Source organism: Bacillus suaedaesalsae, assembly GCF_016890225.1.
In the GTDB taxonomy this organism is placed as follows: Bacteria; Bacillota; Bacilli; order Bacillales; family SA4; genus Bacillus_BS; species Bacillus_BS suaedaesalsae.
Map to the genome: position 1 here is coordinate 1 of NZ_JAFELM010000012.1, position 57238 is coordinate 57238.

Annotated in this window: 61 protein-coding genes, 1 pseudogene, 1 riboswitch and 1 other annotated feature (1 of these 64 cut by a window edge); of the genes and pseudogenes, 39 read left to right on the forward strand and 23 right to left on the reverse strand. The window is 36.5% G+C overall.

Annotated elements, in window-relative coordinates:
• Positions 1 to 123: 123 nt before the first annotated feature.
• Complete coding sequence (locus JR050_RS01395) at positions 124 to 1347, reverse strand: IS110 family RNA-guided transposase (protein WP_204201714.1); 1224 nt, start codon at positions 1345 to 1347, stop codon at positions 124 to 126.
• A 777-nt stretch (positions 1348 to 2124) separates the two neighbouring features.
• Here JR050_RS01395 and JR050_RS01400 point away from each other — a divergent pair.
• Positions 2125 to 2481, forward strand: a complete 357-nt coding sequence (locus JR050_RS01400; RefSeq protein WP_204201730.1) for a hypothetical protein — start codon at positions 2125 to 2127, stop codon at positions 2479 to 2481.
• 43 nt (positions 2482 to 2524) lie between these two features.
• On the opposite strand, the gene JR050_RS01405 is transcribed toward JR050_RS01400, so the two are convergent.
• Positions 2525 to 3055, reverse strand: a complete 531-nt coding sequence (locus tag JR050_RS01405; RefSeq protein WP_204201731.1) for a CBO0543 family protein — start codon at positions 3053 to 3055, stop codon at positions 2525 to 2527.
• 263 nt (positions 3056 to 3318) lie between these two features.
• Here JR050_RS01405 and JR050_RS01410 point away from each other — a divergent pair.
• The 4 genes and pseudogenes from JR050_RS01410 (at position 3319) to JR050_RS01425 (ending at position 8247) form a co-directional block, all read left to right on the forward strand.
• A pseudogene (locus JR050_RS01410) lies at positions 3319 to 4593 on the forward strand (IS110 family RNA-guided transposase).
• 1351 nt (positions 4594 to 5944) lie between these two features.
• Complete coding sequence (locus JR050_RS01415) at positions 5945 to 6496, forward strand: sigma-70 family RNA polymerase sigma factor (RefSeq protein ID WP_204201732.1); 552 nt, start codon at positions 5945 to 5947, stop codon at positions 6494 to 6496.
• 3 nt (positions 6497 to 6499) lie between these two features.
• Complete coding sequence (locus JR050_RS01420) at positions 6500 to 6928, forward strand: PadR family transcriptional regulator (protein ID WP_204201733.1); 429 nt, start codon at positions 6500 to 6502, stop codon at positions 6926 to 6928.
• A complete protein-coding gene (locus tag JR050_RS01425) occupies positions 6925 to 8247 on the forward strand; it encodes an FtsW/RodA/SpoVE family cell cycle protein (protein WP_204201734.1) in 1323 nt (440 codons plus the stop codon). The genes JR050_RS01420 and JR050_RS01425 overlap by 4 nt, the downstream gene beginning before the upstream one ends.
• Before the next feature lie 834 nt (positions 8248 to 9081).
• Here JR050_RS01425 and JR050_RS01430 read toward each other — a convergent pair.
• Both JR050_RS01430 and JR050_RS01435 read right to left on the reverse strand, forming a co-directional pair.
• Positions 9082 to 9234, reverse strand: coding sequence for a hypothetical protein (locus JR050_RS01430; protein ID WP_204201735.1), 153 nt, complete (start codon positions 9232 to 9234; stop codon positions 9082 to 9084).
• Between the two features lie 83 nt (positions 9235 to 9317).
• Complete coding sequence (locus JR050_RS01435) at positions 9318 to 9842, reverse strand: CBO0543 family protein (protein WP_204201736.1); 525 nt, start codon at positions 9840 to 9842, stop codon at positions 9318 to 9320.
• A 129-nt stretch (positions 9843 to 9971) separates the two neighbouring features.
• Between JR050_RS01435 and JR050_RS01440 the strand changes: the two genes are divergently transcribed.
• The gene (locus JR050_RS01440) at positions 9972 to 10130 is read left to right on the forward strand and encodes a DUF1540 domain-containing protein (RefSeq protein ID WP_204201737.1); all 159 of its coding nucleotides are present in this window, start codon (positions 9972 to 9974) and stop codon (positions 10128 to 10130) included.
• 442 nt (positions 10131 to 10572) lie between these two features.
• Here JR050_RS01440 and JR050_RS01445 read toward each other — a convergent pair whose 3' ends face one another.
• Positions 10573 to 10797 (reverse strand): metal ABC transporter solute-binding protein, Zn/Mn family, encoded by a 225-nt coding sequence (locus JR050_RS01445; RefSeq protein ID WP_239454017.1) that lies wholly within the window; start codon positions 10795 to 10797, stop codon positions 10573 to 10575.
• 260 nt (positions 10798 to 11057) lie between these two features.
• Between JR050_RS01445 and JR050_RS01450 the strand changes: the two genes are divergently transcribed.
• Positions 11058 to 11384 (forward strand): SCP2 sterol-binding domain-containing protein, encoded by a 327-nt coding sequence (locus JR050_RS01450; RefSeq protein ID WP_204201738.1) that lies wholly within the window; start codon positions 11058 to 11060, stop codon positions 11382 to 11384.
• A gap of 1 nt (position 11385) precedes the next feature.
• On the opposite strand, the gene yidD is transcribed toward JR050_RS01450, so the two are convergent.
• Positions 11386 to 11610: a membrane protein insertion efficiency factor YidD gene (gene yidD / locus JR050_RS01455; RefSeq protein ID WP_204201739.1), complete on the reverse strand. Its 225-nt coding sequence runs from the start codon at positions 11608 to 11610 to the stop codon at positions 11386 to 11388.
• Positions 11611 to 11725: 115 nt separating this feature from the next.
• Here yidD and JR050_RS01460 point away from each other — a divergent pair, with 115 nt between their 5' ends.
• From JR050_RS01460 to JR050_RS01470, 3 genes are all read left to right on the forward strand, one after another.
• Positions 11726 to 12199, forward strand: coding sequence for an S-ribosylhomocysteine lyase (locus JR050_RS01460; RefSeq protein WP_204201740.1), 474 nt, complete (start codon positions 11726 to 11728; stop codon positions 12197 to 12199).
• Between the two features lie 138 nt (positions 12200 to 12337).
• Positions 12338 to 13279, forward strand: coding sequence for a permease (locus tag JR050_RS01465; protein ID WP_204201741.1), 942 nt, complete (start codon positions 12338 to 12340; stop codon positions 13277 to 13279).
• Positions 13280 to 13301: 22 nt separating this feature from the next.
• Complete coding sequence (locus tag JR050_RS01470) at positions 13302 to 13700, forward strand: DUF1980 domain-containing protein (protein WP_204201742.1); 399 nt, start codon at positions 13302 to 13304, stop codon at positions 13698 to 13700.
• A 47-nt stretch (positions 13701 to 13747) separates the two neighbouring features.
• On the opposite strand, the gene JR050_RS01475 is transcribed toward JR050_RS01470, so the two are convergent.
• Both JR050_RS01475 and ytzI read right to left on the reverse strand, forming a co-directional pair.
• On the reverse strand, positions 13748 to 15217 hold the full coding sequence (locus JR050_RS01475) for an amidase family protein (protein ID WP_204201743.1): 1470 nt from the start codon (positions 15215 to 15217) through the stop codon (positions 13748 to 13750).
• Complete coding sequence (gene ytzI, locus JR050_RS01480; RefSeq protein ID WP_204201744.1) at positions 15218 to 15400, reverse strand: YtzI protein; 183 nt, start codon at positions 15398 to 15400, stop codon at positions 15218 to 15220.
• Positions 15401 to 15528: 128 nt separating this feature from the next.
• Here ytzI and JR050_RS01485 point away from each other — a divergent pair, with 128 nt between their 5' ends.
• Together JR050_RS01485 and JR050_RS01490 are read left to right on the forward strand one after the other, a co-directional pair.
• Entirely contained in the window at positions 15529 to 15969 is a 441-nt protein-coding gene (locus JR050_RS01485; RefSeq protein WP_204201745.1) for a Dps family protein, read from the forward strand.
• A 157-nt stretch (positions 15970 to 16126) separates the two neighbouring features.
• Positions 16127 to 16861: a YwaF family protein gene (locus tag JR050_RS01490; protein ID WP_204201746.1), complete on the forward strand. Its 735-nt coding sequence runs from the start codon at positions 16127 to 16129 to the stop codon at positions 16859 to 16861.
• Here JR050_RS01490 and JR050_RS01495 read toward each other — a convergent pair.
• Positions 16858 to 17733 (reverse strand): serine hydrolase domain-containing protein, encoded by an 876-nt coding sequence (locus tag JR050_RS01495; protein ID WP_204201747.1) that lies wholly within the window; start codon positions 17731 to 17733, stop codon positions 16858 to 16860. The two genes, JR050_RS01490 and JR050_RS01495, sit on opposite strands and share 4 nt — an antisense overlap.
• Positions 17734 to 17910: 177 nt before the next feature.
• Between JR050_RS01495 and ltaE the strand changes: the two genes are divergently transcribed.
• On the forward strand, positions 17911 to 18939 hold the full coding sequence (gene ltaE / locus JR050_RS01500; RefSeq protein ID WP_204201748.1) for a low-specificity L-threonine aldolase: 1029 nt from the start codon (positions 17911 to 17913) through the stop codon (positions 18937 to 18939).
• 174 nt (positions 18940 to 19113) lie between these two features.
• On the opposite strand, the gene JR050_RS01505 is transcribed toward ltaE, so the two are convergent.
• Positions 19114 to 19374, reverse strand: a complete 261-nt coding sequence (locus JR050_RS01505; protein WP_430392839.1) for a DUF6154 family protein — start codon at positions 19372 to 19374, stop codon at positions 19114 to 19116.
• A gap of 211 nt (positions 19375 to 19585) precedes the next feature.
• Here JR050_RS01505 and JR050_RS01510 point away from each other — a divergent pair, with 211 nt between their 5' ends.
• Positions 19586 to 19906, forward strand: a complete 321-nt coding sequence (locus JR050_RS01510; protein ID WP_204201749.1) for a hydrolase — start codon at positions 19586 to 19588, stop codon at positions 19904 to 19906.
• A 130-nt stretch (positions 19907 to 20036) separates the two neighbouring features.
• Positions 20037 to 20519 (forward strand): RNA deprotection pyrophosphohydrolase, encoded by a 483-nt coding sequence (ytkD, locus tag JR050_RS01515; protein WP_204201750.1) that lies wholly within the window; start codon positions 20037 to 20039, stop codon positions 20517 to 20519.
• Positions 20520 to 20625: 106 nt separating this feature from the next.
• Here the strand turns inward: ytkD and JR050_RS01520 are convergent, their stop codons facing one another.
• The 3 genes from JR050_RS01520 to JR050_RS01530 form a co-directional block, all read right to left on the reverse strand.
• Positions 20626 to 21432 carry an ABC transporter permease gene (locus JR050_RS01520; RefSeq protein WP_204201820.1) on the reverse strand — a complete coding sequence of 269 codons (807 nt, stop codon included), beginning with the start codon at positions 21430 to 21432 and terminating at the stop codon, positions 20626 to 20628.
• The gene (locus JR050_RS01525; protein WP_204201751.1) at positions 21422 to 22192 is read right to left on the reverse strand and encodes an ATP-binding cassette domain-containing protein; all 771 of its coding nucleotides are present in this window, start codon (positions 22190 to 22192) and stop codon (positions 21422 to 21424) included. The genes JR050_RS01520 and JR050_RS01525 overlap by 11 nt, the downstream gene beginning before the upstream one ends.
• 126 nt (positions 22193 to 22318) lie before the next feature.
• Entirely contained in the window at positions 22319 to 23314 is a 996-nt protein-coding gene (locus tag JR050_RS01530) for an ABC transporter substrate-binding protein (RefSeq protein WP_204201752.1), read from the reverse strand.
• Between the two features lie 125 nt (positions 23315 to 23439).
• Between JR050_RS01530 and JR050_RS01535 the strand changes: the two genes are divergently transcribed.
• A complete protein-coding gene (locus tag JR050_RS01535; protein WP_204201753.1) occupies positions 23440 to 24222 on the forward strand; it encodes an alpha/beta hydrolase family protein in 783 nt (260 codons plus the stop codon).
• A 28-nt stretch (positions 24223 to 24250) separates the two neighbouring features.
• The gene (locus tag JR050_RS01540; RefSeq protein WP_204201754.1) at positions 24251 to 24493 is read left to right on the forward strand and encodes a DUF2584 domain-containing protein; all 243 of its coding nucleotides are present in this window, start codon (positions 24251 to 24253) and stop codon (positions 24491 to 24493) included.
• A gap of 37 nt (positions 24494 to 24530) precedes the next feature.
• Here the strand turns inward: JR050_RS01540 and pckA are convergent, their stop codons facing one another.
• Positions 24531 to 26120 carry a phosphoenolpyruvate carboxykinase (ATP) gene (gene pckA / locus JR050_RS01545; protein WP_204201755.1) on the reverse strand — a complete coding sequence of 530 codons (1590 nt, stop codon included), beginning with the start codon at positions 26118 to 26120 and terminating at the stop codon, positions 24531 to 24533.
• Between the two features lie 343 nt (positions 26121 to 26463).
• Positions 26464 to 26574: riboswitch (SAM riboswitch) on the forward strand.
• A gap of 320 nt (positions 26575 to 26894) precedes the next feature.
• Between pckA and metK the strand changes: the two genes are divergently transcribed.
• Positions 26895 to 28094, forward strand: coding sequence for a methionine adenosyltransferase (gene metK, locus JR050_RS01550; RefSeq protein ID WP_204201756.1), 1200 nt, complete (start codon positions 26895 to 26897; stop codon positions 28092 to 28094).
• Positions 28095 to 28137: 43 nt separating this feature from the next.
• On the opposite strand, the gene JR050_RS01555 is transcribed toward metK, so the two are convergent.
• Both JR050_RS01555 and JR050_RS01560 read right to left on the reverse strand, forming a co-directional pair.
• Positions 28138 to 28380, reverse strand: coding sequence for a hypothetical protein (locus JR050_RS01555; protein ID WP_204201757.1), 243 nt, complete (start codon positions 28378 to 28380; stop codon positions 28138 to 28140).
• Positions 28381 to 28460: 80 nt separating this feature from the next.
• Complete coding sequence (locus JR050_RS01560; RefSeq protein ID WP_204201758.1) at positions 28461 to 28973, reverse strand: gamma carbonic anhydrase; 513 nt, start codon at positions 28971 to 28973, stop codon at positions 28461 to 28463.
• A gap of 79 nt (positions 28974 to 29052) precedes the next feature.
• On the opposite strand from JR050_RS01560, the gene JR050_RS01565 reads away from it, so the two are divergent.
• Both JR050_RS01565 and JR050_RS01570 read left to right on the forward strand, forming a co-directional pair.
• Entirely contained in the window at positions 29053 to 29853 is an 801-nt protein-coding gene (locus tag JR050_RS01565) for an alpha/beta hydrolase (protein WP_204201759.1), read from the forward strand.
• A gap of 30 nt (positions 29854 to 29883) precedes the next feature.
• Positions 29884 to 30972: a DUF2600 family protein gene (locus tag JR050_RS01570; RefSeq protein WP_204201821.1), complete on the forward strand. Its 1089-nt coding sequence runs from the start codon at positions 29884 to 29886 to the stop codon at positions 30970 to 30972.
• Positions 30973 to 31004: 32 nt separating this feature from the next.
• Here the strand turns inward: JR050_RS01570 and mnmM are convergent, their stop codons facing one another.
• Positions 31005 to 31571 carry a tRNA 5-(aminomethyl)-2-thiouridylate-methyltransferase MnmM gene (gene mnmM, locus JR050_RS01575; RefSeq protein WP_204201760.1) on the reverse strand — a complete coding sequence of 189 codons (567 nt, stop codon included), beginning with the start codon at positions 31569 to 31571 and terminating at the stop codon, positions 31005 to 31007.
• A gap of 7 nt (positions 31572 to 31578) precedes the next feature.
• The gene (gene mnmL, locus JR050_RS01580) at positions 31579 to 32532 is read right to left on the reverse strand and encodes a tRNA modification radical SAM protein MnmL/YtqA (protein ID WP_430392840.1); all 954 of its coding nucleotides are present in this window, start codon (positions 32530 to 32532) and stop codon (positions 31579 to 31581) included.
• Between the two features lie 251 nt (positions 32533 to 32783).
• Here mnmL and JR050_RS01585 point away from each other — a divergent pair, with 251 nt between their 5' ends.
• The 7 genes from JR050_RS01585 to JR050_RS01615 all read left to right on the forward strand — a co-directional run bounded on the left by JR050_RS01585 (position 32784) and on the right by JR050_RS01615 (position 40462).
• The gene (locus JR050_RS01585; protein WP_204201762.1) at positions 32784 to 33050 is read left to right on the forward strand and encodes a YtzC family protein; all 267 of its coding nucleotides are present in this window, start codon (positions 32784 to 32786) and stop codon (positions 33048 to 33050) included.
• A 354-nt stretch (positions 33051 to 33404) separates the two neighbouring features.
• The gene (locus JR050_RS01590) at positions 33405 to 34388 is read left to right on the forward strand and encodes a nuclease-related domain-containing protein (RefSeq protein WP_204201763.1); all 984 of its coding nucleotides are present in this window, start codon (positions 33405 to 33407) and stop codon (positions 34386 to 34388) included.
• Between the two features lie 163 nt (positions 34389 to 34551).
• Entirely contained in the window at positions 34552 to 35733 is a 1182-nt protein-coding gene (locus tag JR050_RS01595) for an MDR family MFS transporter (protein ID WP_204201764.1), read from the forward strand.
• Between the two features lie 81 nt (positions 35734 to 35814).
• Positions 35815 to 36040 (forward strand) — a binding site (T-box leader).
• Between the two features lie 87 nt (positions 36041 to 36127).
• Positions 36128 to 38542 carry a leucine--tRNA ligase gene (leuS, locus tag JR050_RS01600; RefSeq protein ID WP_204201765.1) on the forward strand — a complete coding sequence of 805 codons (2415 nt, stop codon included), beginning with the start codon at positions 36128 to 36130 and terminating at the stop codon, positions 38540 to 38542.
• A 56-nt stretch (positions 38543 to 38598) separates the two neighbouring features.
• Positions 38599 to 39138: a hypothetical protein gene (locus JR050_RS01605; RefSeq protein ID WP_204201766.1), complete on the forward strand. Its 540-nt coding sequence runs from the start codon at positions 38599 to 38601 to the stop codon at positions 39136 to 39138.
• Positions 39139 to 39150: 12 nt separating this feature from the next.
• Complete coding sequence (locus JR050_RS01610) at positions 39151 to 39468, forward strand: rhodanese-like domain-containing protein (protein WP_204201767.1); 318 nt, start codon at positions 39151 to 39153, stop codon at positions 39466 to 39468.
• A 103-nt stretch (positions 39469 to 39571) separates the two neighbouring features.
• Positions 39572 to 40462: a carbohydrate kinase family protein gene (locus JR050_RS01615; RefSeq protein WP_204201768.1), complete on the forward strand. Its 891-nt coding sequence runs from the start codon at positions 39572 to 39574 to the stop codon at positions 40460 to 40462.
• Positions 40463 to 40517: 55 nt separating this feature from the next.
• Here JR050_RS01615 and JR050_RS01620 read toward each other — a convergent pair whose 3' ends face one another.
• Positions 40518 to 41795 carry a BaiN/RdsA family NAD(P)/FAD-dependent oxidoreductase gene (locus JR050_RS01620; protein WP_204201769.1) on the reverse strand — a complete coding sequence of 426 codons (1278 nt, stop codon included), beginning with the start codon at positions 41793 to 41795 and terminating at the stop codon, positions 40518 to 40520.
• 328 nt (positions 41796 to 42123) lie between these two features.
• Between JR050_RS01620 and JR050_RS01625 the strand changes: the two genes are divergently transcribed.
• Positions 42124 to 43746, forward strand: a complete 1623-nt coding sequence (locus JR050_RS01625; RefSeq protein WP_204201770.1) for a putative polysaccharide biosynthesis protein — start codon at positions 42124 to 42126, stop codon at positions 43744 to 43746.
• Between the two features lie 25 nt (positions 43747 to 43771).
• Here JR050_RS01625 and JR050_RS01630 read toward each other — a convergent pair whose 3' ends face one another.
• The gene (locus JR050_RS01630) at positions 43772 to 43975 is read right to left on the reverse strand and encodes a hypothetical protein (protein ID WP_204201771.1); all 204 of its coding nucleotides are present in this window, start codon (positions 43973 to 43975) and stop codon (positions 43772 to 43774) included.
• Positions 43976 to 44103: 128 nt separating this feature from the next.
• On the opposite strand from JR050_RS01630, the gene JR050_RS01635 reads away from it, so the two are divergent.
• Positions 44104 to 44820, forward strand: coding sequence for a pseudouridine synthase (locus JR050_RS01635; protein WP_204201772.1), 717 nt, complete (start codon positions 44104 to 44106; stop codon positions 44818 to 44820).
• Positions 44821 to 44891: 71 nt separating this feature from the next.
• Here JR050_RS01635 and JR050_RS01640 read toward each other — a convergent pair whose 3' ends face one another.
• A complete protein-coding gene (locus tag JR050_RS01640) occupies positions 44892 to 45113 on the reverse strand; it encodes a DeoR family transcriptional regulator (protein WP_204201773.1) in 222 nt (73 codons plus the stop codon).
• A gap of 435 nt (positions 45114 to 45548) precedes the next feature.
• On the opposite strand from JR050_RS01640, the gene pepV reads away from it, so the two are divergent.
• Both pepV and JR050_RS01650 read left to right on the forward strand, forming a co-directional pair.
• Complete coding sequence (gene pepV, locus JR050_RS01645) at positions 45549 to 46952, forward strand: dipeptidase PepV (protein WP_204201774.1); 1404 nt, start codon at positions 45549 to 45551, stop codon at positions 46950 to 46952.
• A gap of 67 nt (positions 46953 to 47019) precedes the next feature.
• Positions 47020 to 48216, forward strand: coding sequence for an MFS transporter (locus JR050_RS01650; RefSeq protein WP_239454020.1), 1197 nt, complete (start codon positions 47020 to 47022; stop codon positions 48214 to 48216).
• A gap of 38 nt (positions 48217 to 48254) precedes the next feature.
• Here the strand turns inward: JR050_RS01650 and cysK are convergent, their stop codons facing one another.
• Positions 48255 to 49181 carry a cysteine synthase A gene (cysK, locus tag JR050_RS01655; RefSeq protein WP_204201775.1) on the reverse strand — a complete coding sequence of 309 codons (927 nt, stop codon included), beginning with the start codon at positions 49179 to 49181 and terminating at the stop codon, positions 48255 to 48257.
• Positions 49182 to 49312: 131 nt separating this feature from the next.
• Here cysK and thpR point away from each other — a divergent pair, with 131 nt between their 5' ends.
• The 6 genes from thpR to JR050_RS01685 all read left to right on the forward strand — a co-directional run bounded on the left by thpR (position 49313) and on the right by JR050_RS01685 (position 55426).
• A complete protein-coding gene (thpR, locus tag JR050_RS01660; protein ID WP_204201776.1) occupies positions 49313 to 49885 on the forward strand; it encodes an RNA 2',3'-cyclic phosphodiesterase in 573 nt (190 codons plus the stop codon).
• A complete protein-coding gene (locus tag JR050_RS01665) occupies positions 49882 to 50271 on the forward strand; it encodes a CidA/LrgA family protein (RefSeq protein ID WP_239454021.1) in 390 nt (129 codons plus the stop codon). Before thpR ends, JR050_RS01665 begins: the two co-directional genes overlap by 4 nt.
• Complete coding sequence (locus JR050_RS01670) at positions 50268 to 50957, forward strand: LrgB family protein (protein WP_204201777.1); 690 nt, start codon at positions 50268 to 50270, stop codon at positions 50955 to 50957. Before JR050_RS01665 ends, JR050_RS01670 begins: the two co-directional genes overlap by 4 nt.
• Positions 50958 to 51267: 310 nt before the next feature.
• Positions 51268 to 52233 carry an NERD domain-containing protein gene (locus tag JR050_RS01675; RefSeq protein ID WP_204201778.1) on the forward strand — a complete coding sequence of 322 codons (966 nt, stop codon included), beginning with the start codon at positions 51268 to 51270 and terminating at the stop codon, positions 52231 to 52233.
• Positions 52234 to 52265: 32 nt separating this feature from the next.
• A complete protein-coding gene (pulA, locus tag JR050_RS01680) occupies positions 52266 to 54395 on the forward strand; it encodes a type I pullulanase (RefSeq protein ID WP_204201779.1) in 2130 nt (709 codons plus the stop codon).
• A 233-nt stretch (positions 54396 to 54628) separates the two neighbouring features.
• The gene (locus JR050_RS01685) at positions 54629 to 55426 is read left to right on the forward strand and encodes a phosphotransferase (RefSeq protein WP_430392841.1); all 798 of its coding nucleotides are present in this window, start codon (positions 54629 to 54631) and stop codon (positions 55424 to 55426) included.
• Here the strand turns inward: JR050_RS01685 and JR050_RS01690 are convergent.
• A complete protein-coding gene (locus JR050_RS01690; RefSeq protein ID WP_204201781.1) occupies positions 55423 to 55701 on the reverse strand; it encodes a YtzH-like family protein in 279 nt (92 codons plus the stop codon). The two genes, JR050_RS01685 and JR050_RS01690, sit on opposite strands and share 4 nt — an antisense overlap.
• A gap of 102 nt (positions 55702 to 55803) precedes the next feature.
• Here JR050_RS01690 and trmB point away from each other — a divergent pair, with 102 nt between their 5' ends.
• Both trmB and JR050_RS01700 read left to right on the forward strand, forming a co-directional pair.
• Positions 55804 to 56457: a tRNA (guanosine(46)-N7)-methyltransferase TrmB gene (trmB, locus tag JR050_RS01695; RefSeq protein WP_204201782.1), complete on the forward strand. Its 654-nt coding sequence runs from the start codon at positions 55804 to 55806 to the stop codon at positions 56455 to 56457.
• Between the two features lie 160 nt (positions 56458 to 56617).
• On the forward strand, positions 56618 to 57238 hold the 5' portion of the coding sequence (locus tag JR050_RS01700; protein WP_204201783.1) for a YtnP family quorum-quenching lactonase. 222 nt of this gene lie beyond the right edge of the window; 621 of the gene's 843 nt are visible here — the first part of the coding sequence; it begins with the start codon at positions 56618 to 56620; the stop codon falls past the right edge of the window.

Genomic DNA, 57238 nt, shown 5'->3' on the forward strand with positions numbered 1-57238 from the left:
GCTACCATGAAAATTAATCGCTGTAATATCAAAAAAAGGCATTACTAAATTAGACGCAGCTCAGTCAATTTTTTTAAAACGAGAGCGCCGACATAGTGTTTTATCTGATGATAGTTGACTAGTTTAAGATACTTTAGGTTCTTGTATAGAGACGATGTATCCCAATCCTTCGAGTCTCCGAAGTGAATGATTTACAATTGATTGCTGTCTCTGTTTGTCAAAATAGTCTTCGCCTAGATCTACATACATTTCTTTACGAGTTAAAAGGTAATAGGCTATTCTCATCATGGCATGTGCAACTACAATACCAGCGCGTTTCCTGCCTTTTCTCGAGGCTGTTCGCCTATACAATGCTCCTAGATAGTTCTTCGAACCTTTTACTGAATGAGCTGCTTCTGTTAATGCTGATCTTAAATATTTGTTGCCCTTTTTTGTTTTTGCTGATTTTCTTTTCCCAGCACTCTCGTTATGACCTGGTACTAAACCAGCCCATGAACACATATGTGGTGCAGTTGGAAATTGATTTTTAACGTCAGTTCCTACTTCAGACATGATTTGCTCAGCCATTCTTCTTGCTATACCAGGAATAGAATCTAATCGTTCAATATCTTCTTGATAAGTGTTCATTCTTTCTGCAATCTCAGAATCAAGCATATCTATTTGATCTGTTAAAAAATCAATATGTTTTAAAATAGTTTTCAGCATTAGTCGCTGATGTGAGCTAACGTATCCTTTTAGCGCTAATTCTAACTCTTCCTTTTTCTTTTTCATTGATCGACGAGCGAAGTTTGCAAGTATTTCGGGATTATCTTCACCATCTGCGATTGCGTTAAGCATATCTCTAGCTGATACTCCCATAATATCTGACACAACTGATCCTAACTTAATATTCGCTCCTTCCAACACTTTTTGAATGCGATTGTGTTGCCTGGCACGTTCTTCAATAATGCTTCGACGATAACGAACGAGCTCACGTAATTCACGTTGATTTCGATCAGGAATATAACTAGCTTTAATCAGTCCGTGCCGCAGAAGCTTAGCTATCCATTCAGCATCCTTAACATCAGTTTTACGTCCTGGAACTGCCTTCATATGCTGTGCATTGACAACTAAAAACTCAATATCCTCAGCTTCTAGTAAATTCACAATAGGCTTCCAGTAAACACTTGTGCTTTCCATGGCAACATGTGTGCATTTGTACTGTTTAATCCAGTCAACTAGTTGGATCAAAAACACAGTCTTAGTTGAAAAAGTTTGAATCTCCTTCCCTTGTGGTGTGATAATACATGCAGTAATGTTGTCCTTATGGACATCCATACCACAGGCTCTTTCAATAATTACATCCATTGAAATTTTTCCTTTCTACGGCGATTGTTAGAATTAGAGGCTGGTGCATCAACCAGAATAGGATTAATCTACCATGTGTGCTTCCCGTAAGGGAGCGACAATCAGTGGTGCACCGTGGTCGGTGGAGTCAGACTAAAGGATGGGCTCTAACGCACCAAACACAAACGACCTTCCTCTCCCAGCCGTAGAATCAGTATTGACAGTAAAAAACCATTTTCATTCTCTGTGGTGAAGCGCTGGTTTTTGCGCTTCATGGATGGCTAAAGGGAAGTATAGTTGAATAAGATATTCATTTGGAGCATTGATCCAGGAAGATTAATTCCTTTTTAATGAATACTAATATATAGAAATTAGTAGCTTAGTTGTAGAAAAATCTAGAAGATGCATGTTTAAAGAGGGGAAATTATAACAAATGATTAAAGACAATATTAATGACTGGATTGAACTATTAATAAATCTTTCGCCATTGTTAGTTTTTATGCTCTTCTTTTTTAGTAGTCACTTTAAATTTAAATTCAAATATGGGTTAATAACAATTATACATTATCTAATTCTCTTTATTCGAATTGAACCTGAAATGTATACTAAGGCATTTGATATAAAAAATTTACTTTTATGTATATCTGCATTGAGTTTTTCTATTTACTTAATCAAAAAAAGGAAAATTATTTCAGCCGCATTTTTATTAATTTACTTTATTATATGGTCTGCAGCTAGTTGGGGAATGCATAACGGCCTTTAAAGATTTCGCATCTATTAATGATTGGAAGATACATAATGAAAAACAGCAAATGTGAGAGATGTAACTCAATAGGATTAGATTTTAAAAAAAGGAATTACCTTGAAGCCTTTCAATTAATGAGGGAACACGCGAAACAAGGTAACTTAACTTTTGTTGCTGGAAGTTGCCCATTAGATAATCTTGAAGAACATATTGAAACTGAAGATTTATATACCATTGATCATTATTTTAGTTGCTCCTGTGGTCAGGTTTTTTATACTGGTTTTTGCATTAGAGGTTTACCAACTTTGAGGTTATATGACTCACTTCCAAAGGGATTTGATAAAACTATTTCTGGTCGTTATGGAATATTCTTTGAGAAAGAAAAACCTAGAACCTGGTTCTTCAAGTAAAGGGGAAGTTTAGTTGAAGAAGGAAAAGAGTAATTAAACCAATTTATGATGTCCATTTCTGTACAATAAACCTAGCTACAAGCCCAGTAACTATATAAAAAACAAATGAATATATATAATTCCATTTTAGATATGTAACAGTTTCAAGCATAACTGAAATAGGCTCTCCAACAAATGCAAAAATTGTAGCTTGGCTAACAAGAGCAATAATAAATGTTTTCCAAGTATTAAAATATTGATATATCAACATACACGATACGGGAATTATCGAAAAGTCAAATGGTAATGCAAGTAGTCCAGCAGGAACAAATTTAATAGGATAGATCCATGCTCTCAATTCACTACCTAAATCGTCAGTAAAACTGGTGATAATGATGACAATTAGTCCAAAGCTCCAAATTTGAAGAGTACGATCTCTATCAAGGAGCTTATTGAATATCAACCAAGGTACTATCAAAAAGAATACAAGAAACCACCAACTCCAAGTAAATACAGAATCTGATAACCAATTTTCGATTGCTAATGTAGCGTATCTTTCTTGTAATTCAGCTAACTCCTTTACAGTCTCATCCATAGTCCATCTCCATTTTTTAAAACTAGTATTTCAATTTTGCTTGTTTATAATTCAACAAATGGATAATAAATTATATTACCCCATTTATGATTGTTAAATTATTGTTATAAAAATTCAGAACCCAATCGTAAATCAGTTTTACTATTGGGCAGGTTAGCATTCCTGTAGATCGTTAAATATCAGGTTTGAAATAAAAAGAGCGCCTCAGTAAGATATGAGTAAGAGACCAATCAAACTCAAATTCTTAAAAAAGGAGCTCTACTATGAATTTTAAAATGCAAGACAAACAAAATCAACTAATAGAAAGAATTTCCGATAAACATTTAATTGTTGGTGTGGATATTGCCCAACAGTTTCATGTTGCACGAGCTATAAATTACCGTGGAATTATTGTCGGAGATCCTCTTACATTTGAAAATAGTGAAGTTGGTTTCAAAAGATTATTAAATTGGATTCGTAGTCTACAAGAAATGAAAAATTTAAATGCAGCCATCGTTGGAATGGAACCAACAGGTCACTATTGGAAGAACATATCGAAATAGCTAGCTGAACAAGCCATTGAAGTAGTAACTGTAAATCCACACCTAGTTAAAAGGAATAAAGAGAATCGTGATAACACTCAATCAAAGAGTGATAAGAAAGACGCTCTCGTAATCGCTGATATGGCGAAGAACGGTTATTATTCGTTTATTTCAACTTCTTCTGAGTCCTTTGAAAAGCTTAGGGTTCTAATCTCCAATCGAGATGTGATTGTAAAACGAATAGTAAGCTCAACTAATCAGATACATAGATGTGTAGATATTGTCTTCCCTGAACTCAGACAAGTGTTTAAAGATATAACGTGTAAAGGGGCGATTGCAACACTTCGCTTGTTTCCAACTCCATCTGAAATAGCTTTACTGGAACCTCTAGATGTCATGAGGGGATGGAAGTCACTAATGAAGCGACAACCTGGTCCAAAAAAAGCTCAACTAATCATTCAATTGGCAAAATCATCAATAGGAACAGCTCAAGCATTAGATGCTTATAAGTTTCATTTAGAACAATTACTAGAAGAATACGACCTTACTATTAAACAACTCGATAGAGTTGAACAACAAATTAGAGAAGTCCTCTACAAAATACCTTTCGCAAAGAAACTACTTATGATTAAAGGAATTAGTGAGATTTCTTTGGCTGGAATTTTAGGAGAAGCTGGGGATCTAAGTGGTTTCTCACACGGGAACTCTCTTTTACGTCATGCAGGTCTACATTTAGCGGAAGCAAGCTCAGGAAAATGGAAAGGACAGATTGTGATCTCCAAACGAGGGAGATCTCGACTACGGCGTTTCCTCTTCCTAGCAACAGTTAGCCTTGTGAGTAACAATCCAGAGTTTAAAGCAATTCATGCACATAATGTGAAGGTTAAAAAGATGAAGAAAATGAAATCTATTATGAAGTTGATAGGTAAATTAGCAAGAATTTTTGTAGGTATAGCTAAGCGTAATGAAGCTTACTGCCCAAGTAAATTGCAAGAAACAATGCCTTTAGCAGCATAGAAATAAAAACAAACAGTCTTTATAAAAGTAGTAATTAATTTTGAATGTTGTCTTATTCGTAGGATTTCAAATATGTACGAGAGTACCAGGTTTTTTCAACAAAAGGGCACTGTGACCCATCAGGATAGCATAACTGGCCTCCACCCCTTGGATAGGCATGACGAAGGAATGAAAGGGCAATTGACCCGTTGAGACATGGGAGGGAAAGCCTCCAGGGGCGGCGTGGAGATGTACATTATATGGAAGAATTTGGAGTATTATACAACTCCTTTATTTAACTATGCCTTCACGAAGCCAAAAGGATCTTAAATCATTCCATACACTCGTTGATGTAATTTCAAAGGGGATGAAATCCTGCGAATAAGTGAGCATTTAAGAGATAATCGTATCAAACTGAGGGAGTTGAATAACAACTTTCTTACTGTGCATTGATACAGAAAAGGATTAATGCACTTTTTTGTTGAGTTTATTGAATAAGTAAAAGTAAGTTTATGAGAAGGAGAGAGTTTAATTTGTTTTATCAAGATTTTAGTTCAGCTATCTTAACATTAATATTTTGGTGGGTAATATTGCTTTTAGTACAGAGGCTGCTTAACCGTTTCCCTCAAAAAAACAGTTGGAAAAGAGATATTATTATATCTTTTATTCAAAGTATTATTATACTCATATTACTACCAGTCTTATCTTATCTTTTAAAGACTTTCGGTTGATATCATTTACCTTTTTCGATAAGGACAGTTTAGTAAATAATAGGATAGAGATTGGAGAGTAGAAATGAATTATATAATAATCATATTGTTTATTATACTTGGAGTAATTTTGGCAATAGGTTTAGTATCATACTTCGGCAATATTGATATTGTACAGATAATTATGAGTGAGGAATTTTCGGGTTACTATTTTATATCGCAATAAAGCAAGAGTAATAACAATCTAACGATTAATGATTATCTACTGATGACATAGTCCATGAAGGATTTTTTCACCACTTTATTGAAGTAACGGGGCAGTTTAGTGGGGAAATTGTCATTAGCTCTTATTAAACATTCGGGCCATATTGTTTAATAACTATTTTTATGTGCAAAGTAGATCTTGTGAAGGTTTACAACGGTAAGCAATTCTGAATTTAGGAGTTGTTGTAATTTCAGTTCCTTCTGAGAAATAAGGAAACAATAGTCGAATAAGTAGTTTTATAAGCCGTTTAACCTACCTTCAACATTCCGGAACAATCTGATAAGAGGTTGTTCCTTTTTATTTACACTCTAGATTACAGATGCTCATAAAAAATCTTTTATTTCTTCAAACCGGATGAAGGTTAGCTTCGTCTAAAATATGTGAGAGGGTGAAAACTATGAATGGACTAAAACAATTGGCGGTGACAGACGAAAGTATGCTAGACGAGAGAGAGCAGATAATTGATCAATTAATGCATGAATATAGCGATGATATCCTGCATCTCGTATATACATATGTTAAAAACCGAGCTACAGCAGAAGATTTAACGCAAGAGATATTTATAAAGTGCTATGAAAAGTTAAATCAGTTTAATCAGCAGGCAACAATAAAGACTTGGGTATATCGTATTGCTAGTAATCATTGTAAGGATTATTTAAGAAGCTGGCATTATCGAAAAATAACGCTTAGCGATAAAATTTTGGATTATATCCCTCCAAAATCAAAACAGGTTGAAGAGGAAATTATCAAAAATAGTGAAGAAGATATCTTAACTAATGCTGTCATGAATTTACCTCTAAAGTACAGAGAAGTCGTATTTCTGCATTATTATGAAGAACTGTCTTTAAGAGAAATAAGCAAGATTACTACAGTAAATATAAATACATTAAAAACGAGATTAAAGCGTGCGAAAGAATTATTAAAGGACAAGATGATAGAGGAGGTTTAGGAGATGAATGATCCATTTATGAATCTGAAGAGTTCGATGAAAAAATCAATTTTTGAGGATCTTTCTTTTTCAAATGAAAGAAAAAGTGCTGTGCGAGAAGCCATTCGTACGAATCAACAATCACAATTTGATAATTGGAACAGTGAAACCATTATAGCTATATTAGAATCTGTTCAGCATGTATCAAAGGATGGCTACCATATTTCCATTCAACTTTTTCAAAAAAACGAACGTACTTTCCAAAAAAATGAAGGGCAGCTTTATACACTTCTACATCTATTAGAAAATAAAGAAATTCTTACTTCTAATTGGATGAATAATAAGAAATGGTACACCTTAAATTCCAAAGGAAAAAAATACTTAGCTGCCTATAAACAAGATAACTCAAAACAAGTATCCCTTAAACATTTACTAGAGGAGGCGTCCTTATGAGTTCTCCAAAATTTGAAGAATTTTTAAGTAAAGTCACTTCCAAAGTAAAATCTAAGGAAGCACACAACATGATAAAAAAAGAGCTTACTCATCATCTGCAAGAGTTAAGTCAATCTTACAAAAAAAGAGGATTTTGTGAGGAAGATTCAGATGAAAAGGCCATTCAAGAAATGGGAAATCCTTTTACCATCGGAGAGAAATTAAATCCCCTTCATAAGCCAAAAATGGATTGGGTTCTTATTGTTTTATTTGTTATTTTTGCTAGTATTAGTTTTCTTCCGTTAGTTGGTGGAATTCCCGAAGTTTCCTTATCAAGCACCTATTTTATGGAGCGACAGGCTATCTGGTACTGCCTGGCTGTTCCTGTAATTATTGTGTTCCTTTTCTTTGATTACCAAAAATTAATGAATTGGTGGTTGTACTTTTATGCTATCGGCTTGTTGATCCATTTAGATCTCCATTTATTTGGATATATGGTCAACGGAGCAAAAAAGTGGGTTTCACTTTCAGGCCTAACGGTCGATGCCACTATAATGAGTTTATTTTTCTTTTTTCTTGCTTGGGCGGGAATTTTTAACAAAATTAATGAGTTTCGTAGTTGGAAAAAACAAGGTTTTCTTCTTGTTTTATTTTGGATTCCCATTTTGCTCTACATGATGGTTCCAAACTTTATGGTTGGTATCATTTACTTCTTCTGTTTACTAGGAATGTTTACCTTTGCCCGAGTCCATAAGAAATTAGCTATCAAACTTGTCGTAACAAATCTAATGGCTGGTGCCATCTTCGTAATTATGATCATCATGACCTCACGCCAAAGTTATTTGTTTACTAGATTATCTGATTTTATAAATTCAAATTCCGACCCAAATGGAGCAGGGTATATGTATATGGCGGTTAGGAGTGTCCTTGCAGAAGCGGGATGGTTCGGTAACGGACTTTATAATGATTTGAACTTTCAATTGTTACCAGAATCACATACAGATTTTGCTTTCCCATTCCTCGTCTATTCCCTTGGTTGGGCATTCGGAATCGTTCTTTGTTTTATCCTACTGATATTTATTTCAAGAATCTCCAAAAATGCGTTTAAAACAAGGGACCTTTATGGGAGGTTGATCGTAATTGGTGGTGCTGCAATATTTGCCGTTCCTACTACTTGGAACATCTTGATGGGCTTTGGAATCGTGCCAATCATGGAAGTTTCCCTGCCGTTTATTAGTTATGGAGGAAGCGCGATCCTCTTTTACGCCGCTGTTTTAGGACTCATTTTAAATGTTTATCGAAGAAAGGATATGGTAGAACCCACGATAGCAGGATTCTAAGTAATGCAACATTAGTAATAATTTATAAAGGAAACTAGTCATTTCAAATTCTTAAGCATTTAAAGTCAAAAATCTAAATGTCGATAAAAAGTGCGATAGCTAATTCAAAGCTGTCGCCTTTCACTTATTGAAGTACCGGTGCTCTGAAAAGAAGAAATAATTGGTTTTATTAATCCATAAAAGTGCGCTTTTCTTCAATTAGAGGGCGTCTATTTGTAATGCCCCAACACATTTAAGAGGTTAGATCTTGTTAGGGTAAAGAAAAGATTGTGAAGATTGCTACTTAAATGTAGTGTAGTGCTTTACTAAGAAAATCAATCAAATTGAAATTATTTTTATATATTATAAACCCCTATTGCTTTAAGTAAGTAAAGGCAAATTGTCACTTTACTTGGAGCCTCTGCGGACATGATCCTAAGCCATAGAAAGCCAGATTTATAAAAGTTCCTGGCTAAGCCCAAACAGGCTATCATGCCCGCCTCTCCAAATAAAGTGCACGTTTCTATCAGGAGACATTATTAATCTTATTGTTAAAAACTTATAAATGAAAAGCTTTATACTAGCAACTTTTCTTTGATAAGCACTACAGAAACTAACGGGGGCAATAGTTTAAGAAGCACTTTATATAAAGGTTGGCCATAATGGATGTAGAATCCGTTATGGCTTTTTTTATTTCTACAATGTTTTAGATGAAGGAATGTAATTCCAAAAATTCAATAATGTCGTTTTAGATAAATAAATAGCCTACGAATTAACTTGAAAATTCGTAGGCTATAATTCATATGTTTAAGTACGGATTAAATAATTGGTTTAGCACTCTCTTCTGTCATACATCTAAAAGCGGAATGTAATGGCTTCGTCAAATTCATCTAGGTTGTCTTGATCAAAATGATCGATAGAATCGTTATATGTATATATGTTATCTGGTGAAAGGTCGTGGTACCAAATGTTTGATAAAGAATCAGTGTAGATTGGAAAATCACTCATGTTTTCAACACCTCAAAGATAAAATTTTGATTCGTGACATAGTATGTTCAATTTTAAAAATTTTATCATTACAAATGAACTTATTATCGAAAAACAGAGGTTGGTACATCAAAGATATTCCATAAGAGAATAATGAAAACAATGGAAAACAACCATGTTAAAATTGGTCGATGAAAATGTAGTTTTAACAAGGAGAACATCACGATATTAAATAGAATGGACCAACTAAATCCCCATCCATTATGGTACGTAATTAAATGTAAACTCCGATCTCCTAATTCATTTACCAGATAAATTAACAGCCAAAGCAAAATCCAACCGAGCTGTTTTAAACGTTTGCTTGGGAATTTAGATAAATAAATCAGTATTGTAGCGGGATATTTAATAAGCATAATAGAAATAAATACATGAGTATGTGTAAGTCCAATATTTTCATCCACTCCTTGTGGATTATATTTCCACATAGGATATAAATCGGAAAGAAAGTATTGATAAAGTAAATCTCCTAAAAAGAAAAATAAAATTGTCGGATAATACTTTTCCCAGTTTTTCCAATCTCCCCATTTCCAAAGCGCCACAAACCACACTAATGCATAAATAGCATTCACTGCTTCACCTACTGTTTTTTACATTATATGGGTATTATTTACGATGAAAGGTAGAACTATCCGAGAAATGTTAAATTGTATAACTCTTATTATGCAGGTAAAACTACTTGAAGAAGGAGGTGTTGTATAATGGCACAAGATGTTTTATGTGAGGTAAGTAGTTGTGTCCACAACGTACGAGGTGAGAAGTGTGCGGCTACTCAAATTTACGTTGTGAACCATCGTGAAAAAGATGCTGCATCAAGTAGTGAAACAGATTGCAAAACATTTGAACCAAGTGATCTGTAGTTAACGTTGATTGTTCTTACTACTAGTATTGAAAATAATTATCATTATTATTCACGAAAAAGAGAAAAGCATAGAGAAGATTCTATGCTTTTTCCTAATTCAATGCGCATTTTTTAAACTTATTTGTTCAATACCATATCGTTTTTCTCAATAGCCATAAGCTGCATGGGACACTAAAATTTCTTTTTTTAGAGTTTTGAACGACATCAAAAAACTCTTTATCCAATATTTCTAATTCATTCTTTAATTTGGTCAAGTTTTATTCAAATGAATCTTCACCTTCTGGCTTTAACTCAGATAATTCATGATAAATGGTATCCGCCATCTCAAGAGCTAGCAAGGTCTAATCAGATATGCGGATCTTCATCACCATGGTTATGTTCCTCTTCTTCTTGATTATGCTCACTGTCCTCTAGTCCTTCAAGACGAATGACGTTGTAGATTAATGCAATAGCTTCTCGATGTCGACCATTATTTTAGCAGTTGGTTCATACTTGTGTGCATCTACACCGGGTGGGAAAATGCTTTTAACTTCTACAAAATCCCCATCAATTTTCTTCACAAAGTCTTCTAAAGGAAAAATCGTTGTGTATATTGTTAACGTGTCCTTTGTTGCTTTAGAAGTTCCTTCATCTGTACCACATCTAGCTAATAAGCTTGCTACCATATCATTATGATTATCATTTTATATAAAGCTTTCATACTTTTCCCTCACTTAATCCAAATCACTTCGCTTTACATGTCCTTTAGCATATATCGTAATAATTATGGATATTAAACTAAAAGTTTATTATTTTTTCTTTGAAAATCTTAGATAAACATGGTCACGAAGAACATGCAATAACTATTCGTTTCATAGGATAAAAGGAAAATGTATATGAGGTAGAGAATTATATAGTACAAAAATATTTTTAGGAGGGGCAGTACATGTCAGTGTTGAATGAATTACACGAGCTAGTGAAAAAGATGAACGATAATCCAGTACATATTGAAGGGGAAAAGGACCGTGTTTTCCAAGTAAATCTTGATAGCGGGGATGAATTGCAAATTGTGTTGCAAAACGGAATTGTTGAAGTGAAAGAAGGAGCACCGCATGAAGCTGAAGTCACATTAAAGCTTTCTGAGCAAAACTTTTCAAAGCTTTTAAAAGACGACCTAAACACAACATTGGCATTCATGACCGGTGGCCTAAAGGTAGAGGGAAAACTTGGCCTAGCTCTTAAATTACAAGAAATCGTAAAAAACTATCAATAATCTATTTCTTTTTCTTTTCTGGAACAGGATCAAATCCACCTGGATGAAATGGCTGACATTTAACAATACGTTTAATGGTCAGCCATGTTCCTTTTATTGGACCAAAACGTTCAATGGCTTCGACACCATAATGTGAGCATGTTGGATAAAATCGACATGACGGTGGTGTTAAGGGAGAAATAAATTTTTGATAAACACGTATAAATAATATAAACAGTTTCTTCATCTTTGGGAAATCCTCCATTGGGAAAATTTAATTCACAGTATTCCGATTTAAATTGTGGTAAAATGTTCGTTTTTCTATTATTATAAGTATAGAAGACTTATTAGGAGTGATAAACATGCCTTCAGTAGAAAGTTTTGAATTAGATCATGATGCAGTCGTTGCACCATATGTAAGACATTGCGGTGTTCATAAGGTAGGAAGCGACGGCGTTGTAAATAAATTTGATATTCGTTTCTGCCAACCAAATAAACAAGCGATGAAGCCAGATAGCATTCACACATTAGAACACTTACTAGCGTTCAATATTCGAAAGCATTCTGAGCAATATGATCACTTTGATATTATCGATATTTCCCCTATGGGCTGCCAAACTGGTTTCTATCTAGTGGTAAGTGGTTCACCAACTGTTACAGAAATTATTGATGTTCTTGAAGACACAATGAAAGACGCAGTTGAAATTACAGAAATTCCGGCTGCAAATGAAAAACAATGTGGCCAAGCGAAGTTACATGACCTTGATGGAGCAAAACGCTTAATGAACTTCTGGTTACAGCAATCAAAGGAAGACCTTCATAAAGTATTTGGATAAAATATTTAAGAACACCTTGCGAAAGCAGGGTGTTTTTTCTATGGTTTTGACATTATTAATTATTGCATAGAACGTGAAGACAAGCCATATAGTAGTAATAGTAGAAACGTTAGTAGATTAATAGATAGGGGAAGTAAAATGAATGAAAAACTAACATTTCATAAAGATTTCATTGGCTTTGGACTCATTGCTTTGTTTATCTTCTTGTTTTTCTTTAGTCATATCACAACGAGTTTCTTCCAAACATTATCGGAGTCAGTAACCATAATAACTATATTTTCCATATTTTTCAGCATAATCATTAAGGCGATTCCGTTTGTTTTGTTAGGTGCGGTAGTTTCAGCGATTCTTTCAATCTACGTTTCCGAAAAAAAGATTGAACGTGTAATAACTAGTCATCCAGTTTTGGGATGGTTGTTGATAATGTTGTGCTCTGGAGAAAGACTTCTACCGATAGCTAGTAGATACATGAATAAAGGGATGCCTACCTATATAGGAATTGTACTATTATTTGTGGCACCAGTACTAAATCCAGTTGTATTAGCATCCACATATGTTGCTTTTTCGAATACACCGGAAATAATGTACGTGAGAATTGGACTTTCGCTGGTATTGAGCTTGTTTTTAGGTGTGATGGTATATTTGATATTTCAAAATAAGAACCTTTTTACAATGGATGCAGAAGAAAATGACCACAAACCAAGAAAATGGTTACAAGCAGTTAGTGATAAGTTTTTTGAGGTCGGAAAATATGTCTTGATAGGTGCTGGTTTTGTCAGTGTTATGCAAACACTTATTGGAGAAAAGTTGGTGGAAATCGGTTCAAATGAATTACTTTCTTCTGTTCTTCTCATGACATTATCTTTTGTTTTATCAATTAGTCCAGTAGTGGATTCATTTATTGCTTCATCGTTCGAGGGGACTTTACCAACAAACTCAATCCTTGCCTTTTTATTGTTCGGAGCAATGTTTAATTTGAGGAACGTAGCTATATTAAGTAAGTTATTTCAAGTACGATTTATTGTAAATGTTGGTAGCATTCTTTTCATTGGTGTAATATGTTTTGTCTTATTAGTTTAAGAATAGGAAGGAAGAAAAAACTTTGCAAAAAGATATAGGCTTTCATTATTTTTTACGAGGAATTATCTTAATAGGCTTGGCGTTGTTTTTACTAAAAATAATCGTGACAGGTACGATAATTTCATACATATCAACTGGGATGCTGCCGCTCATATATGTGACAAGTGCATTACTACTATCATTAGGCATCATACACGTTTGGCAAAGTGGAGCTAAGGACCAAGAAAAACAAGTGGCAAGCGCGAAGTATCGATCCATTATTTTATATGGAGCTTTTGTGAGTACAATTGTTGTAGGTTTAGTGTTTTCCAATGTTACGCCTATACTTGGAGGGAGCAAAGAGGAATTCATCAAACAGCTAGATCAGATGTTTGGAATTGAAGAAGACCTGCCTAGTGATTTGCATCTGGAGGAAGAATAAATAAAGAGGGTGCCAATCTTTTGAGTAAAAGACAGGCACCATTATTATTACTTCATAATAGGAGGTTTTCTTACTTTTGTTGCTTGTTCATAAGCATAGGCAATCTCAATTAATACTGGTTCAGTGAAGGCTGTTCCAGTAAAGGTAATTCCGACTGGACCATTATCAGACGAATAGCCTGCAGGAACTGTAATGGACGGGTAGCCTGCTTTCGCTGGGATACCTGCGCCGTAATTGTTAGGGAAAACGATAGCATCAAGATTATGTTCATGTAATGTGTAGTCAATTCCTTGTTCAGTAGAAAGGTACTGATCTTGCTCAAGGCTGTTAATATATTCTGGCTCAGTTAATGTTCCGCTAGTAGCCTCAGACTCTAGTAATACCTTTTGTCCGTATTTTAACGTAGCATCCGCATTCTTATTATTAAATCGAATTACATCTGCTAGGGACTGAATTCCTATCCGAGGGTCTACATTTTGAAGATATGCATTTAAATCTGTCTTAAATTCGTATACGAGTACGTTGTAATCCCATTTCTCTTTTGTTGATGGAATTTCAACTGAATCGATGATTGTAGCACCTTTTTCTTTAAGAACAGCGATGGCCTCTTCCATACAAGATTTTTCTTCATCCGATAAATAATCGAAGTAACGATCACGTGCGATTCCGATTCGTTTCCCTTGTAATCCATCTTGAACAAGAAACTCTGTATAATCATAATCAATCATGTTCTTAAAGGTTGCTGGGTCTGTATCATCTTTTCCAGTGATTGCATTCAATAATATGGCTGCATCTTTCACAGTTCTCGTCATTGGCCCTGCTGTGTCTTGTGTATGTGCAATGGGAATAATTCCAGTTCTGCTTATAAGACCAACTGTTGGTTTTATTCCAACTAATGAGTTTCGACTGGCAGGACTCAGGATTGATCCGGATGTTTCTGTTCCAATTGCGACTGTCGCAAAATTTGCAGCAATTGCAGCTCCTGAACCAGAACTAGATCCACCAACTTCGAACTTACCAGGTCCATATGGATTGAGCACTTGTCCACCTCTTGAGCTATACCCAGTTGGCATATCTTCAGCCATGAAGTTGGCCCATTCCGTCATATTCGTCTTTCCTAGTATGATGGCTCCTGCTTCTCGTAACAACTCAGCAATTGATGAATCTTGGGAAGCGTAAGAATTTTTAAGAGCTAGTGAGCCTGCGCTTGTATGTAGTTTGTCACCTGTATCAATATTGTCTTTTAAAAGGACAGGAATACCGTGCATCGGACCTCTTGGACCTGATATTTTTCGCTCAGTATCTAGTGCTTCTGCAATTTGAAGTACATCAGGATTCACTTCAAGAACAGCATTGATGGATATCCCATTTTTATTAAAACTCGCAATTCGGTCAAGGTAAAGTAATACAAGTTCCTTAGCTGTAATTTCTTCCGCTTCCATCGCGGTTTGAATTTCATCGATTGAAACCTCTAGTATCCATTCTTCTTTTAGCTTAGCTAGTTTTGGATTTTTCATCTATTCTTCCTCCACTCGTTTCTTTTCTCCTGACTCTGTCAGTTCGGTTTGTTCCTTTAGATAGGGGTTATCATCTAGTTGGTCGATTGTTTGTTTATAGGCATAACCTTTATTAATGGTAATTACACTTAGAAGTAAAATAATAATGACGACAATAATAGAAATAATCAAAATAGTATACAAGGTTGCACCTCCCTACAATTATTTTACCATGCAAGACTACTGCTTGATAAGATGAGCAAAAAAATATGTTTATTGCCTAAATATATGGGGAATTTAAAAGAGTAAATAGAGAAGAGGGAGTGTTATTTATGTCAGAACGATTAGTCACGACCGTGAATAAGCAAGTTGCAAACTGGAGTGTTCTATATGTAAAATTACATAATTATCACTGGTATGTAAAAGGTTCACAGTTTTTTACCTTGCATGCGAAATTTGAAGAGTTTTATAATGAAGCAGCCTTACACATTGATGAGTTAGCAGAGCGTTTACTTGCTATTGGTGGACAACCTGTAGCAACAATGAGAGAAATACTTGAACAATCTTCCGTTCAAGAGGCAAACGGACAGGAAGAAGCAGAGGAAATGGTTCAAAGTATTATCCAAGACTTCCGAATTATTACCGGAGAGCTAAAAGAAGGAATGTCATTAGCTGAAGAAGTAGGAGATGAAACGACAGGAGATATGCTCCTTTCCATTCACCAAAGCTTAGAAAAGCATGTGTGGATGTTATCGTCTTTTTTAGGTAAGTAATCGGAAAATGGAGTCGGTGCTACAAGTGTGCACTGACTTTTTTTGTGCAAATATTCATACGTAAATAAACACCTCGTACTCACTCATAAAGTAGTACGGAACTGTATAGGTATTAGAAAAAAGCATTTCAATGTACAGTGAGAGGTGTGATGACATCATGTTTTCTGTTACAGGAATGCAAGGCTTTCAGATGTTTAATCTAGAACACAATGTTACATTAGCAGTCTTCTTTTTAACTTGTTTAGTTATGGTGCTTTTTAGAAGAAAACTTATTAATTACAAGCCAATACTAAAATGGTTTATTTTTATTTCGTTAGTTGCTTGCGAAATCTCGATGCATGTGTGGTTAGTTTTAACTCACCAATGGGACATCGGTGATCTTCCATTACACCTTTGTTCCCTCAGTACATTTATTGCTTTGTACTTATTGGTAAACAAAAAAGAGAAAGCTTTTAACTTGTTGTATTTTATTGGAATAATACCTCCTATATTATCGATGATTACTCCTGATATGGTCTATCATTTTCCTCACTTTCGATTTATCAAATATTTTCTTCATCATTCCGTAATTCCTATTGCCGTTTTATATTTCATATTGTTTGAAGGATATAGAGTCCCAAGGAAAGCTATTATAAATAGCTTTGTTATTGTAAACATAATAGCTGTCCCTATATTTACTCTCAATTACCTATTAGGCACGAACTTTTTCTATTTAGCAAATCCAACAGAAACTGAAACATTATTAAATTTTTTCGGCAGCGGAATCATGTACTATATCAATCTTGAAATAGTTGCACTTGTTGTATTTGCAATCACATATATTCCAATGGCCATCGTACAAAAACGAGAAAATAAAAAAAATAGCAAAGAAACGACAGCCCAATCCTTTTAAGATTGGGTTGTTGTATGATTTATTTGTGAGAGAATATTTTCTTTGAATAATTTTAACCGTAATAATGATCGATCTAAATCACTTGTAATGGTGGTGATTAAATCATACTCGGGAATCAAAATTATATATTGACCTCTGTATCCAAGCGCAAAGTAAGTAAATGGGTTGACAGTTTGTTTAGTTTCATCCGTAAGAATCCACCAATGGTAGCCGTACGAGCCGATGTCATTGTAAGTGTTCAGTCTTGGAGAAGTAGATTCCTTGACCCAACCTTCAGAAACAACGGTTTCTCCGTTCCACACTCCGTTTTGTAGCATCAGTGTTCCAATTTTCATCATATCCTCTGTGCTTAGGCATAAGCCGAAGCCACCGATTGCGATTCCTTTTGAGTCTGAATGCCACCTTGTATCACGGATTTGTAACGGATCAAATAAGTGTTTCTTTGCGTATTCCTGTAGCATTTCGCCTGTTGCCTTTTGAACAATTGCACTCAATACGTGAGAGCAGCCAGAATTGTAAATCATCGTTTGTCCAGGAGCATCGGTACGATCTCTGTTAAACACAAATTTCACCCAGTCTTTGCTATTTATCATAGGAAAAGGTTGAGCGTTCCAAGAACCGAATTCTGGCCAATCGATTCCAGGTGACATCGTTAATAAGTGTTCAATTGTAAGCTCTTCTGAAATCGTATTGATCTCTGTAAAATAGGGGTACACAGGATCATAAACACTCTTAATTTCTTTTCGATCAATGGCAATACCGACTAATATAGAAAGTACACTTTTCGTGATAGAGTTTACTTTATGTAATCGATCCTGCATTTTCCGATTGCGATAATAATCATAAACCGTTTTTCCTTTATGGTGGATCAAAAAGGAATATGCAATGTATCTAAATTTTGAAGCATAAAGAAAGAGGCTCCTATCTAGTGAACTATTTTTCTATATATTAACATAAAATACCATATTCAGGATTTGGTATTTCGTTCTCTGAAATAGTTTACATGCGTGATATAATGTTGCTATGAAGTGTATAAGGGGGTCTTGCACGTGTTTATTGACTTAAGAAGTGATACAGTCACAAAACCGACAGAAAAGATGAGGAAAGCGAGCTTCGAAGCTGAGTTAGGGGATGATGTATACAGAGAGGACCCTTCAGTTAATGAATTAGAAAGAAAGGCTGCAGAACTACTCGGAAAAGAAGCAGCGCTATTTGTCACAAGTGGAACACAAGGTAATCAAATTGCCGTTTTAAGTCATTGTCAACCAGGAAATGAAATTATATTAGAAAGTGATGCCCATCTTTTTTATTATGAAGGTGCCGCGATTTCTGCCTTTGCTGGCGTGCAACCACGTACTATAAAAGGAATGAGAGGGGCAATGAATCCCCTGGAAGTAGAAGCAGCAATACGAGATGAGGACATACACGCTCCGGAAACTGGACTAATTTGTATTGAAAATACACACAATCGTGCAGGTGGAGCCATTGTTCCTACCCAAAATATGAAAGCCATTTACGAAGTAGCTATAAAACATAATATACCTGTTCATTTAGATGGAGCTAGATTGTTCAATGCTGCAGTTGCGTTAAATAAACCCGTTTCAGAGTTTACGAAGTATACAACAACGGTTCAAATTTGCTTATCTAAAGGATTAGGTGCTCCAGTAGGTTCAATTTTAGCGGGGAATGAGGACTTCATAAAGAGAGCGAGAAAATGGAGAAAGCGCCTTGGTGGTGGACTAAGACAAGTGGGGGTGCTTGCTGCACCAGGTTATATTGCATTAACAGAAATGGTCGAACGGTTAGCAGAAGATCATGAAAACGCTAAGTTTTTAGCAGAAGGATTAAGTCAAATTCCAACGATATCAATTGCAGGTCACGTTGAAACGAATATCGTTCTTGTTGATATTTCACAATTAAACATGTCGACTGGGGAATTTTTAGAAATTTTAAAAGGAGAAGGGATATTAGCGGTAGCTTTCGGACCAACAACAATTCGCTTCACCACACATTTTGACGTGAACAGAGAGCACATTGAAGAAGTAATAGAAAAACTATCGAATCGTTTTTCAAAATAGCTCATGGAAGAAACCACTATTTCGATAGTGGTTTTTTAATTTAGAAAGTTTCTATTTTAAAATTCTAGACTCCTTTTCTTTGACGAGAAGAAGCTTTTTTATTTTAAAACTCGATGATTCTAGACAGTCTGAATAAACAACCTTTAAGTATTTTACTTATGTTATATAAGTATGTTAATGTATTGTCCTTTTCTCAACACCTTCGTCTCCCAAAGGTAATAATCCTTCCTTTGCTAGCTTTCCTTTTAGTCCCTCAATTAAATATAATCCCACTAAATCAAGAAGTTCTTGATCATCCAGTTCGCTAAGTAAATTAAACATCGTTTTGCGATTCAACTGTTCCAATACGGAGAATGCGATAATATCAATATCTTCTTCGTCTCCTGTAAAATGATGCTTATACATTTCATACAGTTCATCAACAAGCTTCATCATATATCACCTCTTTACCCTTCTTTTTTATACCTTGCTCAATTCTCACTTTCTTTACCCATTCAATATTAGCTATTTCGAATAGTATATGGTGAAGGCTTGTCTATGATGCTCCATTAGTTGCTCAATTTATTAACAGATCTTTAATCAAGAATAAAGTGGTGATGTTAAGGGGAAAAGTAAAACAAGTAAATTTCACCGTAAGGAGCTGTGAATGTTGAAAAAAACGTATTATATTTCCTTAGCAGATGGGGAAATCTCTCAAAGTAGTACAGCATCGAGCTGGAACTATAAAATTGAAGCAACCGATGAAGAAATTGTCCAACTACGTGAACATTTTGATCAAATTTATTCATCAGACTGGCAAGGGTTCTATCGAGCGCATACGCCGTATGTACAATATCATTATGATCCAGATAATGATGCAATTGACAATACGATGCAGCAAGTGTTTGGTCTTATTCATCAATTAGGTGACGAAGAAGCAAAAAAACATATCGAAGAGCAGGGTTTACTAAATTATAAGAGAAATTAGGGTCACTAACGTGGCCTTTTTTTATGAATTTGAAATAGAGCACTATGACAAGATTACTTTTTGTATATCAATGATTTATTTACATACTTATGTTATCATGTAACAAATGCAAAAATTGGAGTTAGATACTATGCATACGTTTACCGATCATTATCAAAACGAGGTTAATCTCTCTTTTACCATACATCCTTTCTCGTCTGAACCGAAACACGTTTGGGTTATTTGTAGATATCAAGATAAATGGCTTTTAACCGCACATTCAAGAAGAGGACTAGAGTTTCCTGGAGGTAAAGTAGAAAAAGGAGAAACAGCCGAAGAGGCTGCAATACGAGAAGTGAAAGAAGAGACAGGTGGCCACGTCTCATCAATTCAATATATAGGACAATACAAAGTGTCAGGTAGAGGTAAAACCATTATAAAAAGTATTTACTTTGCAGAAATTGCAGAACTAATCAAGCAACCTACCTACTATGAAACGAACGGCCCAGTACTATTAAGTTCATTACCGAAAGAAGTCGCCCATGACCGCCGATTTAGCTTCATCATGAAAGATGACGTCCTACTACATAGCCTTACATATATTCGAGAAAAACTAAAATTCGTAAACATCTAAAGCCCTCCAAGTGAGGGCTTTATTGTTTGTAATTTTTGTATTGTTTTTCGATAAAATTCGGGGCGTGCCTGGCACCTGTCAAAACAGCACTCCACTAGAGTGCTGTTTATTGTTGTTTGATGAGTTTCTTTTCGAGTAGTTCGATTGCCTGGTACATGATGGTTGCGAATAGTGCGATTAGTAGTAGGCTGAGTAGGACTAGTGTGAAGTTAAATACTTGGAAGCCGTAAATGATCATATAGCCGAGTCCTCTTGATGAGGTTAGGAATTCCCCAACGATGACTCCAACCCACGATAAGCCTACGTTTACTTTTAACGTCGAGATAATGGTTGGGAAGCAAGCGGGGAGGATAGCTCCTTTGAAGCATTGTGCCTTCGTAGCTCCGAACGTTTGCAGAACCTTTATATAATTTGGATCGACCTCTTTGAATGCGGTGTAAATGACAATCGTTGTGATGATAATGGAGATGATTGCCCCCATTGCAATAATAGATGTAAATCCTGGTCCAAGTGCCACGATAATAATGGGACCAAGCGCTACTTTGGGAAGTGCATTTAAAATGACTAAATACGGATCGGCAATTTTCGAAATCATCGGAGACCACCATAATACCGCCGCCGTTATGGTCCCTAGCAATGTACCTAAAATAAACCCGAGTACGGTTTCAAATAAAGTAACAGCTGTATGGGAAAGTAAACTGCCGTCTGCAACTTTGTCGATTAATAAGTTGACAACTCTAGAAGGACTGCTAAAAATAAGTGGATCAATCCACGTTAATCGACTTGAAACCTCCCATAAACCAAAAAATAAAATGAAAATGAGAAGTTGGTAAAAGCGAACCCATCTTTTCTCTTTAGAAAGCTTTTGTAAATATTGCTTATGAAGTTCTTTTATAGACTGATTAGTTGTCATCAAGGGAGTCCAACTCCTTCCATATATCTTGAAATAACGTTGAGTAGGAAGGGAGTTGTCTTGCATCAAACGGTAGAGCTGCTCGCAATTCTTCTGGAACTGTAAAGGTTTTTGCCACTCTACCAGGCCTTGCTGCTAAAAGGAATATCCGATCACTCATCGCAATCGCTTCTCCAATATCATGTGTGACCAGAAGAGCAGTTTTATTAAACTTTTTCAATGTAGATGAAACTAAATTTTCAAGTTTTAATTTTGTTTGATAATCTAATGCAGAGAAGGGTTCATCTAATAGTAGTATTTTAGGGTCCATCATTAACGTTCGAACGAGCGCAGCTCTTTGTCTCATGCCACCCGATAGCTGATTAGGAAACTGTTTTTCCACACCTACTAAATCCATACTATTTAACAAATCAGAGCCAAGTCGTCTTTGGTCTGCTGTAACAGATTTACTAAGGCTAGGACCAAGTAAAATATTTTCTTCAATCGTCTTCCACGGAAAAAGATAATCTTGTTGAAACATATAACCTATCGTTGGGTCAGGGCTTTCAATTCTCTTACCGTCAATAGTAACAGCCCCTGTTGTAGGAGCAATTAAACCCGCGATGATGGATAATAGTGTTGTTTTTCCACATCCACTAGGGCCAAGAAAAGAAACAAACTCACCTTCTTCGATGGATAATGAAATATTGTCTAAAGCTGTCGTAATCGATTTCTTAGTGAAATACGTATGATGAATATTTTCTATGGTTAAAAAACTCACATTCCTCACTCCTTCCTTAATTATTTTCATTTATACAATGATGTTTACCGTAGGAGTCACAACATCAACAATAGTATATTTATTTAGAAGTAGCCCCGGTTCAACACCGAGGCTGGGTGAAAATTATTACTCTGAAATTACACTCTCTGCAATGTCAGTGTTTACGAGAATGCCATGCTCAACATCTGTAGGAAGCTCGCCCGCATCATCCATAATTGTTTGAAGGTTATTCCATTCTTCTTCATCTAAAATTGGGTCTGTAGCAAATGAGCCCTGCTCTTTATAACGTTCGACTACTGTTTCTATTAAGTCAATCGGAGTATCTTCAAAATATGGTGCAATAGACTCTGCAACTTCCTTAGCAGAATGCGTTTCTACCCATTTCTGAGCCTTATAAATGGCTCTAGTAAACTTTTCTACAACCTCTTTATTTTCTTTTATATAGCTTTCTTTCGTCATAAACGTTGTATATGGTACATGACCAGACTCCTTGCCGAATGAAGCGACAATATGACCTTTTCCTTCTTGTTCGAAAATGCTGGCCGTTGGTTCAAACAATTGAACATAGTCTCCAGTACCTGAGGCAAAGGCATTTGCAATGTTGGCAAATTCAATGTTTTGAATAAGCTCTAAATCTGTTTGAGGATCAACTCCGTGCTTATTCAACACGAATTCCCCAACCATCTGAGGCATTCCACCCTTTCGTTGACCTAAAAATGTGCTACCTTTTAATTGATCCCATGAGAAGTTTTCCACTTTTTCACGGGAGACAAGGAAGGTTCCGTCAGTCTGTGTCAGCTGAGCAAAGTTAATCACTGGATCTGTAGCACCTTGAGCATACACGTAAATGGAAGTTTCAGACCCTACTAAAGCAATGTCAATCCCGTCGGATAAAAGAGCCGTCATTGTTTTATCTCCACCGAACGTACCTTGTAGGTCAATTTCAAGCCCTTCTTCTTCAAAAAATCCTTCAGATAGGGCAACATATTGTGGAGCATAAAAAATAGAATGCGTTACTTCACCAACACGAACCTTTTGTACCTCACTTTTTCCACAAGCAGCTAATGAAAAAATGAGGATAAATGTAGCGAACAGGACAATGGAGCTTTTTATAAGACGCATGAGCATGCGACCTCCTTATGCATAATGTAAGTATTTTGATACGATACAATATGTCAGAAAGAAAAATGTGTGAATGCCTATATAAAAAATACAAACGAATATAAAGGTAACGGAGGAATTTCACAATGAATGATGGTAATATTTTGGAGAAGCAACGCTTTCCTTCTCCAAATCCTCGAATTGAATTACATATTGTGACGTATATTTGTCAGGGGTTAAAGATAAAAGGACTATTAGCAGAGCCTAAAGGAGAAGGGAAGTATGACGGGTTTCTATATTTGCGTGGTGGCATAAAAAATGTAGGTAAAGTAAGAGTAGGGAGAATTGTACAGTTTGCTTCGCAAGGCTTTGTAGTGATGGCACCTTTTTACAGAGGAAATCAAGGTGGGGAAGGGAACGAAGACTTTGCAGGAGAAGACCGTTATGACGCAATATGCGCCTTATCCATATTGAGAAATCATTCGAAGGTGAATACTGACCGAATTCATGTTTTTGGTTTTTCTCGAGGTGGAGTAATGGCTCTATTTACAGGAATACTAGATTCTGATGTAAAGTCAGTCGTATGCTGGAGTGGTGTTTCGGATATGACGTTAACGTATTTCGAACGTCTAGATATGCGACGAATGATGAAACGTGTTATTGGCGGAACACCAAATAAAGTTCCTGATGAGTATAGATGGAGAACGCCTTTATACTCTTTGGAGAAAATGAAAGCTCCAGTATTAATCATACATGGAAAAAGCGATACAAATGTCGATATAGAGCATTCGTACCGTTTAGAAAAAAGATTAAAAGAACTGAATCACCCTGTTGAATCATGGTACTTTGACAACTTTACGCATTATTTTCCACCACAGACGAATCGCAAAGTAGTGCAGGATTTATCGCAGTGGATGCAGAATCAGTAAGTAAAAAGATAAATGGAGGATGACAGAAATGGGTATGCCTTTAGAGTTAAATACAATGATCGTAACAAAGGGAAACGAAGTAAGAGAGCAGGATAATACATTTTCATTGGCAAAAGACGGGTATCGCTTGTATCCGATCGATATTCCTTTAGAAGTGAGAAAAACGAAGGAATCTGAAACAACAGGAACAGCGGTAATCAAAAAAGTAGAGATGAGTAATCAGAAGACTGTGTTAACCTATGAACTTGTTGCGTTGAATTCAACGAATTAGACAAAGAAAAAGAGCCTATAAAAGGCTCTTTTGTTAGTTATTCGTTAATTGGTCCACCAAGATTTACGATTACTTCAGAAACGTTGGAGAACTTCTTGAAGTTTTCCTTGAATTTATTAGCCAGCTCAACTGCTTTAGCAGTATATGCTTCTTTGTCATTCCAAGTAAGATCAGGGCGTAATACTTCATCAGGTACACCAGGAACGTGCATTGGAATATCAAGTCCAAAGATTTCATCTTTAATTGTTTCAACGTTGTTTAGTTCGCCTTCAAGAGCGGCTTGAACCATGGAACGAGTGTAGCTTAGCTTCATACGGCTTCCAACACCGTATTCTCCACCAGTCCAACCAGTGTTTACTAAGAATACTTGTACACGGTGTTCCGCAATTTTCTTACCTAACATTTCAGCATACACTGTTGCAGGTAATGGTAAGAATGGGGAACCGAAGCATGTTGAGAATGTAGCTTGAGGTGAAGTAATTCCACGTTCAGTTCCAGCTAGTTTACTTGTATACCCACTTAAGAAGTGGTACATTGCTTGTTCTTTCGTTAGCTTGCTGATTGGAGGTAATACACCAAACGCATCAGCCGTTAAAAAAATAATTGTATTTGGGTGTCCTGCAATACTTGGCATTACAATGTTATCAATATTTGTAATTGGGTATGCAGCACGTGTATTTTCTGTTAAGGATGTATCCGCATAATCAGGAACTCGAGTGTCAGCGTTTAACACAACATTTTCTAATACGCTTCCAAAACGAATCGCATCAAAGATTTGTGGTTCTTTCTCTCTAGTTAGGTCAGCTGTTTTCGCATAGCAACCGCCTTCAATATTAAACACACCAGAGTTTGACCAGCCATGCTCATCATCACCAATTAAACGGCGGTGTGGATCTGCTGATAATGTAGTTTTTCCTGTACCAGAAAGTCCGAAGAATAACGCAACATCACCTTCAAGTCCAACGTTAGCTGAACAGTGCATCGGCAAAATATCTGCTTCTGGAAGTAAGTAGTTCATTACAGAGAAAATAGATTTCTTAATCTCACCTGCATATTCAGTTCCACCAATTAACACAACTTTGCGTTCAAATGATATAATAATGAATGTTTCAGAGTTTGTACCATCCACAGCAGGATCTGCTTTGAAGTTTGGAGCAGAAATAACTGTAAATTGTGCATCATGAGTATCAAGATCACTTTCTTCTGGACGAATAAATAATTGATGAGAAAATAAATTGTGCCATGCATACTCATTAATTACTTGAATCGGTAAACGATGCTTGTCATCTGCACCAGCAAATCCTTTAAATACGAAGATCTCATTCTGACCTTTTAAATATGTTAATACCTTATTATATAAACGATCAAAAGCTTCAGAAGAGATAGGCTGGTTAATAGAACCCCATGCAACCTTGTCTTTTACTGAAGACTCTTCAACAATAAATTTATCTTTTGGAGAACGACCTGTATACTTACCTGTAGTTGCACGAACTGCCCCAGTTGAAGTTAGTTCACCTTCATTACGAGATAAAACCTTTTCAACAAGTTGTGGCACAGATAGATTCATGCAAACATTATTACCCTCTAAAAGCTCATTTAAGTTGACTGAAACATCAACAGAATTCATCCTCAAAACCTGCCTTTTCCCATAATTTTTCTATTAATCTACATTTATTTGGAAAAAATGATTGCCCTTGAATTAGTATAACATATTAAAACAAATAGTCTATACTATTTTAAAATTATAGTACGCATGAATACATAAAATGTACCAGTCTTGACATAAATGTTCAATCAATACGCACGAAATGGGCAGTAGCCTATTTCGTGCGCTTTAACACTTTAAAGGGATGGGGGACAGGCCCCCACTCCTTTAAAGTGTTAAAGCGTTTATATATTTTTGTTTGGATGCGAATCTTTTGTTGACATGCTTCGACTTGGTGCGTTATGATATGAGCCGAACGGATACTCTCTTATCCCGAGCCGGTGGAGGGAACAGGCCCTATGAAACCCAGCAACCATCATATAATATATGATAAGGTGCTAACCTGTTGCAAGGCATTGCCCTTGAACGATAAGAAGAGCGGAAGGCTATGAACGTTGAAACCTTTCCTCTAAGGAAAGGTTTTTCTATGTCTATTTCTTGCTTTAAGCCTTCCAAATCAGAACAGGTAGGGATTACATATTAGTACAACTAGTATTTTACGAATTTTTGTCAATGCTAATACATAATGCCAAACCTTATTAATGAAACTTCTTTTTCAAAGAGACATGTTTTCTCATAAAATCATGGCTTATAAAGAATAATAAGGGAATGAGTACCGTATCTAACTTGCCCGCATGAAGTAAGACTTTACTAAGCATACTTCAAGCAGTGATATAAAAGGAGGAACTTATCAAGATGTCAAAAAAACGTCGCCTATTTACTTCTGAATCAGTTACAGAGGGGCATCCAGATAAAATCTGTGACCAAATCTCTGATTCCATCTTAGATGCGATTCTTGCAAAGGATCCAAACGCTCGTGTAGCGTGTGAAACTTCTGTTACAACTGGTTTAGTTCTAGTTGCCGGAGAAATCACAACTTCTACATATGTAGACATTCCAAAAACAGTTCGTGAAACAATCCGTGAAATCGGATATACACGTGCAAAGTACGGTTTCGATGCTGAAACTTGTGCAGTATTAACTTCAATTGATGAACAATCTGCTGATATCGCAATGGGTGTAGACCAAGCGTTAGAAGCACGTGAAGGCCAAATGTCAGATGCAGAAATCGAAGCAATCGGTGCAGGTGACCAAGGATTAATGTTCGGATTCGCTTGTAATGAAACAAAGGAATTAATGCCTTTGCCGATTTCATTAGCTCACAAGCTCTCTCGTCGTTTAACAGAAGTTCGTAAAGAGGAAATTCTTCCTTACCTACGTCCTGACGGAAAAACGCAAGTAACAGTTGAGTATGATGAAAATGACAAGCCAGTTCGTATTGATACAATCGTTATCTCAACTCAGCATCACCCAGAAGTTGCAAACGAACAAATCCACAGAAACTTAAAAGAGCACGTGATTGATCCTGTAGTTCCAAAAGAACTAATTGATGAAAATACAAAGTATTTCATTAACCCAACAGGTCGTTTCGTTATCGGTGGACCTCAAGGGGACGCTGGATTAACGGGACGTAAGATTATCGTTGATACGTACGGTGGTTATGCTCGTCACGGTGGTGGAGCATTCTCTGGTAAAGATGCTACTAAAGTTGACCGTTCTGCAGCATATGCAGCTCGTTATGTTGCGAAAAACATCGTAGCAGCTGGACTTGCTGATAAAGCAGAAGTTCAATTAGCGTATGCAATTGGTGTTGCAAGACCAGTTTCAATCTCAGTTGATACGTTCGGAACAGGTACTGTTTCTGAAGAAGTATTAGTTGATCTTGTTGAAAAGAACTTTGATCTTCGTCCGGCTGGAATCATTAAGATGCTTGACCTTCGTCGTCCGATCTATAAGCAAACTGCTGCTTATGGTCACTTCGGTCGTTCTGATCTTGATCTTCCGTGGGAACGCACTGACAAAGCTGCTGCACTTAAAGAGCAAGCGGGTAAATAATAAATTTAACGCTCAGGGATAGTACCCCTGAGCGTTTTCATGTTTAATTTTTCTTACTATTACGTTCATTTCCTCTTTTGAAATTCCCGGTGATCTTCGCCATTATTAATTGTAATGCTTTCTCATCCTGTGCATTTTGAATTTTCTTTAAGAATTGTACTGCTTCTTTTCCTTTTAATACTTTCACTTGCTTTCCATAATAATCAATAAATATCGTATTATTCTTATTTACCTGATAAGTGAAAGGAATTTCATCTAATCGTTTCCTTTTATCAATATTGTCCATGTATCCGTCCGATTTCAAAAAATAGACTACTTTTATAGACTACTTTTGTAACCTGTCCTCATATAATAAAATATGTAGCATTATTTCTGAAGAGACTTATAATATTGCCCTTTTTCTACATACTCTCTTCGAATACGTTCCATATCTTTAATATCTTCTTCATCTAATGTACGAACAACTTTAGCAGGTCTGCCAAACGCCAATGAATTCGGAGGTATTACTTTTCCAGGGGGAACTAAACTTCCTGCACCGATAAACGCACCTTCACCAATTTCAGCACCATCTAATATAATCGATCCCATTCCAATCAACGCACCTTTTTTCACAATTGAACTATGTAAAATCACTTGGTGGCCAATCGTCACATCATCTTCGAGAACGAGATGTCGATTTGGGCTTTGGTGTAGAACACAATTGTCTTGAACATTAACACGTTCTCCGATGATTGTCTTAGAAACGTCTCCACGAATAACCGTATTAAACCAAACAGAGCTATATTCACCAATCTTGACATCCCCGGTAATTGTAACGTAATCTGCAATAAACGCCGTATCTGAAATGGTTGGCCAAATATCTTTATAAGGATAAATCATTGTATCATTCCCCTTTTTATTTTCTAGATTCATTGTATCAAACGATAGAGAAATTTGTTAACACTTGGGAGGAGATAACATGTGGAAATGGGAAGCAGTAAACCCAAAAGCGGTAATTGTGATGGTTCACGGTGCTGCAGAGCATCACGGTCGCTACAAATGGTTAATTGAAAAGTGGAAAAAAGAAGGCTACCACGTTATTATGGGAGACTTACCTGGACAAGGGAATATTAGTAAAAATGAACGAGGTCATATTGACCGATTTGACGTATATATTGAAGCTGTTGAAAGTTGGTACAAAGAAGCTTTAACGTATAACTTACCTGTCGTGCTATTAGGTCATAGTATGGGAGCTTTAACCGTCTTACGTACGATGCAAGAAAAGCAATTAGATGTTTCGAGTTTAGTACTTTCTTCACCATGTTTAGGAATCGCACAGACTACTTCTCCTTCACCGTTTTTAGATGCGGCGTCTAAAGTACTGAACGTTATTACTCCGACTCTAAGAATGGATACAGGCTTAACGCAAGAAATGGCAACGAGAAACGAGGAAGTACTTGAGTTTGATCGGAATGATCCATTGTATGTAAAAAAGGTTTCGATACGGTGGTTCCGTGAACTTATTCATTCAATTGAATTAGCTTTTCAAAATATAAATAAGCTTCCAGACGTTCCTATGCTTTTTATGCAAGGAGGAAGTGATCAAATTGTAAATAAACATAAAGGAAAAGAATTTTTTGCCCAACTGAAATTATCAGATGTCACATATAAAGAGTGGCAAGAGCTCTATCATGAAATCTTTAATGAACCGGAAAGGGACGAAGTGTTTCAATATACAAAGCAATTTGTTGAATCCCATCTTCCAACTAATGTACAATAGGGAGCATTAGATAGGAAAAAGGAGTCGATCATTATGGTACCTGCACATCCTTTTAGTTTAATGTCCCGAGTGTACCGAGATGTTTTTCCGATTGTTCATAAAGAGCTTTCCTATTGGAAAAGTAGGGCGGAAGCAATTCCTAACGCTGAGTTAAGAACTCAAGCACTTGCTAGTATTACTACTAAGGCTTTTCACTGTGAAGGCGGCTCAATTCTTGGATTGCTGTCACTAGATAACCTTGAAAAATGTATAAAATTTATCGTTGCGTATCAAACAATTAGTGACTATCTAGATAATTTATGCGATCGCAGTACTTCACTTGATCCAGTCGATTTTGAAGCACTGCACGATTCAATGCCTAATGCATTGAGATTAGATGAAGTGGTCTCGCATGATTACTATCGTTTTCGAGAAGATCGTGATGACGGTGATTACTTAAAAGACTTAGTGCTTACATGCCAAAGTGTATTGAAGGAAGTGAATCATTATCCATTAATAATAGAAACGCTATTGGAATTAGCAGATTATTATTGTAAACTCCAAATTCATAAGCATGTAAAAAAAGAAGAAAGAGTAGGAAGGCTTGAAAAATGGTTTTCTTCATATAAGCAATCTTTACCTAGTATGGAATGGTATGAGTTTTCGGCCTGTTCCGGCTCTACGCTTGGTATCTTTTGTCTTGTGGCTTATGCGTTTCATGAAAAAATGGATGAGACTCATGTGGAGAAAATTCGAAACAGTTATTTTCCATATATTCAAGGCTTACATATATTGCTCGATTACTTGATTGACCAAGACGAAGATTTAGAAGGCGGGGACTTAAATTTCTGTAGTTATTATCCAAATGAAAAAACGTTATTGGAGCGTTTATCACATTTTTTGAAAAAAGCAGACACGCATATTAAAGGCATCCCACATGAACGGTTTCATAAAATGATTAACCGTGGTTTATTAGGAGTTTATTTATCTGATGACAAAGTAAACGAACAACATACCATTCGAAAGCTAGCGAAAGAATTAATAAAACAAGGTGGTTCAATAAGCTACTTCTTCTATTTAAATGGTCGAGCTTATCGAAAGTGGAAAAACTTAAATCCAAAAAAAGTAGTTGGTGCATAATAAAAGGGACTCTGATCTTAATCAGTGTCCCTTTATCTTTTTTCAATCGCAATAATAAATGGCGGGTGATTTTGTTGATTAACAAACTGATAACGTAAAACATGAGCTTCCATTTGGTCAATTTGTTCCACAAATGGTATTAGCTCGTCCCGTTCAACTGCTCCTTCAGGATGACCATGATAAATCACGAGTACTAATATACCTTCAGGCTTTAACATCTCTAGGATTTGCTTTATCGCTGAAATGGTCGTTTTAGGAGTTGTAACAATGGTTTTATCTCCCCCAGGTAAGTAACCTAGGTTAAAAATCGCACCAGCTACTTGAGTGGAAGGAGGAAGGCACTCCATAACATTTTCATGCCCTCTTAAAAAAAGGCTCGCGCGTTCTTGAAGACCTTTTTCAGTTAAGCGTTGAGTTGTCATTTCAATGGCGTCAGCTTGAACATCGAACCCGTATATATGCCCATTTTCACCTACAAGCTCAGCTAATAAAACTGTATCATGACCATTTCCAATCGTAGCATCTATTGCAATATCTCCAGGCTTTATTGCTTTTTGTAATAAAGTTCGTGCAAAAGGAAGGATACGTTCTAATTTCATGAAGTAATCATACTTCCTTTTTATAATACTTCCCTTGATAGCTGTCACGTCGAATTAATTCAGCTTCAATGGCATTCAACACTTCCCACTTATTCAAGCTCCACATTGGACCAATCATTAAGTCAGGTGGACCGTCACCAGTGATTCTGTGGATAATCATTTCTGGTGGCAGGATTTCTAGTTGATCAACGACCAAGTTAATGTAATTTTCAAATGAAAGAAATTCAAGTAAGCCCTTTTCATATTGCTTCACCATTGGTGTTCCTTTTAATAAATGTAGTAAGTGAATTTTAATTCCTTGTACATCAAGCTTAGCAACTTCTCTAGCTGTTTCCATCATCATTTCCGGCGTTTCCAATGGAAGACCATTGATGATATGTGACACAATTCGGATATTGTGTTTACGAAGCTTTTCTACACCTTCAACATAAGTTTGGTAATCATGAGCACGGTTAATTAGCAGTGCAGTACGTTCATGAATTGTTTGCAATCCAAGTTCAACCCATAAATAAGTACGCTCATTCAATTCAGCTAAATATTCGACCACATCGTCAGGTAAACAGTCTGGTCGTGTTGCAATTGAAAGACCAACAACACCCTCTTCTTTTAAGACAGGCTCGAATGTTTCACGAAGGACACTAACCGGAGCATGTGTATTAGTGAAAGCTTGGAAATAAGCCAGATATTTACCGTTCTTCCACTTTTGGTGCATTTTTTCTTTTATATCATGAAATTGTTTTTCGATCGGTTCTGCACGGTTACCTGCGAAGTCACCCGAGCCAGCTGCACTACAAAATGTGCAACCGCCATGTGCAACAGTACCGTCACGATTTGGACAATCAAAGCCAGCATCTAATGCAATCTTGAACACCTTATGTCCAAACGTTTGACGTAAGTGATAATTCCAAGAATGATAACGCTTCTGATCATCAGTATATGGAAATGGATTTATATTATTCATCAAAACACCTCTTTTACGTGTTGTGCCAGACAACCTTTTTGGATAATAGAACTTTCTTCACGTCCTAGCATACTCATAATAAGCATTGTAGCATGTAAATGCAGTTAAACCAACACATATGAATGAGGGAACGAGTGGGAAAAAACTGCCTTTGCGAAAACGGTGATAGGAATAAACATCGTTGTGTAAACTATTGAAGAGATGGAGGAAATCTTCATCAAGCATGCGATCCTTTGAGGAGGTAAAATGCCATGGCAACACGTCAATCAGTCGAGGAATATATACAAATGGCCGAAGACGCCATCAAATATGCAGAAGAACAATTCACCGAAGCGAAAAAACAAGAGCATTATAACCAAGAAGAGTACACTCAAGCTCAACAGCGCCTCGAAGCTGCCATTACCGAGCTAGGTAAACTCGCACATAGTGGAAATCCACAACAAAAAGACCAAATTGACAGAATGAGAATGCAAATCCAACGCGTCTCAAACGAGATGACAATTTATCCACACCATTGATTCTGGAGGTATTCTTAGTATGAAAAAACCATCAAACGCAGAACACAATATTCAACACTTATCTTATGATCCGGTGCAAGAAGTGAAAAAGAAAAACGCAAAACGTGCACAACCAGATCGCACACCGAATAAGTAGTGAGTAGGTTGGCCCCCTTTTGTTTTGAGGGGGCTTTTTATATGGATTGGTGCATATATTTAAATTTTGACGCAAATAACCTTTAATTTGAAGTAAAAAAAATTTTTTTCACAAATATTAAAAAAATGATGCATATCTTGAAATTTTGAAGCAAAAGAAGGATTTTAAATTAAAACTATAGAATTATTTCCTCTGAATTTTATATAAGGAGGAATTAAATGATAGTAAAAGAAAGAAATATACCTTTAAGAATGTTAAAACTAGAGGCATTGTTAAGAAGACTAGAAGAGCATCATCCTAAAAGACCTCAAATACTAGAAGAGTTAGCGCGAAGGAAAGCAGGATATCGTGGTGAACAAGCATTAGAATATTATTTAACTTATTTATCCTCGGAAAAATACTCTGTATTGCAGGACCTCAGATTAATCCACAAAGAACATTACTTCCAAATTGATACACTAATTTTATCACCGAGTTATTTCTTAATAGTTGAAACAAAGAATTATCAAGGCACTATTTACTTTGATAGTGATTATAGCCAACTAATACGAACAGTGAATGATAAAGAAGAGGCATTCCCAAGTCCTCTCGTACAAGTAAGAAGGCAACGTAATCACTTAAGTGAATGGATCAAAGATAATAAGGTTATTGACATACCAATAGACTATTTAGTAGTCATAAGTAATCCAAATACAATAATTAAGGCGTCTCCTAAAAATCTAGAAGCCCTTCGTAAAGTCACTCCAATTACCGTTTTTCTTAATAAGATTGAACAAATTGAAAAATTGTATCCTACCCAACTTACACAAAGAAAAGAGATCCAAAGAATTTCTAAGAAACTAATCAAGAAGCATACTCCACTGAATCCAGACTTATTAACGCAATTTGATTTAACAACATCTGAATCATTAAAAGGCGTCCATTGTCCAAGTTGCAATTTTTTACCTATGCAAAGAAAGCAAGCAAAATGGATTTGTCCTAAATGTTCAAAAACTTCAAAAGATGCACACGTTAATGCAATAGTTGATTATGCTCTCTTATTAGATAACAAAATTACTAACCAGAAATTAAGAGAATTCCTTCATATTAGTTCTAGAACCGTTACAAATAAGATATTAGGTTCTCTAGCACTAGAAGTTAGTGGATCGAAAAAAGGGAGGGTTTATTATTTAGATGGTTTGGTGCATAAATTGAAATTATGAAGCATATACCAGCATTTCGAAGCAAATTTAAAACAATTTGATTGATAAAGTAAAATTTTGAAGCATATCACCCCAAAACTCATTTCCCTCTATCTTCTTATTGCTCACCCATCAAAAAAGGAATACAATGTACGATGGGAATCATCTTAAGAGGAGGTACAGCATGCCGAAAAAACTGTGGCTATTATTGATCGGAATGGTTATAAATGTGACGGGATCTTCGTTTTTATGGCCACTAAATGCAATATATATTCATGATGTGCTTGGGAAGTCGATGACGATGGCTGGGATAGTGTTAATGTTAAATTCCGCAGCCGGAGTTGTAGGGAATTTACTTGGTGGTTATTTGTTTGACCGTGTTGGTGGATATCGTTCCATTATTATAGGATTATCAACTTCTGTCGTTTCTGCGATAGGGCTGGTATGGAATAATGACTGGCCATATTATGTGATATTCTTATTTTTAATAGGCTTTGGATCTGGGATGATGTTTCCGTCAATGTATGCGATGGCGGGTTCTGTGTGGCCTGAAGGCGGGAGAAAGCCATTCAATGCGATGTATGTTGCGCAAAATATCGGTGTCGCAGTGGGAGCAGCGCTTGGTGGTGTAGTAGCGAATATATCGTTCCAACTTACTTTCGTGGCAAATGCGGCGATGTTTGTCGTCTTCCTACTATTAGCTTCGTTTACTTATCATCGTATTAACGTTGCAAATGTGAAACCAAGTGGGGCTGGAAAAGTGAATGGAATACAAGACAAATCTCGTTTCACTGCATTACTTGTTTTATGCTTAGGCTATTTAATGACATGGATTGCTTATGTTCAATGGCAAGCAAACATCGGTCCTCATACACAAACGTTAGGTGTATCACTAAATCAGTACAGTCTACTTTGGACAATTAATGGTGCTCTTATCGTGCTTGCACAACCTCTTATTTCGACAGTTGTGAAATATATAGCAAAAACACTGAAGTCACAAATCATTTTAGGAAGTATGATTTTCATCGTATCATTCATTGTTGTCTCAAATGCAACTCAGTTTTCTGGATTTGTCGTGGCGATGGTTATTTTAACTATAGGTGAAATGCTTGTATGGCCAGCAGTTCCAACGATTGCAAATGACTTAGCACCAAAAGGTCGGGAAGGCTTCTATCAAGGAGTTGTAAACAGTGCAGCGACTGGGGGAAGAATGCTAGGACCGGTTATTGGTGGAGTAATGGTAGACATGTATGATATTAATGCTCTCTATGTCTTACTAATAGGTGTTCTTTTTGTTTCGATTTTGACTACATTCTTGTATGACAGAAAAATAAAAACGGAAGAATCCAAGGCAATTGCTGTTTAAAAGTAGAAAATTTGAAAATACTTTAAATATGGGCTTGAAGTTTTATCCAACTTTATTTAAAATACAAATCAATACAATATGAAACGAACAGTGCGAAGGAATAGTATTGATAGAACTAGGTCTAGAGAGTTGACGGGTGGTGCAAGTCAATCCAAACGCTATCGAGAACTCACCTTCAAGGTTTCAACGGTGAACAGCAGTATGCTAATTAATTGTTGACGTGATATCTGCGTTAAAGAGTCAAGTGAGTGCTATTTGTAGCATTAATTTGGGTGGTACCGCGGGAATATTAACTCTCGTCCCTATAATTTTAGGGGCGGGGGTTTTTTTATTTTACATAAAGCTGTTCGCCCCATATCTAAACAATCGGAGAAACAAAAGGAGGAAGTTTCAAATGTCTTTCGATCATCAAAGTATTGAAAAGAAATGGCAAAACCATTGGGAAACGAATCACACATTTAAAACAAAAGAAGAAAAAGGGAGACAAAAGTTCTATGCACTAGACATGTTTCCTTATCCATCAGGTGCAGGACTCCACGTAGGTCACCCAGAAGGTTATACAGCGACAGATATCGTTTCTCGTATGAAGCGAATGCAAGGCTACAATGTACTTCATCCAATGGGATGGGATGCATTCGGCCTACCGGCTGAGCAATATGCGCTAGACACGGGGAATGACCCGGCTGAATTCACAGTGCAAAACATCAACACATTCCGTCGTCAAATAAAAGAGCTTGGCTTCTCTTATGACTGGGATCGTGAAGTAAATACTACAGATCCAAACTACTACAAGTGGACGCAATGGATTTTCTTAAAGCTATATGAAAAAGGTCTTGCCTATATTGATGAAATTCCTGTTAACTGGTGTCCAGCACTAGGAACAGTTCTTGCTAACGAAGAAGTTATTGATGGTAAATCAGAGCGCGGTGGTCATCCTGTTGAACGTCGTCCGATGAAGCAATGGATGCTTAAAATTACAGCATATGCTGACCGCCTACTAGAAGATTTAGAAGAACTTGATTGGCCTGAAAGCTTGAAGGATATGCAACGCAATTGGATTGGTCGTTCAGAAGGTGCACACGTTCATTTCACCATTGATGGACATGATGAAGGCTTTACTGTCTTCACAACAAGACCGGACACGTTATTTGGTGCAACTTATGCTGTCCTTGCTCCAGAGCATCCACTTGTTGCAAGCATTACAACACCAGAACAAAAAGAAGCAGTAGATTTGTACATTGAAAAAATTATAAGCAAAAGTGACCTTGAGCGTACGGAGCTTTCTAAAGAAAAGACAGGTGCTTTCACAGGTGCTTATGCAATTAACCCAATTAATGGCGAAAAAATGCCAATTTGGATTGCGGATTACGTATTAATGACATATGGAACTGGTGCGATTATGGCAGTACCAGCTCATGACGAGCGAGACTATGAATTCGCTCAAAAATTTGAGTTACCAATTAAGGAAGTAGTAGCGGGTGGCGATGTAACGAAGGAAGCCTACACTGGTGACGGCGAACACGTGAACTCGGATTTCCTAAATGGAATGAATAAAGAAGATGCAATTGCAGCTAGCATCAAATGGCTTGAAGAGCATAGCAAAGGTGAGAAAAAGGTTTCTTACCGCCTACGTGACTGGTTGTTCAGCCGTCAACGTTACTGGGGGGAGCCTATCCCAATCATTCACTGGGAAGATGGAACATCAACTGCAGTTCCCGAAGCAGAACTTCCATTAGTTCTGCCAAAAACAAAGGAGATTCGTCCATCTGGTACAGGTGAATCACCACTTGCGGCCATTGAAGAATGGGTAAATGTAGTCGATCCAGTTACAGGTAAAAAGGGTCGCCGTGAGACGAACACAATGCCGCAATGGGGCGGAAGCTGCTGGTACTACCTACGCTACATTGATCCGCACAACCATGATCAGTTAGCAGATCCAGAAAAGCTAAAAGAATGGCTTCCAGTTGATATTTATATTGGTGGTGCAGAGCATGCCGTACTTCACTTGTTATATGCACGTTTCTGGCACAAGTTCTTGTATGATATCGGTGTAGTTCCAACAAAAGAGCCGTTCCAAAGATTGTTCAACCAAGGGATGATACTTGGAGAAAACAATGAAAAAATGAGTAAGTCAAAAGGAAACGTTGTAAACCCTGATGATATTGTACGTAGTCATGGTGCAGATACACTTCGTCTATACGAAATGTTTATGGGACCACTTGAAGCATCAATTGCCTGGTCAGAGAAAGGACTAGATGGTTCTCGTCGATTCCTTGACCGTGTATGGAGACTATTTGTTGAAGAAAATGGGGAGCTAAGCCCTAAAATCGTAGAAAGTCAAAGTAGTACATTAGACAAAGTGTACAATCAAACAGTGAAAAAGGTTACAGAAGACTATGAAGGACTTCGCTTTAACACGGCGATTTCTCAAATGATGGTATTCATTAATGATGCATATAAAGCAACTGAGCTTCCAAAAGTATATGTGGAAGGCTTCGTGAAATTGCTTTCACCAGTTGCTCCTCACGTTGCAGAAGAGCTTTGGGAGAAGCTTGGACATTCCGGAACCATCTCATATGAAGCTTGGCCAACATTCGATGAGTCAAAGCTTGTTGAAGATGAAGTAGAAATCGTTGTTCAAATTAATGGTAAAGTTAAAGCAAAACTACTAGTTCCAGCAACTGCAACAAAAGAAGAGATGGAAGAAATTGCGCTTAGCGATGATACAGTCAAGGAACAAATTGAAGGGAAAACTGTAAGAAAGATTGTTGCAGTTCCTGGAAAACTTGTAAATATTGTGGCAAACTAAGGGAGAGGCTTTGCCTCTTCTTTTTTTACATAACAACCGAAAAATGAGGGATAATCGTGCTCCAATTTGGCCCTTTTATAACAGAAAAAGAAAAAGAAAAACTCGAGCCTACTATTCAACAATTAATTGATAAGATTCCTAATGATCTAAAAGGGACAATACATATCAAGGATGAATACTTCATTGTAAAAGCTTTTGGTGAAGAACTGTCTTTTGAATATGGAAACGAGCGTGAATGTATACTAGAGTTACAAAGTACGGAAAGTGTCCCACTATTTGTAGCCTACAATGATGAAGATTTAGTGCTAGTATGGGATATGGTGTATGGAGAAAACTTACCAACTTTTGCAAAAGAACAACGAATATCCATTTATGAATACGAAGAAGAATTAATAACTTCCCTTCAAGCGATGCTGAAAAAAGGGTGGCACTTACCCAAAATTGAGCTAGATCATGTGATATGGTGTGAGGATTGTAATGCATTATTTATCGTTGACTACTCCGGGTGTGAACGGGTACACAGCAAGACGTTTGAAGAGTATAATGAAGACATGCTAAATCGAGTAAAAAAAATATTAAAACAGTATGAACAGTAAGGGGAGAGAAACATGGAACAACATATTCATTTAATTACACCTAAAGAATTAAAAGAAAAGCTTTCAAAAGGGGAAAACCTAGAAATAATTGATGTTCGTGAACATGAAGAAGTTGCACAAGGAATGATTCCAGGAGCTAAACATATTCCGATGAATGAAATCCCTTCCAGATTAGAAGAACTAGATGTAGAAAAAGAACACATTTTTATTTGCCGTTCAGGTAGAAGAAGTGAAAATGTTTGTCACTATTTACACGATCAAGGCTACAAGGTTGTCAACATGGTTGGTGGAATGCTTGAGTGGGAAGGAAACACAGAACTGCCAAAGTAAAATACATAAAGTCAGCAGAGGAGAAAGCAATGGAATTCGCTATTTGAATTAAACATTGCTTTTTTTTGAGGGTTAAAAGAGATAATAGAAAGTAGTGATATTTATGGATAACATTCTTGTACTCGGTGGAGTTTCATTTAATTTAATGGTCGAGGTTGATCACTTTCCACAGCCTGTAGCCCAAACCATTCATTCTGTTAAGTCTTATCATGAGACACTTGGCTCTACTGGTGCTGGAAAGTCATTGAACGTAAAGAAGTTAGGTTTTGATGTAGACTTTTATGGAATCATTGGGAAGGATGAATACGGAGATAAAATTGTTTCCTATCTCAAGAAAGATGAGATTCCCTTTCATTATGATATAAGCCCAGATGGAACGGAAAGACACCTTAACTTTATGAAAAATAGTACCGGAGAGAGATTATCCATATTTTTAAATTCTATCCCCAATCATATTGAAACGAATAAAGTGCATGTTGAAAAACTGATCCAAAAGAGTGATTATGTATTTTTGAATATTGTTTCTTATTGTAAAGACTTCATCCCATTGCTCAAAAAGCATAAGAAAGAGATTTGGGTAGACCTTCATGATTATGACGGAAAAAATGAATATCATCAGGATTTTATTGAAGTTGCCGATGTAATTCAATTTAGCTCCGAAAATAATCCGAAGTATAAAGAAACAATGAAGGAATTTTTATTAGGCGGCAAAAAATTAATCATATGCACACATGGAGACAAAGGTGCAACCATTTTATCTCAAGCAGGTTGGTTAGAAACACCTGCACAAAAATATAATGTAGTTGATACAAATGGTGCAGGTGATGCTTATTTTTCCGGGATATTATATGGGATAACAAAAGGTTATGAATTAGAGAAGACAGCGAGAATAGCTTCGATCGTTGGAGGATTGGCGGTTACTTCTAAAGAACTGGCCCTTAATGACCTTTCGAGTGACAAAGTGGAGGAAGAGTATAAAAGGATATACCTTTGAAATGTGAAAAGGATTTCATATAAAAAATAGCAGAGTAACTTCTCTGCTATTTTTATTAGCTATACTTCCCAGCCATCGCATTTTTCCCTGCAGTCATACCTGCTAATCTACCAGTGACAAGAGCTGAGGTAATATTATATCCACCTGTATATCCATGAATATCAAGAATTTCCCCACAGAAATATAATCCGTTTGCCAGCTTAGAAGACATTTCTTTCGGATTAATTTCCTTCACTGAAACTCCACCACCTGTAACAAAAGCCTTTTCAATGGATAACGTTCCATCCACAAAGAATGAGAACTGTTTACAGTTTTTTGCAAGTAAGCGTAGTTTTTCATGTTGAATGTGATGGAAGTTAAATTGTTCATCAATTTCGCATTGTTCTAGTAAGAAAAGTAAATAACGTTCTGGTAATAGTGATTTCAAAACGTTCTTTATTGATTTATTAGGTTCATCTTTTAGTAGTTTCACAATTTGTTGGAACAGTGATTCTTCGTTTTGATCAGGAATGGCATCAATACGCATTTCGACTTTTCTAGTATTGAACTTTTTTTGGGCCTTCACTACATATTGGCTACAACGAAGGACAGCTGGTCCAGAAACACCGAAATGAGTAAAAAGCATATCCATTTTGTGAGTAATAATCGTTTTACCTTTGGGATTAACGACGCTTAATGCAACATCACGTAAAGCGAGTCCCTGTAACGTTTTGTTCTTAACAAACGATTCACTTGATGTTAACGGAACCTCAGTTGGATAAAGCTCAGTGATTGTATGTCCTGCTTTTTCAGCCCAAGCATAGCCATCACCAGTTGAGCCAGTGTGAGGCACTGATTTCCCGCCAACCGCAATTATGACATTTGTACATGAGATGACTTGTCCATCCTTTAATACAACAGCCTTCGTTTCTCCATTTTCATACACGACTGTTTCGACAGGAGTATTCGTCCACATTGTGACCTTTAATTTTTCTAATTGTGTTAAAAGTGCATCGACTACAGATTGTGCTTTATCTGTAACTGGAAACATGCGACCGTGATCTTCTTCTTTTAGCTGAATACCTAAGTTCTCGAAAAAGCGGATAATATCTTCATTACTAAAAATAGAAAAAGCGCTATGTAAAAAGCGACCGTTTCCAGGTATATGCTTAATAATCTCGTCAACTGGTAACCGGTTCGTTACATTACAACGACCACCACCCGAAATCGCGAGCTTTCTTCCTAATTTATCTCCTTTGTCAATGAGAAGTACCTTTGCTCCAACTTCTCCAGCAGCAATAGCCGCCATTAACCCAGAAGGACCTCCTCCTATGACAACAACATCGAACTTCATATTGAATCCTCCATCTAATGTGCTAGAAAAAGAATAGCACGTTTAGAAGGAAAATAAAAATATTGTTAGACTTGAAATATAGGTATCTTCTCGATTTGTGTTAAAATAGCATCATTGGAGAAAAATCTAGATGGGTGAATTTGTAAAAACGCTTATAAATTAGAGAATTCGCCAGAATAATACGGAATAGCGCCAGAATATCTTTCTATTTCGCCAAAATAATTAAAATATCGCCAAATTCTCTATGAAATTCGCCAAAAAAGGCCGCTAGAATACGAAACTATAGTAGCGTTATGCTAATTTAGAGTTATTGGTTAGGGGATTATGAATGTCTAGCTCAAACTTATTAAAAGGAACGTTTATTTTAACGTTAGGTACATATATTTCAAGATTTTTAGGAATGATTTATGTCTTTCCGTTTGCCATATTAGTAGGTGAAACAGGAGCTGCTTTATACGGTTATGGCTATAATCAATATGCAATTTTTCTGAGTATCTCAACTGTTGGGGTACCGATGGCTGTTTCAAAATTTGTATCAAAATATAATGCTTTAGGAGATTATCAAACGAGTAGAAAGATGTTTAAAAATGGCTTGTTATTAATGATCGGGATGGGTGTCTTATCCTTTCTTATCATGTATACATTAGCTCCTTTTCTAGCTCAAGTTCAGCTGGCTGGTGAGGAAAAGCTGACAAATAGTGTAGAAGACATCGTGAATGTAATGCGAATGGTGAGTTTTGCTTTGCTGATTGTCCCAATCATGAGTGTTATAAGAGGTTTTTTCCAGGGGAATCAGTCTATGGAGCCAACTGCAGTATCTCAAGTAATTGAGCAACTAGTTCGTGTAGTGTTCTTAATTGGGGCAGTTTACTTAATTAGAGAAGTGGCTGGGGGAGAAATATCAACCGCGGTTGGATATGCAACCTTTGGTGCATTCATTGGTGCAATTGCTGGTCTTGCCGTGCTCGGTTGGTATTGGTATAAGAAAAAGAATGATTTCGACTTACAATTAGAATCAAGTAAAGTGGAATCAACAGTTACAACTAAACAGATGATGAAAGAACTATTTACGTATGCAGGACCATTTGTCTTAGTAGGATTAGCCATTCCACTATATCAATATGTCGATGGTTTAACGTTTAACCGGGGAATGATTCTTGCAGATAAGAAGGATATTGCAGAGAAAGTACTGGGGATTATAACCTTCTACGTCAACAAACTCGTCATGATACCAGTTTCCCTTGCAACGGCATTCGGCCTTACACTTGTTCCGGCGATTACGAAAGCATTTACAGACCGAAATCGAAAATCGTTGCACACTCAAATAGACCAATCATTTCAGGTTGTATTCTTTTTGACTTTACCTGCAGTGGTAGGGCTTGCTATTTTGAGTGATGAAATTTATGCAATGTTTTATGGGGCAAGTGAACTCGGGGCAAATCTATTAGCTTGGTATGCTCCAGTTGCAGTACTGTTTGCATTTTTTACTGTAACAGCTGCAATCCTTCAAGGTATACAAAAACAAAAGCTTGCTGTCATTAGTTTATTTTTTGGGTTAATCCTTAAAATAAGCTTAAACATCCCTTTCATTACTTGGTTTGAAGGGGTGGGTTCTATCCTAGCAACAGGAGTCGGTTATTTAGGATCTGTTGTATATAGCTTGGCAATGATAAAGCGACACGCTAATTTTTCCTATAGGTTGTTTTTTAAACGTTCTGTTCTTATGTTAATATTTTCAATGTTTATGATTTTAGGAATAAGCATACTATTATTAGGCTTGTCACCATTTATGACCTACGAGGACGGACGATTTGAAGCGATTGTCTTAACAATTACTGGTGTTGCAGTCGGAGCGGGAATCTACTTGTACTTAAGCTATCGCTCAAACTTAGCAGGAAAGCTATTAGGTACCCGTTTTTCATTTTTAAAAAAACAAAAGGTGAGAGGATAAACTTCCACTCACCTTTTGTAAAAAATTAGTATTGACCTCCACCTAAACCTAAACGTCGCTCAATGCGGTCAACTCGACGGTCTAAACGTTCAATTTGATTATCAAGTCTTTGAACTTGGCGTTCTAAGCGATCTAATCGACGGTCAACGTTACCTACACCGCCTCCGCCTGGGTATCCTGGAATACCAGGAATTGGTAGGAAATAGCCTTCTGGTTGTTGTCTGTACATAATGTTCTCTCCTTTAAAGTAGAATACGAAATACAATTATAGTTTATGGAAGTAGGGCATGTGTTGAGAGAGTCAAATGCCTATATAACTTAAATCTAGGCGAGTAAAACAAATAAGGTGGCTATAAAATGAGAATCGATAAATTATTAGCAAATATGGGGCATGGTACGCGAAAAGAAGTAAAACAGTTATTAAAAACAGGAAATGTCCGAATTGAAGATACAGTTGTCAAAGACCCCAAAACACAAGTGAATCCCGACACACAAGTAGTTACCGTACACGGTGAAGTCGTGGAATACCGAGAGTTCATTTACTTAATGATGAATAAACCACAAGGTGTTATTTCAGCAACAGAGGATCATCAAGACGAAACGGTTATTGATTTATTAGAACAAGAGGATCAATTATTTGAGCCATTTCCTGTTGGACGTTTAGATAAAGATACAGAAGGATTATTGTTAATAACAAATGATGGTCAATTATCACATCAGCTATTATCACCGAAAAAACACGTACCAAAAACGTATTTTGCACATATTCGAGGCGAAGTGACGGATGAGGATGTGAAGGCATTTGCTCAAGGTGTAGAACTTGATGATGGATATATGACAAAACCAGGTAAGTTAACGATAATAAAGGCAGGAGAAACTTCGCAAATTGAGCTTATTATTACTGAAGGAAAGTTCCATCAAGTGAAGAGAATGTTTGAAGCAGTCGGAAAAAAGGTTACATACTTGAAACGAATTAAAATGGGGCCACTGCCACTAGATGAGACGTTGGAGCTTGGTGAATACCGAGAGCTAACAGAGGAAGAAGTAGAACTTTTGCGTTTGGGGAGAGAATAGAAGGAGGAAGGACGATTAAAGTCCTTCCTCTTTACGTATGACTGTTCTATAATTGGAGAATCTTGGGTGTTTTACGAAGTCAACTTCACTTTCTTTTCTGTTATTGTCCATTTCCCGCGGCTCGGGCTTTCCACCAAATCGTTATATGCTAATACATTAAGATCACGCTGTATCGTTCGTTGAGTGATTCCAAACTCATCGACTAACTGTTCAGTTGTGACTGTGCCTCTTTCACTAATAAACATATAAACGGATTTGATTCGACTAAGCATTCGAGAAGTTGAAGGCTTCAAAAAACCACTCCTTAATGTTTTTTTGGCTAATCAGAAATTAAAGTATAAGTTCTAAAAGCTTAAAAAAGACTAAGCTTTGACTTGGTAAATTCCAAGTCATGTAATAAGAAATATTTTCAATATTACTTTACCTATTATCATTTTACACAAAACTGTCGAGTAATTCACTTAATTAAATGAATTTACAAAAAAAATACTGTATGGATCCCCCCTCTAACGTTAGTTGAAGTAAATATATGATGTCCGTACTGGTATGTATGACCTCTTCTACAAACTTCGGAGTATCTCGATAATTTTTTCTATTTCTATTATTAGAAAGTGTATATGTAGTATACATATTTTGTAAAAAAATACGTCATTCTATATCACTAGCTTTTTTGCTAACTTTTGGTATTCTATAATCAATGAAAAAAATATATGTGACGGGGTGATTGAATGGAAATCAACTGGCTACAAGAAGTGTCAAAACGAAAAGATGAAATCATACAGGAAACGCAACGCTTTTTACGAATCGATAGTGTATTAGATGAAAAGACAAAAGACCATCAAGCACCTTTTGGTAAAGGAATTCAAGAAGCGCTAGACTTCTTACTGGATAAAGGATCTGAAGATGGATTTACAATTAAAAATGTAGATGGCTATGCAGGACATATCGAATATGGAAATGGTGAGGAACTTGTAGGGGTGCTTTGTCATATTGATGTTGTGCCTCCAGGAGATAACTGGACGAGTGATCCATTCTCAGCTGAAATTCGCGACGGGAAAATCTATGCTCGTGGTGCATTGGACGATAAAGGTCCGACTATGGCAGCGTACTATGCTTTAAAAATTGTGAAAGAACTTGGTTTACCTGTTAACAAACGCTTAAGAATTATTATTGGAACGGATGAAGAAAGTAACTGGCAATGTGTAGAGCATTACTTTAAGCATGAAGAAATGCCTGCAATGGGCTTTGCTCCAGATGCCGATTTTCCAATTATCTATGCTGAAAAAGGTATCTTTGATTGTAAGTTAAAACAAGAGAATGTAGATGATTCAAAGATTAGTCTTCTGACTTTAGTTAATTTCTCATCAGGTAGAAGATTAAATATGGTACCTGATTATGCGGAAGCACAAATTGAGGGGAACTTTGAAGCTTTAGTAGAAGCATTTAATGATTTTATAACGAAACATCAACTAAGTGGAAGTTATGAAATTCATCAACATACGTTAAATCTAAAAATAAAAGGTATATCGGCACACGGAATGGAACCGAAAAATGGTGTGAATGCTGGAACAAAGCTTGTTGAATTTTTACATACCTTTGATTTTAATCAAGGTGCAAAGAACTTCTTAACATTTGCAAATCAATATTTAGTTGAAGATTCTAGAGGGCATTCATTTGGAATCCAATATGCAGATGATATTACAGGTGATTTAACGGTAAACGTTGGAATCCTCTCTTATGAAAAGGAGAAGGGTGGTTCGTTCGGTTTAAATATCCGCTACCCTGTTACTCACGAAATAGAGAAAACAATTCAAGCGATCAATGAAAAAGCCAATGAGTATGGCTTTACGATTTCAGAGCAGTCAGATTCAAAACCGCATCATGTAGACTCAAATCATGAATTAGTTCGTACGTTACAAAAGGTGTATACGGAGCAAACTGGAGAAGAAGCAACCCTTCTATCGATTGGTGGAGGAACATACGCTAGGTCGTTGAAAGCAGGAGTTGCATTTGGGCCACTTTTCCCGGGAAGACCAGATATTGCCCATCAAAAGGATGAGTATATCGAAATAGAGGATTTACTAAAGGCTACTGCAATTTATGCACAAGCCATTTTTGAATTAGTAAAGTAATGGTCTTACGAATACCGCTCTAGCCTGGGCGGTATTTTCAATTGATAAAAGAATTGAGGGGTACATTTTGCAAGATGTTAAAGCGCAACAAGACTATACAAAATTAAATCTACGTACATTTTATTTTCTTACTTTTCTAGGAATAGGTGCATTAAATCCTTTATTACCAGTGTATCTTGATGAAACAATTGGCTTATCGGGAGCGCAAATTGGGTTAATTATGTCACTTAGCCCAGTTGTCATGATTGTCATTCAGCCGATGTGGGGGCTTTTAAGTGACTGGACTCAGAAACCTAGGCTTCTATTAACGATTGCAACGTTGTTAACGAGTTTAATAGGAATTGTTTATTCTTTTGCAAACGTGTATGTATCTCTAATCATCGTTGCTATCACATTATCCATGGTACAAAGTGCAATGATTCCGATTTCGGATAGTATTACATTAAACTATGTTCAGAAAACAAGGGGAAATTACGGGTCATTCAGATTATGGGGGGCCATTGGTTTTGCAGTTGCTGTCATTATAGCAGGAAGAATGGCTGAAACATTTGGAAACTCGGTCATTTTTTATATCTTTTCTGCAGTTCTCTTCATTGCAGCGTTATTTTCGTTTAGATTGCCAGAGGAAAGTCAACAATCAGTTCAAACAAGCATGTTTACCGGAATAAAATCGTTACGTAAGCAGAAAAAATATATGTTGTTCTTATTCACGACGTTTTTAATACTAGGCCCAATTCTAGCAAATAACTCCTATTTTGGACTATTTGTAAAAGATATTGGAGGGACGTTAACAGGGATTGGATTAGCCTTCTTATTTGCTGCAGGAAGTGAAGCACCGTTTATGCAGTTTGCAAATCGTTTTATTCAAAAGCTTGGAATGATGAAGGTTTTGCTAATTGCAGCTTTAATTTCAATGGTTAGATGGTACTTTTATTATTTTGAACCGTCCTTAGTGCTCGTGTATGCAACAACAATCGCACAAGGCTTCTCTGTAGGACTGTTTATACCAGCTGCACTTCAATATGTGAGGGACATTGCTCCAAAAGAAGTAAGGGTTACGGCAATATCCATCTATTCGGCAGTCGGGAATGGACTAGGAAGCTGGTTTTGTATTTATGTTGGGGGGCTATTATTAGAGTGGTTCTCCATCCAAATGGTTTATTTATTCTATGGAATGCTAACAAGCATTGGGATCGTTTCTCTTGTTATCATCTCGAGGCTTGAGAGAAATGAGAGTAAAAGCTTACTAGAAGAAGTTTCATAATGAACAAAAGACTCCTTAATAGGAGTCTTTTATACGTATTATTCGAATAAGTCACTTGATAAATAACGTTCTCCTGTATCACAAGCGATACATATGACTACATCATCAGGTGTTAATCTACTTGCTACTTCCATGGCTGCAAAGACTGCTGCTCCAGAGGAAGGACCGACTAAGATACCTTCTTCCCTTGCAAGTCTGCGAGCTGTGTCATAGGCTTCTTCATCCTTAATTTTAAAAATTTCGTCATACACATTTTGATTAAGGATGTTAGGGATAAATCCTGGACTTGTTCCAACTAGTTTATGTTTACCGGGTTTTCCGCCAGATAGAACAGGGGATCCTGCTGGTTCTACAACATGAACAGTTAACTCTGGATAATGCTCCTTTAAGACCTCTCCTGTTCCAGTAATCGTTCCACCAGTACCTGCTGTTGCAACAAATGCAGATAGTTTCTTTCCAATTTGGTTCATCGCTTCAACAATTTCAAGAGCAGTTGAATGACGGTGAGCGTCAGGATTTGCATCGTTATCAAATTGCATTGGCATGAAGCTGTTAGGAATACTGTCTGTTAATTCTTGTGCTTTTGCAATAGCTCCAGGCATCTTCAAATCACCTGGTGTAAGAACTACTTCAGCACCGTACGCTTTTAAAAGATTAATTCGCTCCTGAGTCATCGTATCTGGCATGACTAAAATCGCACGGTATCCTCTAGCTGCTGCATTCATCGCAAGCCCAATTCCTGTATTCCCACTAGTAGGCTCTATAATAGTAGAATCTTCTTTTAATAAGCCTTGCTTTTCTGCTTGGAGAATCATATTAAACGCTGCGCGATCTTTTACACTTTTACTAGGATTCAACATTTCAAGCTTTACATATATTTCAGCGCCTTGATCGGGACGTACTCTTCTAAGTTTTACAAGAGGTGTATTCCCAATCAGTTCACTTATGTTACCCGCTACTTTCATTGTCCGCCCTCCTTGTTTTTATCCTACCATAATTCCCTACAATCATTCGAATCATTTACCATCACTAATTATATTCATTTTGGTAAAATATACATTTAGGAAGTAAAGTCGAAGAAGAGGCGGTAAAGTCTATGACAAAGACACATTATTTTCTCGCAATACCGATACCTATAGAGATTAAACAAGCATTTAAACAGTGGAGAGAAGAAAACAAAATACATTTCCCGTTTAAATCATGGGTACATCATGAAGATTATCATATTACATTAGTATTTTTAGGAGATGCTCCAGAGGCTGAGTTAGAAAAAGTAAAAAAAGAGATAAGAGAAATAGTTCAAAGCCATGAACCGTTTGAGCTTACGTTAAATGGATTAGGCTACTTTGGTCAAAAGGAGTCTCCTCGAATTTTCTGGGGTGGTATCAAGCGACAGGTACAACTAGAGAACCTACAAAGAGATGTTTTCGAAGCTTGTGGAAGGATAGGGTTTGAATTAGAGAAAAGACCGTATCGTCCACACCTAACATTAGCGAGACGATATAAAGAGGGGAATGGTTTTCCTTTTGAACAATTAAATCACTACTTTCAGATAGATCCATCATTACGTGCGTATACTGTTCAATCAGTGGTATTGTATCAAACTCACCTAGACCGTGTGCCAAAGTATGAAGCGATAGAGACTTTCGACTTGGGCGTGAAAAGATGAAACATGGATACATCAAACAGTTGCTACATATCATGATACAAATCGGTTTCTTATTTTTATTTTATGCAGTTGGAATGTTTATACAAAAAATTACTCATATCCCTATCCCAGGTAGCATTCTAGGAATGATCATCCTGTTTCTAGTACTCCTAACAAAAAAAGTGCCATCAAAATGGTTGGAAACTGGAGCGAACACGTTGCTATCCCATTTACAGTTATTTTTTGTTCCAGTAACGGTTGGGATTATTGAATATTTATCCTACTTTTTTGGGAAAGGTGTAATCAGTTTAGTAGTAGTTTTATTAAGCACAGCGATTGTACTGGTAACAACGGGATGGTCAACGCAATACATTCTAACGAAAAAAGAGGAGGATCTGTCTGCATGATTAGTCTTCTTCTTTTCTTATATATTGCTGGTACGATTTTCTTATATATGATCATGAGAAAACTATATCGAAAGTTTTCTTTCCCTTTTTTTATTCCTGTTGTCACAACATCAGTTATCATTATTAGTTTGTTACTCAGTTTTGACATTTCATACTCTGAATATATGCAAGGAGCTAAGTGGATCGATTTCATTCTAGGTCCGTCGGTAGTGGCCATGGCGTATCCGTTATTCATTCAATGGGAACGAATTAAAAAAAATAAAGCTCCAATTTTTATCGGTGTTATAATTGGAACAATTGGAGGGATCGTAACAGGCACAATACTAGGCATCATATTTTCCCTGCAGCATGAGGAAATTATGACGATTATTCCGAAATCTGTGACTTCACCAATTGCAAAGGATCTTTCCCTTTTATTAGGTGGAAATCCATCTTTAACCGTAGCTTTTGTGATCATTGCTGGAGTTTTCGGGAGTATGGCAGGCCCCATTTTATTGAAAGCCTTTAATGTCGTTCATCCTTATGGTATAGGTATAGGGATGGGAGCTGCCTCTCACGGCATCGGGACAGCAAAAGCAATTGAAATGGGAGAAGAAGAAGGAGCAACAAGCTCAATTGCCATGACGTTATGTGCGGTGCTATCTTCCTTCCTTTGTCCAATTATCGGATATTTTTTTCTAGTTTAATCAGATGATGGTATTTTCGCTCATTACGTTGATTATAGAGGAAGGTAGACTTATGATGTTTTTTAGTTTCTTTTGTTAACTTCTACCCGCACTGTCTTAAGCTCAGGTGTAGAAGTCAGCATGTCCTGTGGCAATGCAGAGGTCTGCGCAGGCTTTGGGCATTTGTTGTCAACAAGTGCTTCAGGAATCAACATTCGTGAAACACGTATACATATAAAAATTAGCTATTGGGCTAGGTATCATCTTTTCGGTAAATGCTAAGAAAATGTTTGAACTGCGAAAAGAGCCTACAAAGAGGAGTGTAAATATAATGGCTCAGCTTATTAAATTGATGGATTTTATTTCTAGATATGAAATGAACACGTACCGTTATCCAAGTCAATATATACGATTAAAAAAGCAACATTGGAATAGATTGAAGACCCTATGGGAGCAGGGTCTTTTAGAAGTGGAAAAATTAGATATAGAAGACTCTTCAAAATCTGAGAAACGTTCAATTTTTCGTTCATTTAAAGGTCGACTCACGAAAAATGAAAAGTCAGCAAAAGAAATCGAAAACTTTTCTGTTCCAGGCTTTGATGAGATTCAAGAATCTGATGGAGATTTGCCCCTTGAGCATACATTTAAAAATATCCCTAAGTCAGAAGATGAGTTGAAACAACGATTTTTGGATGACTTAATTGAATTTCAAATTAGGTGGGCTAGTTCGACAATTCGAGAAAAATCGTACGTTGACAGGCCAATTTACTTCGATGAAGTATTAAAGTATTTTCTCCAACGATTTCCTGATAATTATTTAGTGCTATATAAACCAGTGTTTTTAGTACAGAGAGCTCCGATAGAGTTGGAAGTCATCATGATTAGTCCGACTGAAACATGGTGCATCACACTTTTGGAAGGAAAAGAGAATAGTGTATTTTATGGCTCGAAAGATAGATTTTGGTCAGAGAGATATGGAGAGGAAGAAGAAAGAATAGGATTAAGTCCTATGATTTCTTTAAATCGAATGGAGAAAATTGTTCGCAACATCTATCAATATCATGAAGTGGAGTTACCGATTAGGAAGGTGGTATTAAACCGAACAGGTTATATTGACTATCTATATGCACCCGTTGACACAATGTTAATTGATAAACGAGTGTATGAAGAGTGGTTTTCTTCCTTAAGACGCTTATCATCACCACTAAAATCCGTACAACTAAAAGCAGCCAAGGTTTTACTTCAACATTGTCAAACAACGTATGTTAAGAGGCCAGAATGGGGCATGAATGAATGACGTAACTTGATAAACATACGGGAGGAATTTGGATGGAGGCGCATAGGGAGTTTGAGGCATATCTTGATGAATTGACTGTCATCACAGTATTATTACCTAAGCACCAAATATGGGATGTAAATCCGAAATTTACGCTCTTGCAACCAAGTGGAATAACTTCCCAACTACAAATTCAATCATACGAAGAACATCCTGACTTCTATAAATATCAATGTAGTAGTAAAGAGCCCATCATATTAGGGCGAATCTATTACGTTATCACCGGAGACAACCGAACTGACTTGCTAGTAGGTGCTGTAGTACGGACTCCACAATTTGATGAAGAATACTATTATAACGGTGAAGATTTAGGCGCTATATATTTTACTCACTCAACGTTCTTTAAAGTTTGGGCACCTACTGCAACCAAAGTAAACTTATATTTGTTCACGCCTGATGGAAAGAAAAAAACTGTACATGAAATGAAGCGTTCGGAAAAAGGAACGTGGACGATTACAATCTCTAGTGACTTGGAAATGTATTTGTATGTATATGATGTTTGTGTCAATAATGTTTGGCGTAAAGCTGTTGATCCCTATGCAAAATCAGTTACGATTAACAGTGAAAAAGGAGTTGTAGTCGATCTGCAGAAAACAGTAATTCCGCAAAAACGGCTGGAACCAATGGCACAACCGACAGACGCCATTATATATGAAACACATATAAGAGACTTTACGATTCATAAAGATAGTAAAGTAAAGGAAAAAGCAAAATATACTGGGTTTGTTGAAGGTACTGAAGATACGTGTATTGATTATGTAAAACAACTCGGTATCACTCACATTGAATTGTTGCCAGTAAATGAGTTCGCGGGAGTAGATGAAGAAAAGCCTCTTGCATCCTATAATTGGGGCTACAATCCTCTTCACTATTTTTCCCCAGAAGGCAGTTATAGTTCAAATCCTAGAAATCCATATGCAAGAATCATAGAATTACAATCAATGATTCAAGACATTCATGAGCAAGACTTAAGAGTAATCATAGATGTTGTATTTAATCATGTGTATATAAAAGAAGAATCTGCCTTTGAAAAAATCGTTCCGGGTTATTATTTCAGGTATGATGATAATGGAATGCCCTCTAACGGTACAGGTGTAGGAAACGATTTGGCATCGGAAAGAAAAATGATGAGGAAGTTTATTATTGATTGTGTACTGTATTGGATTAACGTATATAATGTGGACGGCCTTCGTTTTGACCTAATGGGTATTTTAGACATTAAAACGATGAATGATTTGCGAAAAAAGGTGGATGAGGTAGACTCTTCAATTTTGCTATTTGGAGAAGGGTGGGAGTTAAATACACCTTTATCGCCAGAGAAAAAAGCAACGATTCGTAATTCCGCAAAAATGAATCGTATTGGTCATTTTAATGATCGGTTTCGGGACATTATTAAAGGCAGTACCTTTAATCTATATGATAGAGGCTTCGCTTTAGGGCAATGTAATCGTACAAAAGAAGTAAAGCATGTGATGATGGGAAGCATTAATAATGATGAGGTAAAAGGATTATTCTCACATCCTGCTATGTCCGTTAATTACGTAGAATCTCATGATAATCATACATTTTGGGATAAAGCCATTGTGTGTAACTCATTCGAAGACAAAGAGATTATAAGAAAAAGACATCGATTAGCTACGAGTATGGTTTTGTTATCACAAGGTATTCCTTTCCTCCATAGTGGCCAAGAGTTTTATCGAACAAAGCATGGTGTTGGCAATAGCTATCAATCACCTGATGCTATAAATGAGTTAAAGTGGAGTCAAAAATCACAATTTGAAAAAGATGTTATATATATTAAAGGATTAATTGACATTCGAAAGTCACATGGAGCATTTCGTTTTTCAATGGGAAATCAAGTTAGAAAACATATGTACTTCATTCAGACTATACCAGAATTACTTGCATATGAGCTTCGTGGAGTGAAAGATTATGGTGAATGGGAAACAATAATTGTCGTTTTTAATAACAGTACTCAAAAACAATATTTAGAACTTGATCAAAAATGGAGTTGGAACGTCCTTGCCGACAATCAAGAGGCTAATGTACAAACACTTTATAAACTGACAACTAAAAAATTCGTCATACAGCCATTGAGTTGTAATGTTTTTACAAAGGAATAATTTACGGATGTACTTGACGATTTGAATTAGTAGGAGATAAAATCTATAAGATAGTATTAATATTTAGTATTTCGAAATGCATCGTTTCGATAAAAAAGACTAAGCTAGCACCTACCTTAGTAGGCATAGCCTAGTCTTTCTACTTTTGTTTTTCCAAAATAACGAAAACTCCTACTCAGTAGGAATCTCCTACTACGGTAGAAAATTCCTACTGGGTAAGATTAGGCACAATAATGAAGGTGAATGGTTTGGACTATATTTTAGGTGAAGAATGGGAAATCTCCCCAGCTGGTGGAGCGACGGGAGAAGCCTATTTTGCACAGCACAATGATAAAAAATTATTTTTAAAAAGAAATTCTTCTCCGTTTTTAGCTGTACTTTCTGCAGAAGGTATTGTGCCAAAGCTTATTTGGACAAAGCGTCTGGAAAATGGGGATGTCATTACAGCTCAACATTGGCTAGATGGAAGAGAATTAAAGCCGGTTGATATGCATATGAAGGAAGTGGCTATGCTTTTAAACAAAATCCACTCTTCAAAAGAGCTGCTTGATATGCTGATGAGAATTGGTAAGTCTCCATTAAAGCCTGAAGAATTGCTTCAGGATATGGAGACTTCAAGTTACTTTAAGCTAGAGAGCGTTCATAACCATTCAATCAAAATTGCCTTAAATTATTTAAGGACAGGCTTAGAAAAAATTGAAGACGTTGAATATGTCGTATGTCACGGAGATATTAATCATAATAATTGGTTATTATCCAACACAAATCAAATGTTTTTAATTGATTGGGACGGTGCAATGGTAGCAGACCCGGCAATCGATATCGGAATGCTTTTATATTCATATATACCAGAGGAAAGATGGGGAGAATGGCTAGCTCATTACGGAATTGAGCTGGATGTAAGTCTAATGCATAGAATGAAATGGTATGTAATTTATCAAACATTGTTATCCATACAATGGTTTGAAGAAAAAAAATCAAGTGAACAAAAGCATTATGCAGAGAACTATTTACAGTCTCTGCTTGATTAAGAAAGCTGATGGATATCATCAATCCATCTAGAAATGTCTTGTTGATGACTTAATATATGTTCATCTAAATGAGCTGAATATTTCCCATTTTGGCTATATTGATACACATCCATTAACACGTTTTTTGCTTCGGAGCTTAAGTTATCATTACTTAACATTGATTTAACTAATCTTTCTAACTGTTCACATTCCGCGACAGTGCCACAGCAATCTGTTTGCTGGTTAGATAATATGTCCATTAATACACTAATTTGGTTGTGAAGATCAAGTGGCATACTAAAATCACATCCTTTATTAAAGTCATGTATATCGTTTGAGAGTTCTACTATTTTTATACAGTGAATAAAATCAGTCTTATTAAAAGAGGAAGTGAATATATGCGTCTACGTCATAAACCGTGGGCCAAAGATAAACTAGCCGAACATGCTTCAATAGTAGTCCATAATCCTGAAGAAAAAAGAGGGAAATGGCATGAACTTTTTGGTAATGACAAACCTATTCATATTGAAGTAGGAACTGGAAAAGGCAGATTTATTACAGGTATGGCAAAAGCTAACCCACATGTAAACTATATTGGAATAGAATTACAAGATAGTGTCATCGTCGGAGCATTAGATTTAATATTAGAAGACGTAACTCCAAATATTCGTTTATTAAATCAAAATGCAGAAGACTTGCAAAAGTTCTTTGAATCAAATGAAATAGACCGAGTTTACTTAAACTTTTCAGATCCATGGCCGAAAAATCGCCATGAAAAGCGACGTTTAACTTATAAAACATATTTAAAAATGTATGAAGATATTTTAGTGGAAAACGGAGAAATACACTTTAAAACTGATAATCAAGGTTTGTTTGAGTTTTCTTTAAAGAGTTTTTCAGAATATGGTCTTCTTTTAAAGTTTGTTAGTCTTGACCTTCATCACTCTGATTTCGAAGGAAACATAATGACTGAGTATGAAGAAAAGTTTGCAAGCAAAGGAAATCGAATTTATCGTTCAGAAGTACAATACCGTTCATCGAACCTGTCCTAGTGGCAGGTTTTTTTATGTTTGATCTTTGTTTTGGGGTATTGAGAGAGCCACTATGACTCGTGACAGTGGGGCTACCTGAAATAATAAGTAGTTTCAGTCTTTGACAAGTCACATAATCATCCACTTCATGTTACAATAAGTGCAATGAGGAGGGGAAATCATGGAAACATTAAAAGTTGGTAACTTAACGTTAACATGGCTAAATGGTGGTGTGACCCACTTGGATGGTGGAGCTATGTTTGGTGTTGTCCCTAAAGCTTTATGGTCGAAACGATATAAAGTAAATGAGCGCAATTTAATCGAACTTCGAACAGATCCGATTTTGATTCAAGATGGTAAACGTAACATGCTCATTGAGTCTGGAATTGGTCAAAATAAAATGACAGATAAAATGAAGCGGAATTTCGGTGTGGAAGAAGAATCAAAAATAGATGAATCCCTTTTAAAGCTAGGTTTAACAACAAAGGATATTGATTTCGTGTTAATGACACATCTTCATTTCGATCATGCTTGTGGGCTGACAAAATGGAACGGAGAATCACTAGTTCCTACTTTTGAGAACGCTGTCATTTACACTTCAGAAGTCGAGTGGAACGAAATGAGAAACCCTAATATCCGTTCTAAAAATACATATTGGAAAGAAAATTGGTCAGGAATTGAGCATTTGGTTCAGCCGTTTTCTGGTGAAAAAAACATCACTGAAGAAATTTCCATGCACCATACTGGTGGACATAGTGATGGGCATTCGATTGTTTTAATGGAATCTGGTGATGACAAAGCA

What these genes read in the sequence shown, in the direction of transcription:
- JR050_RS01395 (WP_204201714.1), bottom strand. Translation starts at nt 1,347, where the DNA reads ATGGATGTAATTATTGAAAGAGCCTGTGGTATGGATGTCCATAAGGAC.
- JR050_RS01400 (WP_204201730.1), top strand. Translation starts at nt 2,125, where the DNA reads ATGAAAAACAGCAAATGTGAGAGATGTAACTCAATAGGATTAGATTTT.
- JR050_RS01405 (WP_204201731.1), bottom strand. Translation starts at nt 3,055, where the DNA reads ATGGATGAGACTGTAAAGGAGTTAGCTGAATTACAAGAAAGATACGCT.
- JR050_RS01415 (WP_204201732.1), top strand. Translation starts at nt 5,945, where the DNA reads ATGAATGGACTAAAACAATTGGCGGTGACAGACGAAAGTATGCTAGAC.
- JR050_RS01420 (WP_204201733.1), top strand. Translation starts at nt 6,500, where the DNA reads ATGAATGATCCATTTATGAATCTGAAGAGTTCGATGAAAAAATCAATT.
- JR050_RS01425 (WP_204201734.1), top strand. Translation starts at nt 6,925, where the DNA reads ATGAGTTCTCCAAAATTTGAAGAATTTTTAAGTAAAGTCACTTCCAAA.
- JR050_RS01430 (WP_204201735.1), bottom strand. Translation starts at nt 9,234, where the DNA reads ATGAGTGATTTTCCAATCTACACTGATTCTTTATCAAACATTTGGTAC.
- JR050_RS01440 (WP_204201737.1), top strand. Translation starts at nt 9,972, where the DNA reads ATGGCACAAGATGTTTTATGTGAGGTAAGTAGTTGTGTCCACAACGTA.
- JR050_RS01445 (WP_239454017.1), bottom strand. Translation starts at nt 10,797, where the DNA reads ATGGTAGCAAGCTTATTAGCTAGATGTGGTACAGATGAAGGAACTTCT.
- JR050_RS01450 (WP_204201738.1), top strand. Translation starts at nt 11,058, where the DNA reads ATGTCAGTGTTGAATGAATTACACGAGCTAGTGAAAAAGATGAACGAT.
- yidD (WP_204201739.1), bottom strand. Translation starts at nt 11,610, where the DNA reads ATGAAGAAACTGTTTATATTATTTATACGTGTTTATCAAAAATTTATT.
- JR050_RS01460 (WP_204201740.1), top strand. Translation starts at nt 11,726, where the DNA reads ATGCCTTCAGTAGAAAGTTTTGAATTAGATCATGATGCAGTCGTTGCA.
- JR050_RS01465 (WP_204201741.1), top strand. Translation starts at nt 12,338, where the DNA reads ATGAATGAAAAACTAACATTTCATAAAGATTTCATTGGCTTTGGACTC.
- JR050_RS01475 (WP_204201743.1), bottom strand. Translation starts at nt 15,217, where the DNA reads ATGAAAAATCCAAAACTAGCTAAGCTAAAAGAAGAATGGATACTAGAG.
- JR050_RS01485 (WP_204201745.1), top strand. Translation starts at nt 15,529, where the DNA reads ATGTCAGAACGATTAGTCACGACCGTGAATAAGCAAGTTGCAAACTGG.
- JR050_RS01490 (WP_204201746.1), top strand. Translation starts at nt 16,127, where the DNA reads ATGTTTTCTGTTACAGGAATGCAAGGCTTTCAGATGTTTAATCTAGAA.
- JR050_RS01505 (WP_430392839.1), bottom strand. Translation starts at nt 19,374, where the DNA reads ATGATGAAGCTTGTTGATGAACTGTATGAAATGTATAAGCATCATTTT.
- JR050_RS01510 (WP_204201749.1), top strand. Translation starts at nt 19,586, where the DNA reads ATGTTGAAAAAAACGTATTATATTTCCTTAGCAGATGGGGAAATCTCT.
- ytkD (WP_204201750.1), top strand. Translation starts at nt 20,037, where the DNA reads ATGCATACGTTTACCGATCATTATCAAAACGAGGTTAATCTCTCTTTT.
- JR050_RS01520 (WP_204201820.1), bottom strand. Translation starts at nt 21,432, where the DNA reads ATGACAACTAATCAGTCTATAAAAGAACTTCATAAGCAATATTTACAA.
- JR050_RS01530 (WP_204201752.1), bottom strand. Translation starts at nt 23,314, where the DNA reads ATGCGTCTTATAAAAAGCTCCATTGTCCTGTTCGCTACATTTATCCTC.
- JR050_RS01535 (WP_204201753.1), top strand. Translation starts at nt 23,440, where the DNA reads ATGAATGATGGTAATATTTTGGAGAAGCAACGCTTTCCTTCTCCAAAT.
- JR050_RS01540 (WP_204201754.1), top strand. Translation starts at nt 24,251, where the DNA reads ATGGGTATGCCTTTAGAGTTAAATACAATGATCGTAACAAAGGGAAAC.
- pckA (WP_204201755.1), bottom strand. Translation starts at nt 26,120, where the DNA reads ATGAATTCTGTTGATGTTTCAGTCAACTTAAATGAGCTTTTAGAGGGT.
- metK (WP_204201756.1), top strand. Translation starts at nt 26,895, where the DNA reads ATGTCAAAAAAACGTCGCCTATTTACTTCTGAATCAGTTACAGAGGGG.
- JR050_RS01555 (WP_204201757.1), bottom strand. Translation starts at nt 28,380, where the DNA reads ATGGACAATATTGATAAAAGGAAACGATTAGATGAAATTCCTTTCACT.
- JR050_RS01560 (WP_204201758.1), bottom strand. Translation starts at nt 28,973, where the DNA reads ATGATTTATCCTTATAAAGATATTTGGCCAACCATTTCAGATACGGCG.
- JR050_RS01565 (WP_204201759.1), top strand. Translation starts at nt 29,053, where the DNA reads ATGTGGAAATGGGAAGCAGTAAACCCAAAAGCGGTAATTGTGATGGTT.
- mnmM (WP_204201760.1), bottom strand. Translation starts at nt 31,571, where the DNA reads ATGAAATTAGAACGTATCCTTCCTTTTGCACGAACTTTATTACAAAAA.
- mnmL (WP_430392840.1), bottom strand. Translation starts at nt 32,532, where the DNA reads ATGAATAATATAAATCCATTTCCATATACTGATGATCAGAAGCGTTAT.
- JR050_RS01585 (WP_204201762.1), top strand. Translation starts at nt 32,784, where the DNA reads ATGGCAACACGTCAATCAGTCGAGGAATATATACAAATGGCCGAAGAC.
- JR050_RS01590 (WP_204201763.1), top strand. Translation starts at nt 33,405, where the DNA reads ATGATAGTAAAAGAAAGAAATATACCTTTAAGAATGTTAAAACTAGAG.
- JR050_RS01595 (WP_204201764.1), top strand. Translation starts at nt 34,552, where the DNA reads ATGCCGAAAAAACTGTGGCTATTATTGATCGGAATGGTTATAAATGTG.
- leuS (WP_204201765.1), top strand. Translation starts at nt 36,128, where the DNA reads ATGTCTTTCGATCATCAAAGTATTGAAAAGAAATGGCAAAACCATTGG.
- JR050_RS01610 (WP_204201767.1), top strand. Translation starts at nt 39,151, where the DNA reads ATGGAACAACATATTCATTTAATTACACCTAAAGAATTAAAAGAAAAG.
- JR050_RS01615 (WP_204201768.1), top strand. Translation starts at nt 39,572, where the DNA reads ATGGATAACATTCTTGTACTCGGTGGAGTTTCATTTAATTTAATGGTC.
- JR050_RS01620 (WP_204201769.1), bottom strand. Translation starts at nt 41,795, where the DNA reads ATGAAGTTCGATGTTGTTGTCATAGGAGGAGGTCCTTCTGGGTTAATG.
- JR050_RS01625 (WP_204201770.1), top strand. Translation starts at nt 42,124, where the DNA reads ATGTCTAGCTCAAACTTATTAAAAGGAACGTTTATTTTAACGTTAGGT.
- JR050_RS01630 (WP_204201771.1), bottom strand. Translation starts at nt 43,975, where the DNA reads ATGTACAGACAACAACCAGAAGGCTATTTCCTACCAATTCCTGGTATT.
- JR050_RS01635 (WP_204201772.1), top strand. Translation starts at nt 44,104, where the DNA reads ATGAGAATCGATAAATTATTAGCAAATATGGGGCATGGTACGCGAAAA.
- pepV (WP_204201774.1), top strand. Translation starts at nt 45,549, where the DNA reads ATGGAAATCAACTGGCTACAAGAAGTGTCAAAACGAAAAGATGAAATC.
- cysK (WP_204201775.1), bottom strand. Translation starts at nt 49,181, where the DNA reads ATGAAAGTAGCGGGTAACATAAGTGAACTGATTGGGAATACACCTCTT.
- thpR (WP_204201776.1), top strand. Translation starts at nt 49,313, where the DNA reads ATGACAAAGACACATTATTTTCTCGCAATACCGATACCTATAGAGATT.
- JR050_RS01665 (WP_239454021.1), top strand. Translation starts at nt 49,882, where the DNA reads ATGAAACATGGATACATCAAACAGTTGCTACATATCATGATACAAATC.
- JR050_RS01670 (WP_204201777.1), top strand. Translation starts at nt 50,268, where the DNA reads ATGATTAGTCTTCTTCTTTTCTTATATATTGCTGGTACGATTTTCTTA.
- JR050_RS01675 (WP_204201778.1), top strand. Translation starts at nt 51,268, where the DNA reads ATGGCTCAGCTTATTAAATTGATGGATTTTATTTCTAGATATGAAATG.
- pulA (WP_204201779.1), top strand. Translation starts at nt 52,266, where the DNA reads ATGGAGGCGCATAGGGAGTTTGAGGCATATCTTGATGAATTGACTGTC.
- JR050_RS01685 (WP_430392841.1), top strand. Translation starts at nt 54,629, where the DNA reads ATGAAGGTGAATGGTTTGGACTATATTTTAGGTGAAGAATGGGAAATC.
- JR050_RS01690 (WP_204201781.1), bottom strand. Translation starts at nt 55,701, where the DNA reads ATGCCACTTGATCTTCACAACCAAATTAGTGTATTAATGGACATATTA.
- trmB (WP_204201782.1), top strand. Translation starts at nt 55,804, where the DNA reads ATGCGTCTACGTCATAAACCGTGGGCCAAAGATAAACTAGCCGAACAT.